The sequence below is a fragment of the Paenarthrobacter sp. NPDC018779 genome (assembly GCF_044391085.1).
In the GTDB taxonomy this organism is placed as follows: Bacteria; Actinomycetota; Actinomycetes; order Actinomycetales; family Micrococcaceae; genus Arthrobacter.
Genome location: NZ_JBIRZS010000025.1, coordinates 1 through 56,191 on the forward strand (window position 1 = coordinate 1; position 56,191 = coordinate 56,191).

The following is a 56,191-nucleotide window of genomic DNA, read 5'->3' on the forward strand; positions in this document are numbered from 1 at the left end:
GCAACCCGCTACGACAAACTCGCCCTCACCTACCGCGGTGGAGCCGTCCTGCGAGCCATCAGCATCTGGCTGACATCTTTAGGAGACACGCCCTAGTGGCAACCGGAGTGGTGGCAGGGGTATTCCGCTAGAGGTTCTCCACCAGCGAGACGTCGCGGACGGCGCCCTTGTCCGCGGACAGGGCCATCGCGGCGTAGGCGCGGAGGGCCGGGGAGACCTGGCGGTCGCGGTTCTTGGGCTTGAAGCCGCCGTCGACCAGGAGCTTCTCGCGGCGCTCGGCGAGGATCTCGTCGGAAACCTTCAACTCGAGGGAACGCTGCGTGATGTCGATGCTGATGATGTCGCCGTTCTCCACCAGGGCGATCTCGCCGCCGGAAGCAGCTTCCGGGGAGATGTGCCCGATCGAGAGGCCGGAGGTGCCACCGGAGAAGCGGCCGTCGGTGATGAGGGCGCACTTCTTGCCAAGGCCGCGGCCCTTGAGGAAGGACGTGGGGTAGAGCATTTCCTGCATGCCCGGACCGCCGCGGGGGCCTTCGTAGCGGATGACCACCACGTCGCCTTCCTTGACGGTCTTGTTCAGGATCATTTCCACGGCTTCGTCCTGCGACTCGCACACGATGGCCGGGCCCTCGAACTTCCAGATGGACTCGTCCACGCCGGCGGTCTTCACCACGGCGCCGTCCACGGCGATGTTGCCGCGCAGCACAGCCAAGCCGCCGTCCTTGGAGTAGGCGTGCTCCACGGAGCGGATGCAGCCACCCTCGGCGTCGGTGTCCAGGGAGGTCCATACGTTCGACTGTGAGAACGCGGTGGAGGAACGGACGCCACCGGGAGCTGCATGCCAGAGAGCCTGGGCTTCCTCGGTGGCCTTGCCGCCGCGGATGTCCCAGTCGTCCAGCCAACCGTCCAGGTCTTCGGAGTGCACAGAGTGGACGTTCTTGTGGAGGAGGCCGCCGCGGTTCAGCTCACCCAGGAGCGCGGGGATGCCACCGGCGCGGTGGACGTCCTCCATGTAGTAGGTCTTGTCCTTGGCGACGTTCGGCGCCACCTTGGCCAGGCAGGGTACCTGGCGGGACTTTGCGTCCATCTCGGCCAGGCCGTAGTCCACGCCGGCCTCCTGGGCTGCAGCCAGCAGGTGCAGGATGGTGTTGGTGGAGCCACCCATGGAGATGTCCAGGGCCATGGCGTTGTCAAACGCCTCGGCGGTGGCGATGGAGCGCGGGAGCACCGAGTCGTCGTCGCCTTCGTAGTAGCGCTTGACGAGTTCGACGATCGTGGCGCCGGCCTTTTCGTACAGTGCCTTGCGCGCGGTGTGGGTGGCGAGCACGGAGCCGTTGCCCGGGAGGGCCAGGCCGATCGCCTCGGCAAGGCAGTTCATGGAGTTGGCGGTGAACATGCCGGAGCAGGAACCACAGGTGGGGCAGGCGTTCTCTTCGATGAGGTTGATGTCCTCATCGGAGATGGATTCGTCCACGGCGTCGGCAATCGCGTTCACCAGGTCCAGCGAGCGTACGGAACCGTCGGTGAGGGTCACGCGGCCGGCTTCCATGGGACCGCCGGAGACGAAGACTACGGGGATGTTCAGGCGCAGCGCGGCCATGAGCATGCCCGGGGTGATCTTGTCGCAGTTGGAGATGCAGACCAGGGCGTCGGCGCAGTGCGCGTTGACCATGTACTCAACGGAGTCCGCGATCAGGTCGCGCGAAGGCAGCGAGTAGAGCATGCCGGAGTGGCCCATGGCGATGCCGTCATCCACGGCGATGGTGTTGAATTCGCGCGGCACAGCACCCGCGGCGAGGATCGCGTCGGAGACGATCCGGCCCACGGGGGCAAGGTGGGTGTGGCCGGGGACGAACTCGGTGAAGGAGTTGGCCACGGCGATGATCGGCTTGCCGATGTCCGAGTTGGCGACGCCGGAAGCGCGCAGCAGTGCGCGGGCGCCGGCCATGTTGCGGCCGTGGGTGACAGTTTTTGAACGTAGTGCAGGCATAAATACCATCCTGATGCCTCGGGACCCTGCGCAGAAGACGGCGCTGATACTAGTAGTGGGAGTAACAGAGTAATAGTATTTATGGGTGCACGATTCGGAGCGACGCAAAGAACTCGGCCTCTTCCTCAGGGCCCGGCGGGACCAGGCCCTCCGTTCCGAATACGGGCTCCCCCCGATCTCCCGGAAACGCGAGCGCGGCCTGCGCCGCGAAGAAGTCGCCTTCCTCTCCGGCGTGAGCGTCACCTGGTACACGTGGCTTGAGCAGGGACGGGACATCAGCCCTTCGCGACAGGTATTGGAGGCAATCGCCCGCGCGCTGCACTTGTCCGATACCGGGCTCGCCTACGTCCTGTCCTTGGGTGGGTATGCCTCCTCGGTTTCAACTGCGCCCGTTGCCGGCAGCGCTCCCCCGCACGTGCAACGCCTGCTCGACGCCCTGGACCCGAACCCTTCGTATGCACTCTCCCCCGATTGGGGAGTTGCCGGGTGGAACAAGGCCTACGCCGCCTTGTACCCGAACATCGCCAACGTCCCCGCCGAGGACCGGAATCTGTTGTGGCTCGTCTTCACGGATCCGTACATCCGCGATCTGCTCCCGGACTGGGATGTCACCAGCCGCCGCTTCCTGGCGGAGTTCCGCGCCGAGACCGGCCAGCGCCTGGGCGATCCGGACGTGAAATTCCAGGTGGAACGGCTCAAGGAAGCCAGCCCGGAGTTCCAGGAAAGCTGGGACCAGTACGACATCCTCGGTTTCGAATCCCGTGAACGCCAGTTCCACCACCCGGCCGTGGGCGTCCTGCACTTGGAGCACCACCAGGTTTCGCCGTCGGACCGGCCGGACCTGCACCTGGTGGTGTACACGCCGGCACCGGACAGCGGTGCGGAAGAACAGATCGCACGGCTGATGGAGTTGGGATCCTAGGGTTGCGCCTCCTCGGGCTTAGCGCTGCCCGATCGGGCTGATGGCCAGTTCGTCGATGCGCACATGCGGCGGGCTGTCGAGGATGAAGCGCACGGCCCTGGCTACATCCCCGGCGCCAAGCATCTGCGAGCGCTGTTCGGCATCCGGCACTTCGGGGCGCATGGCCAGGAAATCGGTGTCCACGTCCCCTGGGCACAGATGGCAGGCCTTGATGCCGTTAGCGCCTTCCTGGTCATTGATGGACGCGACCAAGGCTGACAGTCCGGTCTTGCTGCTCATGTAGGCCACGCCGGAACCGGGCGAGAACCGCCAGGCGGCCCGCGAGGACACCACCACAATGTTGCCGGAGCCTTCGGCCCGCATACCGGGGAGCACCAGGTGGATGGCCCGGGCGACGCTGGTGAGGTTGGTGTCCACGATGTCCGCAAAGTCCCCCATCGATTGGTCTGCCCATGTTCGGTTGGGTGCGTTGAGGCCGGCGGCAAGTACGACGGCGGTCACCCGGCCCCAGTGGGCCGCGATCCTTGAGTGCGCCCCGGCCAGCGATTCAGCGTCCCTGGCGTCCGCCACCACAGCCAACGCTTCGCCGCCGGCGAGCGTGATGAGGCGTGTGGTTTCGGCGACGGCGTCGTGTCGGCGGCCCGTGACGGCCACCCGCCAACCTGCTGCGGCCGCCTCCACTGCGGCCGCTCGTCCCATGCCGCTTCCGCCCCCAATGACCCAGAGGATCTTGCTCGTATCCATATAGTGCTCCCAAAAATAAAAGTCATATCTTTAAGATTCACTGTAAGCTAATCGTATGACTAATGCAGCAACAGTTCAGTGGGGAATCGAAGGCCGCGTTGTAGTGGTCACGGGTGCGGCCCAGGGCATCGGCCGTGTTATCGCAGAGAGCTTCGCGCGCAACGGAGCCAAGGTTGCCGCCTTGGACATCTCGCGCGAAGGCGTTGAAGCCGTTGCCGCCGAACTGACCGAGGCCGGCGCCGCCGTCGTCGGTATCTCCTGCGACGTCACCAACAGCGCCTCGGTGCAGGAAGCCGTGGAACGGGCTGCCGGACACTTCGGCGGGATAGACATCCTGGTCAACAACGCGGGCATCAATGTTGAAGGCACGGTGGAGGAGCTTGAAGACACGGCGTGGCAACGCTGCTTCGATGTCAACGTCACCGGCGTGGCACGCATGTGCAAGGCCGCCATTCCCTACCTCAAGGAGAGCGGCCACGGCCGGGTGATCAACGCCGCGTCCTTTGCCGCGATTGTGCCCAGCATCGGCAGCGCCGCCTACGCGGCGTCCAAGGCCGCCGTCGTGCAATTCACCAAGGTGCTCGCCGGAGAACTGGGCCCCTGGAACGTCACCGTGAACGCCTACGCCCCCGGAATGATCCCCACCGGCATGAACGGCTTCGCCACCATGCCCCAGGACGCGCAGGACCGTTTGCTGAACACGCTGACGCTGCGGAAGTGGGGCGAGCCACAGGAGGTGGCCGATCTGCTGCTGTTCCTCGCCAGCGACGCTTCGCGGTACATCACGGGAACCCTGATCGACGTCAGCGGAGGAAAGTTCGCCACGCAAATCCCATCCAAGGCCTACGACGCCGCGGACGCCCGCGCGTGACGAAGCAGCCGCGCCCGTTGCCGGGATTGCATGACCAGGTCCTGGACATCCTGGGGAAGGAAATCTGCTCCGGCGTGCGGGCACCGGGCAGCACACTGACCTTGGAGGAACTGGAACGAACCCACGGGGTCTCGCGGTCGGTGGCCCGGGAAACGGTGCGGGTCCTGGAATCCATGCAGTTGGTGGTCTCGCGCCGCAGGGTGGGGATCAAGGTGCTGGATCCGGACCAGTGGAACCTGTTCGAGCCACGCATCATTCGCTGGCGCATGCAATCACCGCAACGGCCCGAGCAACTGGCAGCACTCGTTGGACTCCGCCTCGCCGTGGAGCCCGAGTCTGCACGCCTCGCCGCGTTGAACGCCACGCCCGGCCAGGCGGCGGAGCTGGTGGCGTTGGCTGGACGCATGTGGGCCGCCGGCGAAGAAGGCAACCTGGACGCGTTCCTGGAACTCGACGTCCAGTACCACGCGCTCATGCTCGAATGCTCGGGCAATCCGATGTTCGTCCAGCTGCAGGGACTCATCAGCGAATTCCTTGAGGGTTGGCATGCCGGCGGGCTTGGTCCGGGCCATCCACACCCCGTGGCCCTGCAACTCCACACGGATGTGGCCACCGCCGTCCAGCGCCGCGAACCGGAAGCCGCCTTCGCCACCATGCGGAACCTGCTCACCCGCAGCGCCGACGAAGCCAACTGACGGCGCATCCCGCCGTCGTCCCACCCGCTCCCCCTTTGACGTTGCGCAGGTCACGTTCTATGCTTTATGAATCGATTCAAGATGTAACCCTCCTCACGCTGCTAAGCGGGGAAGAGCTCTTGTTCCTTGCCAATGACGGACAAAGGAGACTCACGAATGAGCGTCATGCACCGACGGGACATCCAGCCCACGATTGAGACCGCCCCTCTCGAAAACGGGCAAGGCCAGAAAGACCCCAAGAAGGCCGCCATGAGCGGTTGGATTGGAAGCGCACTCGAGTACTACGACTTCGCCCTGTACTCGCTGGCCGCAACACTTCTGTTCCCCACGATCTTCTTCCCCAGCGAAAACCCCACCGTGGGCATCATCGCTTCCCTGGCCACCTACGCAGTTGGCTACGTTTCCCGTCCGATCGGCGCAGTGGTCCTGGGTGCCTACGGCGACAAGCACGGACGCAAGAAAGTCCTTGTGTTCGCGATGCTGCTCATGGGCTTCGCCACCTTCGCCGTCGGCCTCCTGCCTACGTATGGACAAGTAGGACTCCTGGCTCCCGTACTGCTGGTGATCCTCCGCCTCATCCAGGGCTTCGCCGTGGCCGGCGAGCTTGGCGGGGCCAGCGCCATGATCGTGGAGCACTCCCCCGACGCGCGCCGCGGCTTCTTTGCCAGCTTCAGCCTGCAGGGCACACAGGTGGGTTCCATCCTGGCCACGGCCGTCCTGATCCCGCTCGCTTCCCTGCTCCCCGACGACCAGTTCCACTCCTGGGGTTGGCGCATCCCGTTCCTGTTGAGCGCCGTAGTAATCCTGGCCGGCTACATCATCCGCCGCCGCGTCACGGAACCGCCCGCCTACCTGGCACAGTCCGAGGCAACCCAGACCGGGAAGACACCGGCCAAGCGCCGCTTCCCGCTGTTCGACCTTCTGCGCACCCACCCATGGGTCCTGGTCCGCTGCATCGCCATGACCTTCACCAACGTCATCGGCATGGCCACCCTCATCTTCGGCGTCTCCTTCGCCACCCAAAAGGGCTATGGCATCGGCTTCACCAGCAGCGAGTTCCTCTGGGTCACCATGGCTGCCAACGTTGCCGCCGTCGTCACCATCCCGGTCTTCGGCGCCCTGTCCGACCGCATGGGCCGGCGGACCCTCATGGTTGCCGGTGGCATTGTGGGAGGCCTGCTCACCATGGGCTACCTGTATGCGATCCAGCTGGGCAGCCTGCCCCTGGTGTTCGTGTGCGTCGTGATCGTACAGGGCATCTTCTTCCAGATGTGGAACGGCACCTTCGCCACGTTCTTCCAGGAGCAGTTCCCCATGCGGATGCGCGTCACCGGTTTCGCCGTATCGCAGAACATCGGCCTCATGATCGCGTCCTTCTTCCCGAGCCTGTTCACCGCGATCGCTCCTCCGGGCTCCGCGAACATCCCACTGGTCATCGGCCTGACCACCCTCGGCATCTGCCTCGTCTCCGCCGTGGCCACCCTGCTCTCCTCGGACACCAAGGGCAAGACGCTGGACGAGCTGGAAACCAACTGACCCAGCGGCCAACCGGCGGCAAGTACGACGGCGGGCGGTCACCTTTCAAGCGGACGGCAAGTGCCGTCGTCGTATCCCACGGCGACGGCACTTGCCGTCCGTGTGCCCGCGGAGGACCATCGAATTTATCCATGTGTTCCTTGGATGGTGGTGTGGCGATGAAACCCAAGACGCTGCTGCTGGCCCTGAGCCTGGCCCTGGTCCTGCCTGCTTGCACAGCCAACGAACCGGCGCCCTCCCCGGAGTCCAGCAGTCCATCCAGCCCCCAGGCCACCGACTCGCTCGACTACGCCATGCGGGCCTTCATGGACCAGGAAGCCCCGGCGATCGTGGCCGAGGTCAGGTGGCCGGGCGGGGAATGGTCAAAGGCCTATGGCGTCCGGCACATAGACACCAAGGAACCGGCCCAGGCCGATGACCGGATACCGATCGCGAGCGTCACCAAGACCATGACAGCCGTTTCGGTGATGAAGCTCGTGGACGAAGGCCTCATCAAGCTGGACGACCCTGTCAACGCCACGCTGGAAAGCTTCGGGGTGGGACTGAAACCTCCCGGGCCCATCACCTTGCGGCAGTTGCTGTCGCACACCTCCGGCATGCCCTCATTTGGAGAGGCGCTATACAAAACAGTTGATGACCTGGTGACGGTCTCGAACCAGCGGCTGAGTATGCAGCGGGCCATGGAGCTCACCAGCACGCTGCCTTGGGAAGCAAAGGCGGTTGGGTCCTTGTACTATTCGGACTCGAACTACATCGCCTTGGGACTGATCCTGGAAAAACTGCGGGGAAAAACGTACCCCGAGATCTTGCGCTCCGACATTATTGAGCCCCTGAGGCTCAGCAAGACCACCGTGGACGATGCCCTCACCAACGCGCCTGACCTCATCCACGGCTACGTGACAGTGAGGGGCCAGCGCATGGACGTCGGAGTGACCCAGGAACAATTGGGCTCGCCGTCACACGGCGTCGTTTCCACCATGTCCGACGTCAACGACTTCCTCGCAGCACTCTTCGGCGGCAAGCTGGTCTCCGCCGCCTCCCTGGCCGAGATGCAGAAAACCGTGGTCCAGCCGTTCGGGCTCGGAATCATCAGCTGGACCGAAGACTGCAGCGGCAAGCCGCGCTACTTTGGCCGTGGCGGATTCCTCGACTTCCGGACCATAGCCATGAGCTCTGCCGACGGGCGCTACCAGGCGACCATGACGCTGGCCTCACCTCCCCTGGCAACACCGCTGGAGGATCCCGACACGGACAGGGAAAGGGATCTCTGGAGCGACCAGATCCGGTCCGCGTTGCTTGAAACCCTTGACCGGCTCTGCCAGCAACCATGACGCCCACCATGGTGTCCGCCCGCGCATGGATTGGCACTGCCTTCTTCCTGTTCCTTGCGCCCGGAGTCGTGGCGGGGGTGGTGCCGTGGACAATCTCCGGCTGGTGGCCCCGCTTCACACCGTGGCGCGGGGAAGAAGGCGCACAGTAGGCTGTCCCGGGTAAACGGAAGCGGGCGGCAAAGGGGAGTTCAATGACCGCGAAAGTACGTTGGGGCATCCTGGGTGGCGCACGCATTGTCCGCAAGACCATTCCGGCGCTGCAGGCGACGGCCAACGGCGAGGTAGTGGGGATTGCTTCCCGCTCTGAAGTGAAAGCCAAGGAATTGGCGGACAAGCACGGCATCCCGCAGGCTTTCGGTTCCTACGAAGAACTGTTGGCTTCCCCCGACATTGACGCGGTCTACCTTCCGTTGCCCAACGCGCTGCACCATGAATGGATTTTGAAGTCCCTCGACGCGGGAAAGCACGTCCTCTGCGAGAAGCCCTTGGCCATGAACGCCGCCGAATGCGAAGACATCGCGCGCAAGGCCGACGAGACGGGGCTCAAAGTCCTTGAGGGCTTCATGTACCGCTTCCATCCGCGGTTCGAGAAGCTGCAGGAGCTCCTGGAGGCCGGGGCCGTGGGGACCTTGACTTTCGTCCACGTTGCCCATTCCTTCGATGCCGGCGGAGACGACAACATCCGCTGGCACGCCGGGCTGGGCGGCGGCGCGCTCTTCGACACCGGCTGCTATTGCGTCAACGCCGCCCGGATGGTCACCGGCCAAGAGCCCACCGCCGTGGAAGCCTTCGCCAACATGCGTGCAGCCAGCGACGACGGACTGATCGACACCAGCATCGCCGGGATCATGCGCTTCCCGGGCAACGCCACTGTGCTGTTCGATACCGGCGTCAACCTGGAACGCCGCAACTTCCTGGAGATCACGGGCACCGAAGGCCGACTGTACCTGGACAACCCGTTCGGGCTCCTGGACGAGGATTCCGTCCTTGAGGAGCACCACTTCGGGCAGGATCCCGTTCGTCACCACGTCAAAGGCCGGAACCATTTTGTCCGGATGGGCGAACACTTCGCGGACAGCGTCCTTAACGGCACCCCGCTCCGCTACGACCTCACGGACGCGGCAAACAACGCCCGCGCCTTGGTGGCCCTTCGCGACGCCGCCGGGAAGCACATTGAGGCGTGACAAACCGTTCGTAGGCCAGGCACAGGGATTCGTGAACTGAGCCCCTAGGCGCAGGTGAGGTTGCCTTTGAGGACTTTGCCGGTCCAGGCGTTGGAGGTGCCGGGAACCTTGTAATAGCCGCGGATCTCGTAGGACCACGTGCCGATGACCTCGTAGCCGGAGGTGTACGTCTTGCCGGCAGCCTTGCTGAGGTCACCGGTGAATTCGAGGTTGCCCGAGCGGTCGAAGATCTTGATCTCGTGGTAATTGGCGTTGGCCACCGTGCTGAAGGAATTCACGGTCACGGTGGCCCGGATGCCGAAGGTGCAGCTCATGGTGACGTTGGCTGCAGCAGGAGCGGCGAGGCTCGCCGTCGAGAATTGGGGAGCGGCCTGTTCCGTATCCCGGAACGCGGCCACTGCCGCCGTCGAACCTGAAAACACTCCAGCCGCCACAACCACGGCCACAGCTGCGCTGCGCAGGAAGTTGAAGCGGCTTTTCACGACTGGTCCTTTCGCGTGGCGTGGCGGGTGGTTACTTGGTGGTTTCGGTGCGTTGGGTGCCGGTGAAGGAGAAGGCGATGGTGGAGGTGGCGCCTTGGAAGGTGTTGTCCGCGGTGGTGGGGAACGCGGTGGTGACCTTGAGGTTGTCGGTCTTGGCCGAGGTCAGGGAGGTCAGGTTGTTCAGGACCTTGTTCGCGCCGATCACCGGGGCGGAGGCCAGCACGGTGGTCTTGGTCCCGCCGCAGGTGTAGGGGGCGGCGGACCCGGTCCACGGAACGGAGCAGTTCTCGATGGTCAGCTGCAAACCGTTGGTGGTGTCGGTGGTCAACAGGGAGGCGGTGGCACCGGCGGAGGTGGTCAGGGTGACGTTGTTCAGGTCCGAATTGCCGGTGTTGGCGAGGGTGACGAGTTTTTCGACCTTGTCGCCGGGCAGCAGGCCCGCGACCGGGACGTTCAGGGTGTTGTTCGCTCCGGTGCCCAGGGCGATGGTCACGGTCCCGGCGGTCACGGCCTGGGAGGCGGAGGTGGAGGAGGTGAACGCGCCGTAGGTGCCCATTCCGGCGACGGCGGCTGCGGTGCCGACCAGGGCGACGGAGGCGAGGATCTTGCCGGAGGTGGTCTTGAGGCTGATGGCCATGTGAATCAGTGTCCTTTTCAAAGTGGCCACCGTTTCCCCGGACGGCCGTTTCCTTGTTTCCAGCCTTACTGGCTGACAAGAAATACTTTGACGGCCCCACCTCAAGACGGGACGCTGCAAACCCACAGCACCGCGTCAGGAAAACCTCAAGACTTCCTCAAGCAGGCAACTCCAGCCTGAAGCCGCAGCCCAAGCACTGCAGCACCTTGGTTCCCAACCGCACATCAAGGAGGACCAGCCCCTCGCCCGGCACTGGTTTCGCGGTCACGCTGCGCCTGACTTCGATGGGGATCCTGGTCATGGGCTCACCGCAATGGAGGTAACTGTCGCCGAAGAGGATGAGCCCCTCGAGGTTTGCCTTGGTGTTCAGCTTCGCGGCAACCTCGCGGAAGGGGGTGAAGTGGGAGAGGACTGAGCCGCAGTCCGCGCAACTGTAGGACACGGCCACCAGCAGCCCTACCGTGTGGGCCCGGACGGACTCAATCGAGTGGAGCACCAAGTGCTCGTCCGAGCCGCACGTTGAGCACCACATCCGCTCCCCCTGCGGCACGGACATTTCGCCCGATGGAGTTGAATCCTTTGCCATGGCTGCACCTCACATAAGTAAGCATCCTTACTAAATTCTACCGCAGTGAGGGCCCAATGATGCCTAATTGCTCCAGCCGCGCCGCCATGCCGGCGCCGTCGGGAGCATAAATCCAGGGAACTCCGGGGGTTGGCTGGGCATCGGACGAGCGGCCGCCGGCCAGCACCGCCTCGCCTGCTGACAGTTGACGGATGGCGATCGCCTTCACATTCTCCGGGTGACGCTGGGCAAACTCGGAGTAGATGGCTACATCGTGCTGACCGTCATCCCCCACCAGCAGCCACTTGATGCCCGGGAACTCCTCGGCGAGGCGTTCCAGGCTGCCCTGCTTGTGTTCTTTCCCGCTCCGGAACCAGCGGTCCGTGGTGGGACCCCAGTCAGTGAGGAGCTTGGGCCCTGCCGGGTAGAGGTTTCGGGAGAGGAACCGCGAGATCGCGGGAGCCACGTTCCATGCACCGGTGGACAAGTAGAGTACGGGAGCCTCGGGGGCGTTACGCGTAATCCGTTCATACAGCACGGCCATCCCCGGAGTCGGGGTGCGCGCATGCTCGTTGAGGACGAACGTATTCCACGCCGCCAGGAACGGGCGCGGCAGTGCGGTGACCATCACGGTGTCGTCAATGTCGGAGACAAGGCCGAAATCCGCGTCGTCCGGGACCACCTGGACGGGCGCCTCAACTACTGCGGAGGCCCCGGCCCGCAAGGTCACCGTGTGCCAGCCGGGTGCCAAGCCGGCCGGAATCCTGGCGTCCACAACCCCGCCGCGGTCCGCCACGACGTCGTACTCCACACCGTCAACAGTGATGCGGACGGCAGCGTGCGCCACCGGGGCGCTGGTGAAGTTGCGCCACCCGCGCAGACCTTCCGTGAGCGGCTTCCGCTTGCCGTCCACCGATCCATTGCCGGCATAGCGCGGATCGCTGCGGACCACGCGCGCCAGCACCCGGACCCAGGACGTTGACCCATAGCCGGTGTGCGGAATCACCGTGACCACGTGTCCACGGCGGATGGCGAGCTTGTTCTGGAACCTCAGCCACGCGTCGTCGATCCTTGCAGCCAAGTGCCGCCGGCCCGAGGTGGCGGACGACGGCGGGTGGCCGGCTCCGGCGGGCCGGGACGGTGTGCGCGGTGTCTGGGAACGTGAACGCATGGCTCCAGTCTGGCACGCCTCGGACCCCGACCTTCAGCACGGTCAGGCAGGAACGGCGACCTCGGCGAGGACGGCACGTGCTGCGGTGGAGATCAGCGAGAAGTCCGAGGCGATGGGCATGAAGCTGTAGCCCCAGCTGATAGGCGCCTCGGAAAGCGCGGGCGAGCCGGTGTAGATGCCGGCGGATACACCGGCGTCCGCGCAGCGCTTGGCAATGTCGCGGAGCACACCGTCCGGATCGCCCGCGAGGAACGAATCGAAATCGACGCCCAGGCTGAGCGAGAGGTCATAGGGGCCCACGAAGATCGCGTCCGGACCAGCAGCCAGGATGGCGTCAAGGTTTTCGTAGCCCGCGCGGGTTTCCACCATGAGGATGGCCAAAGGATCGTCAGCCAGGACGCCCGGCGTCGCCTTCGCGTACCGCGGCGCGCGCCGCACGGGCCCATAGCTGCGGCTGCCCCGCGGTGAGAAGCGGCAGGCCCTGACCAGCAGTTCCGCCGTTTCGCCGTCCTCAACGGTTGGGAAGATGAGCCCCTGGGCGCCGGCGTCGATCACCCTCCCGGCGCCACCCAACTCATGGCCCTGCACGCGCACCATGGCGGGGACGCCAAAGACGTTGGCCGCGTCGATGAGGCCCAGCATGTCCTGGAAATCGGGGTGGCCATGCTGGCCGTCGATGCAGACCCAGTCCGGCCCCTCCGCCGCAATGAGTTCCAAGGAGGCCGGATGCGGGACATCGACCCACACTCCGCGCCTGCCGCGTCCGGCGAGGTCGAGGGTTGGCGCCGTCAGTGGGCTGGGCCTGCTGGTTTCACCTGGAATTTTCATGCTGGTTTTCCTTTCGCGGAAGCCGCCTTATTACCGGCGGGGACTTGACGATGTGTCACGGGCCACTTTACCTTGGTGTTCAACAGATAAATAGTCTGTTCACCTAGTGAGCAAACAGCAAGGATTGACCATGGGAAAGCAAATGAAGGTGTTTGCCTTCGATTTCAACGGACCGGCCCACCTTTCGGCCGGGCTGTGGCGGCACCCCAACGACGGCGGCGCCCAATACACGGACATCAACCGGTGGGTTGAGTACGCCCAGCTCCTGGAGAAGGCCGGCTTCGACGGAATGTTCTTCGCGGACAACAACGGCTACCACGACAAGTACCGCGGCAACGTGGACGGTGCCCTGCGCGACGCTGCGCAGATCCCCGCCAACGATCCCGCCTACCTGATCCCGGCAATGGCTGCCGGAACCAAGCACTTGGGCTTCGGCATCACGTCCTCCACCGCTTATGACCACCCGTATGCGCTGGCCCGCAAGTTCTCCACCCTGGACCACGTGACCCGCGGCCGCATCGGCTGGAACGTGGTGACCTCCTACTCGGACAGCGCCGCACGCAACCTCGGCACCGGCACCCAGACCGCCCACGACGACCGCTACGAAATCGCTGAGGAATTCATCGACGTCGCCCTCAAGCTGTGGGAAGGTTCCTGGGACGACGACGCCGTGGTCCGCGACAAGGAAGCCCGCACTTACGTGGACCCGGCCCGTGTCCACGAAATCGGCCATGAGGGCAAGCACTTCACCGTCCCCGGCATCTTCCTCTGCGAGCCTTCCCCGCAGCGCACACCGGTGATCTTCCAGGCCGGCGGTTCACCCCGCGGCGTGGCCTTGGCAGCCCAGACCGCCGAGGCCGTGTTCATGAACTCCGCCACGAAGGCAGGCCTGAAGAAGCAGATCGACGCGCTGCGCGCCAAGGCTGTGGAATTCGGTCGCGACCCCTCGCACATCGCCGTCCTGCAGATGGTCACCGTCGTCAGCGCCCCTACCGACGAAGAGGCGCAGGCCAAGTACCAGGACTACCTCCAGTACGTGGATTACGACGGCGCCATGGCCCGCTACAGCGGGTGGACCGGTATGGACATGGCCCAGTTCAACCCGGACCAGCCCTTCAAGGACGTGGAAACCAACGCCGGCCAGACCATGGTGAACTTCTTCACCAAGATCGACCCGCAGAAGCGCTGGACCCCGCGTGACATCGCCGATTACAACGGAATCGGCGGCACCTCCCCCGTGATCGTCGGCGGTCCGGAGACCGTCGCTGCCGAACTGCAGTCCTGGATCGACGAGACAGGCGCGGACGGCTTCAACATAGCCCATGCGGTCAAGTTCCACGACGTCGAGGACTTCGTCCGTTACGTCGTACCGGAACTGCAGTCGCGTGGCCTGATGCGTACCTCGTACGACGGCGACACCCTGCGCGAAACGCTGTTCGGCGCTGGTCAGAGCAAGCTTGCCTCGGACCACCCCGGTGCCGCCTACCACCACTCGCTCACCACCCAGGCGAAATAAGGAAGCCCATAATGTCCATCATCGTTACTGCCGAGAATCCCTCGATCGATCCGGCAACCCAGCGCCAGGTCTTCGGCGCACTGCCCACGGGTGTTACGGCCATCACCGGCCTCACCGAAGACGGCACGCCCCGCGGCTTCGTGGTCGGTACGTTCCAGTCCCTGTCCCTGGAGCCGCCCCTGGTGACGTTCTGCGTTGACAAGGGCTCAAGCACCTGGCCCACCCTTCGGTCCCTGGGCAAGTTCACCGCGAACATCCTCTCCACCGAACAGCTCCCCGTCTGCCGCGCACTCTCGCGCAAGGGTGACGAGAAGTTCAACGGCGTGGACTACGAAACCAGCCCACTCGGTACCCCGCGTATTGCCGGCGCCACGGCCTGGGTGGACTGCGAAGTCCTGTCCGAGGTTGTTGCCGGTGACCACTACATGATCGTGGGTTCCATCGAAGAACTGGTCCCCGGCGAGGGCGAAGCGCTCCTCTTCAAGGGCGGCAAGTTCGGCGACTTCAACCAGTGGCCGGCGCCCGCTCCGACCGCAGCAGCTCCAGCGCCCGCAACAGCCGGAAAGGCCGAGTAGCCATGACCACCATGCTTGAAAAGATCACCGACGCCTGGACCAAGGCCTGGGGCGAAGGTGACACCACCGCCTTCGAACGCCTGGTTGCCCCCGAGTACGAGCGCACCTCCAAGACCGGCGCCGAGGGCCTGGCCCAGGTTGTCCAGCAGATCGAGGAATCCCACCGCGCGTTCGGCGATTTCCACGTCACGGTCCTGCGGGCCATCGAAGACCACAACCTCGTGGCCATCCACTGGGAAACCGAAGGCAAGCACACCGGCGAGTTCATGGGAGTCCCTCCCACCGGCCGGACGGTCACCGTTCAGGGAGCCTCCTTCATCAGCCACCGCGACGGCCTGATCACCAACGAAGCAGTGGTCTGGGATCCCCGCGAAATGCTGTCCTCCATGAGTATCTGGCACCTCGGTGACCAGCGTTCCACCCGCAGAAAGTCTGAAACGAATGCCCATTAACATCGCAGAGACCGCCACCCGCATCCTCGAGGCCAAGGCCAACCGCTCCCCCGTCGATGTCCTGGTCCGTCCCGAGGACGAACCCACGGTGGCAGATGCCTTCCGCGTCCAACAGGAAGTCATCCGCCGCCAGGTGGAAGCCGGGGACAAGGTTGCAGGTTTCAAGCTCGGCAACATCGCCAAGGCCATGCAGACCAAGTTCGGCGTGGACGAACCCGACTACGGCTACCTCCTGTCCAGCCAGTTCTACCCGGAGAACCTTCCCCGCTCGCAGAAGGAATTCATTGAGCCCTACATCGAGCTGGAACCGGCGTTCGTGTTCAAGCACGATGTTGGCGGCGCCCACGTCACCGTGGCGGACATCATCGCCGCTACCGACTTTGTGGTTCCAGCCCTGGAAATCATCGATTCCCGGGTCCGTGACTGGAAGATCGGCATCTTCGACACTTTGGCCGACAGTGGCTCGGCGGCCGGCGTCATCCTCGGCGGCCAGCCCCGCAAGCTGAGCGAAGTGAACCTCTCCGACACCCACGGCGTGATCACCTTCGACGGCGAAGTAGTGGCAGAAGGCAATACCAACGCCATCTACGGCAGCCCGGTCTCCGCACTGGTGTGGCTGTGCAAGCGGATCGCCGAGTACGACATCACGCTCAAGGCCGGCCAGCTTATCCTTCCCGGCAGCTGCCTCGCGGCCGCAAAGATGATCCCCGGCACAAAGATCACCGGACGATTTGAAGGCTGGGGAGAAGTCAGCTTCGACTACACCGCCGGTTAGGGTTGAGTAGACCTCTACTCGAAAGGCTTGACCGACGTGAGCAGCAGCCCGGAAACACCCCAGCAGGGATACGCCTCTAACCGCTCAGTGACCCGGGCCATCCGGATCCTGCGGGCCTTGGCCGCATCGGAGACCCCCATGACGGTCACCGATGTTGCCAAGAAGATCGGCCTGGCGCGGGCCACTACTTTCCGCCTCCTCATGACACTGGAGGATGAAGGCATGGTGGACCGCCAGGACACGCTGTATTCCCTGGGGTGGGACCTGGGTCGCCTGGCCCAAACCGTGGATCCCGCTTCCGGCGTGGTGCCCCGCATCAAGGACATCCTGGACGAATTCGCCGATGAATCGGGCGAGACGGTCACGTTCAGCCTGCGGCGCGGACTGTACGAACTCGACCTGGTACTGCAGTCCTCTCCCCGGCTCCTGGGCGTCACCATGTCCGATATGCACGGCATGCAATGGCCGCACCACGCATCGGCCACGGGCAAGGTGCTCCTCGCCGAACTCACTCCCGATCAGCTGCGGATGGCCTTGGGCGACAAGCTGGTGGCCCTGACCTCGCGCACCATCACGGACCGCGACCTCCTGGCCAAGGAACTGAAGACGGTCCATGAGCGTGGCTGGGCCAGCACGGTTCAGGAACTCGAAGACGGCATCATCGCCTTCGGCGCTCCCGTCCGGGACTCCGTCGGAACGCTGCTGGGTGCGTTGTCCGTCGTCGGGCCCATCCACCGCATGGAAAGCAAGGAAAAGCAGGCAGAGCTCGCAGCCCGCCTGGTTGCTGTTGCCGAAAAGGTGCAGCAGCGCATGAGCCCAACCACCCAGGAATAGCTGTCGCGTTTTCTGAGGGGTGGCTCATGCACACGAAAACCACCCCGAAGGGAACAACAGACATGACCACCACCCACATCGACACGCAGGAAACCTCTGCCGCGGTCGCAGAAGAGACGCTTGCCGCGGCCGCTGCCGCACACGCCGTATGGTCGGCCACCGCACCGGCTGACCGCGCCGCCGTCCTGGACCGGGTAGCCGACGCGCTTGAGGACGCGGTGGAAACCCTGGTTCCTGCCGCCGTCGAAGAAACCAACCTGACCGAACCGCGGCTCCGCGGCGAACTCAAGCGCACGGCCTTCCAGCTGCGCCTCTTTGGCACCGTGCTGCGCGACGGTGGCTTCCTCGACGCCCGGATCGACCACGCGGACCCCGCTTGGCCGATGGGTGCGCCCCGCCCGGACCTGCGCCGCTCCCTCCGCCCGATCGGCCCCGTGGTGGTCTACTCCGCCAGCAACTTCCCGTTCGCATTCTCCGTGGCCGGCGGCGACACCGCCTCCGCGCTCGCGGCGGGCAACGCCGTCGTCGTTAAAGGACATGAAGCACACGCCCGCCTGTCCCGCCTCACCGAGGCCGTTGTCCGCGACGCCCTCGCCACTGCCGGCGCTGATCCGAACCTCCTCACGGTGGTCTTCGGCCGTGCCGCCGGAACCATCGTGCTGAAGGACAGCCGCGTCAAGGCCGCGGGTTTCACCGGTTCCATTCCCGGTGGCCGTGCGCTCATGGACATCGCCAACTCCCGCCCTGACCCCATCCCCTTCTTCGGCGAACTGGGCAGCAACAACCCCGTGTTCGTCACCCAGGCTGCCGCCCGCGAGCGCGGCGCGGACATCGCCGCCGGCTTCGTTGAGTCGTTCACCATGGGTTCCGGCCAGTTCTGCACCAAGCCGGGCATGCTCTTCGTACCCCGGGGTTCGGGCATGGTGGAGCAACTGGCCAAGGCCGCACTGCCTGCGGTCCACGCCATGCTGAGCCCGCGCATCCATGAGAGCTTCAGCGAAGTCCTTGGCACGCTGGTAGGCATTGCAGGCGTGGAAACGCTGAACACGTCCGAGGCTGCCGACGGTTCGCCGGCTTCCGTGCTGCTCGCTACGTCCATTGAGCGCCTGCTCGCCAATCCGTCGGCGCTGGAAGAGGAATGCTTCGGCCCTGCCGCCTTCGTGGTGGAGTACGACGACGAATCGCAGCTTGTGGAGGCAGCGCGGACTTTCGAGGGACAACTGACCGCGACGCTGCAGGCGGAGGAGGACTGCCAGGTCCGTGAACTGGTCGCCGTGCTCGTCGAAAAGGCAGGCCGGGTCCTATGGAACCAGTGGCCCACGGGAGTTTCCGTCACCTACGCACAGCAGCACGGCGGACCGTACCCGGCCACCACTGTTCCCGGGTCAACCTCCGTGGGCACCGCCGCCATCACGCGGTTCCTGCGCCCGGTGGCCTACCAGAACTTCCCCCAGCACCTGCTGCCCCTTGAACTGCAGGAAGCGAACCCCACCTCCGCACCGCGCTTGGTGGACGGCGTCCGCACGGCATAGGCCCCCGGGCTCCCCCTTCACCCAGAAAGAAAGACAAAGATGTCCGAAAAACGGGAAACCCCCCTCCCCTTAAGAAAAACCAACCGCAGGCTGCGGACTGAAGACTGCATCGTCGTGGACAAGCGCGAGCTGCGCAAAGCCCAGCTCGGCGCCGGCGTGGGCAACTTCATCGAGTGGTACGACATTGGGATCTACGGATACCTTGCCATCACCATGACGAGTGTCTTCACCGAAGGCATGGACCAGCGCACCGGTTTGCTGGTGACGCTCCTGGGCTTCGCAGTGTCCTTCATTGTCCGCCCGCTGGGTGGCATGATCCTGGGCCCGCTGGGAGACAGGATCGGCCGCCGCAAGGTGCTGTTCTTCACCATGGCACTCATGGCCTCGGCAACCTTCCTCATCGGCGTCCTGCCCACCGCGGGCAACGTCGGGCTCTGGGTGATCGTTCCGCTGTACCTGTTGAAGATGCTGCAAGGGTTCTCCACCGGTGGCGAGTACTCCGGTGCCGCAACCTACGTGGCCGAGTTCTCCCCGGACAAGCACCGTGGTTTCTGGACGGCGCTGCTCAACACCGGGGCCCAGCTCGGCTTCGCCGCCGGCGCAGCAGTGGTTGCGGCCACCACCATGATCACCACGTCCGTGTGGGGCGAGGAAGCGATGCGCGACGGCGGCTGGCGGATTCCGTTCCTCCTGGCACTGCCGCTCGGCATCGTGGCGATTTCCCTCCGCAACCGGATTCCGGAATCGCCCAGCTTCGAGGCCGTGCATGAGAAGACAGAGACCGCGGAGGTAGACCCGCTCTTCGTCCGGCAAAACCTGGCCAGCATCCTCCGGCTCTACTGGCCCCAGATTCTGATCGGCATCGCCCTGATTGCCGCCGACGGTACCTCCTCCTACACCGTGACGAGCTACATGCCGACGTATTTGGAAACGCAGATCGGCATGGCCGCCGTCCACACGGCCGTGGCCACGGTGATCATCTTGCTCATCCAGGCGCTGATTGTCCCGGTGGTTGCGCGGTGGTCGGACAGGATCGGCAGGAAGCCCATCTACACGATCGCCACGATCGGCAACCTCGTCCTGCTGGTTCCGGCCTTTGCGTTGATGCACATTGGCGAAGTCTGGTCGCTGTACCTGGCGCTGTTCATGGTCTCGCTGCCCAGTGCCTTCTTCCTGGCGCTGACCGGCGCTGCGATGTCCGAGCTCTTCCCCACGGCCTCCCGCTACGGCGGAGTGGGCTTCACGCACAACGTGGCCATCTCCCTGTTCGGCGGAACCACTCCCCTGATCAGCCAGATCCTGGTGGAGTTCACCGGCAACTCGTTCGCTCCGGCGTTCTACGTCATGTTCTTCTCGGCGGTGGCGTTGTTCGCACTGACCAGGATGCGTGAAACCGCGGGACGGCCGCTCCTCGGCTCGGTTCCGGTTGTCGCCAGCGCCGAAGAAGCCGAAGCCTTGGTCAGGGACCAGGACACCAACAAGCACATTGATACGTCCACCATGCTGCTGGTTCCGGTACCCACCGGTTCGGGAAAGCACAGCGCCCTTTAGCTGGTGCAGCCCTCAGCACGGCAAAGAGTCCCGGCATGCTTTGTATGCCGGGACTCTTTGCTGCGGCAAGGCGCCCTATCCGCCCAGGTGGCCTGTTGCTGCGAGGACCTTGTCCAGCCAGGCCACGCGGTTGGCAAAGCGTGCCGTCTTGCTGGGCACGGTCCAGCGGAAGGCGTCGTGTTCCCAATCGAGGGTCAGGCGCCGCTGGCCCGTGACGGCAGTGAAGGTGTGCACGAACCATGGCGCCCCGGCGTCGTCGCTCAGCATCAACACCGGGCCTTCACGGAGTTCCTGGATGTCGGCGGCGTGCAGCCCCGTCTCTTCGGACAGTTCCAGTAGTGCTTGCTCACCGGGCGAGACCCCCTCATCCACGTAGCCGGTGACGCAGTGCCACCGGCCGCGGTCGTGGGATGGGCCTTGGCTGCGTTTCAGCAGCGCGATCTTGCCGCGCCATTCGATGACGACGGCCACAACGGTGTGGCCGGCAAGGTGCATCGGGGCTGAGGCCGCCAGCGACTGCGTGGCTGGCGCGTGCATGGCTGGCGCGTGCGCGACTGGCGATTCGGTGGTGGTGGTCATGGCGTGGTCCCCCTATGGAAGCAGGGCTACCGCGAGCCCGCGGAAAAGGTATGCGCCTGTTCGAGGTACATGCCCTCCCATGGAGAGCACACCACGCGGCCGGTGGGGTTGAATTCGTGGATTCCAGCGTTCTGCTGCGCGGCAGTTGCGCCGAAGTCCCCGCCGACGTTGGCGGAAAGATCAACGTTCAGCATGCGGATTTTCCCTTCTGCTCCAGCTTCGAGTTCGTTCTCGAAGCTTTGGTTATTCAAAACTATTCATTGGTTGGTTATACCGTTCATTGAATGAACGTCATGCAGACAACTATGGCATGAGTCACGCCGTCACGCAAGACAAAAGGGCCCATGAAAACAAGCAGCCGAAACATGACAAAAGCGGACGACGCCGGGTGCTTCCCGGCGTCGTCCGCCCTGTTCTGGTGTGGGGAGCTGCAGCCCTAGGAGGCCTCAGCGGTACGCCGCCTCCGGAGGCGGAAACTCCGCACGTGTTCGCGGAACGTTTTCTGGCTGCGCCGGCTGACCATGATCACGCAGGCCACCCCGGTCACCAGCACCACGGCACCGCCGGCCGCCACCGCCCAGCGCGCGCCAAATTCAGTGCCGATCCACCCCATGAGCGGCGCACCGATCGCGGTTCCGCCCTGCAGGATGGCCAGGTACAACGCGAGGACTCGGCCGCGGAACTGCGGTTCGACAGACAACTGGATGGTGGTGTTGCAGCTGTTGAGGAAGGTGATGGAGGCAAGGCCCACGGGGATGAGGACCGCGGCATAGATCCAGAACGACGGCGCAACGCTCGCCAGGAGCGTGAACGCGCCAAGGAACAGTGCCCCACCCAGGAGGAAGCGCAGCCGAGGTCCGGACCGGCGGGCGGCGAGCAGTGCACCCGCCAGCGTTCCCACCGCCATGATGGAACCCAGGGCACCGAACTCCTCCGGGCCCATGCCGAACTCGGCCGTGGCCATCAGGGAATTGGTCACCGGGAAGTTCATCCCGAAGGCTCCGAGCATGCCCACCATGACCATGATGAGCACCAGGTCCGGACGTTGCCGGACGTAGCTCAGGCCGTCGACGAACTGATGCTTGCCGCGGGCTACGAGTGCGGTGGGTTCCAATTGCGCGGTCTTGACGCGCAGCAGGGAGATGATGACCGCCACGAAGCTTGCAGCATTCAGGATGAAGACCGGTCCGGCGCCGATCCAGGCGATGAGCACACCGGCGATGGCCGGGCCGGTGAGGCGGGCACTGTTAAAGGAGGCTGAGTTGAGGGCCACGGCATTGGACAGCTTGTCCGGACCCACGAGCTCCGAGACAAAAGCCTGCCGGGCGGGCGCGTCCATGGCGGCCGCCAACCCCAGTGCGGCAGCGGCGACGTAGACATGCCACAACTGCGCCACCCCGGTGACCACCAGGAGCCCGACGATCAGGCCGCAGATGCCCATGGCCGCTTGGGTCCAGAGCAGGATCACGCGTTTGCGGTAACGATCGGCCAGCACGCCCGCGTAGGGACCGAAGAGCAGCATGGGAAGGAACTGCAGGGCGGTGGTGATGCCGACGGCTGTTCCGGAATGGTTGGTGAGGATTGTCAGGACCAGCCAGTCCTGGGCCACCCGCTGCATCCATGTTCCGATGTTGGAAACCAGCGCGCCGCCGGCCCACAAGCGGTAGTTGGGACTCTCAAGGGCCCGGAACATGGCGCTCATTTGGCGCTCATTTCCTGCATGATGTGGGCGGCCCGGCTGAGGACCAGCCGATCCTCTTCACTGAGCCCGGCGACACGCTGGGCCAGCCAAGCGGTCCGTTGGCTTCGGGCTTCAGCCAGGACTTCCTGCCCGGCCGGGGTGATGCTGATCTGGACCTGGCGCCCATCCCCTGGGTGCGCCTGCCGCGACACGAAGCCCTGCTCCGTCAACGCATTCACGATCCTGGTCATGGACGGCGCCTGGACGTGCTCGCGCTCGGCCAACTCCCTCAACGTCTGGGATGCGGTGTTGAGGTGGGCGAGCACGGTGTACTGGCCGGGAGTGATGACATCGCCCGTGGCTTCGATGCGGAGCCTGCGGGACGTGCGCATCACCGCGGTACGGAGGTCGATGGCGAGCGCGTCGGGCTGGATGCTTGCTTCAGCGTCGGGTGGACTGGCCGGCGTGGCTGCGTCGGCCGGCGTGGCTGTGGTGGCAAAAGTCAAAGGGAGGCGCCTCCTGAGGTTGGCATAATAGTTAGCAGCGCTAATTAGCTCCGCTAACTATTATGCTCCCCTACTCAGGAACCTGTCCATTGAAGGTGATGAGGGCTACGTTCAGGCCCCCGCGCCCACCGCTTCTTCCTCGGATGCTTCAGCTGCCGAGCCCAGCTCGTCCACCACCTTCAGCGCGCCACGCACCGCGATGGCGACGCTCATCAAGGTGGGATTCATCGCCGTTGCCGTCGGGATCAGCGCGTTGCCGCCCACCACCAGGTTCCGGTAACCCCACACCCGCGACCAGGGATCCGCAACGGAGGTTCCGTCGTCGGCCTGGCCCAGGCGCATAGTCCCCTGGTAGTGCAGGCTGGAGCCGTTGGGCATCAACCGAGGTTCGGCCACGAAGGCACCCAAGGCGTTGCCGGCACGGCGGAGGCGGGCCGTTGCGTCCTCGATCTCAGCATTCTCACGGTCCGTGAGGGCGTAGCTGATGGTCATGTTCGGGAAGCCCCGGTAGTCCAGTTCGTTGTCGTCGAAGGTCACACCGTCCTCGAAGCGTGGGTGTTTCCGCATGCCGTAGCCCATGTTGACGTAGCCCCAGCGGTTGCGTGCGAAGGGAGCGTCGTCCGGCATGGGGAACGGCGTGGTCTCGGAATACATCACCTGCACCGAGAAGGGATGGTCCGGCTCGGAAAACGGGATGCGGTTCACGGCTGCAACCGGGTCCGCAGGGTTCTGGGCCCGGCGGGCGAGCTCCGCGTCCAGGTCCGCTTCGGTGGCAAAGCGCTCCATCTTGTCCGCGTCGAGGGCAACGGTGGAGATCACCACGGGGTGCTCGGTCAGGTAGCGGCCCAACGCTGTGGGCCGGATACCCGAAGCCCAGAGGAGCTGGGGTGAGCGGAAGGCATCTGCGGCAACCACCACCACGTCCGCGGGAACGAAGGAGGTGGTTCCCGTGCGGAGGTCCTCCACGGTGACACCAGTGGTCCGGTTCCCCTCGGTTTCCACCCGGCGGACCAGCGTCAGGTCGCGCAGTTCGAACCTTTGCGATAACGGCGAATCCGGGTCGATGAGCGGGCCAAGCACCACGTCCGCCCCGGCCCAACGCATGGAACCGTCCGGCTGGGGATCACCGGCAACCGGCAGGGTGCCCACGCCATAGCCTTCGGGCAGTTCGTCGCCGAACTCCTCCGACAGCAGGGACCGGATGGCCGCGCCGACTCCGGAATCGGCGAAGGCCGCGTCCTGGACATGGAGCAGGGACTTCGCCGTGGAAATCAGCGACTCCCACTCGGTGTCCCCGATGAAGGAAATCTTCTCGCTGAAGGCCGGCGACGGCGTGGCGCAGGTCCAGTGCGCCCCCTGGCCGCCGACGTTGGTGGCCGCCGCCGCTGCAGGGAAGGTCTCAGCGTGGGCGGAACCCGTGCCGCCGAAGTCGAGCAAATGCGTGCCCTGCCGGGCAGTGAACATTCCCTCGGTGACGGTTCCGGCAGGGATGCCAAGCGACTCGCGGAAGGCGCCCGCCTGGGGACCTTGGGACATTTCCCTGGCACGGGCTTTGTGGTCGGCGTCCGGGATATTGCGGACGCTTTCACCAGGGCGTTCGGTCAGCTGGGGACCTGCCTCGAACATGACCACGTGGGCATCAGGCAGGCCTTCCACCAGCAGGCGGGCGTAGGCGGAGCCGATCGGGCCGCTGCCAACTATGGCAATGGTGTGGCTAACAGACATGGCTTTCTCCTTCATGGGAGGTCAGGCCGGAACCGGCTCGGAGTTGGATGAACGGACAGCGTCCGGTTCGTCGGACAGCCGTCCCTGCGGCAGCAGGACGGCGGCAATGATGCCCAGTGCATAGGTGACAGCGAGCGCACCGAAGATCGGCGAGAACACCGAGGCGTAGATCGCGGCCACTGACTCCTGGATGGCGGGAGCCGCTTGGTGCACGGACTGGGGCGTCAGCGTGGCTGCGTCCAGGCCCGCGGGCAACAGCGCTGCCACACCGAAGCCGATCGTTCCGCCAATAATGGCCGTGGCAACGGTGGAGCCAATCTGCCGCACCAGGTTGATGGTGGCCGTGATGCTGCCGGTCTGGTTGGCCGGCGCGGCGCTTTGGACCACCGCGACGATGAGGCTCATGAACGAGCCCGTACCCATTCCCACCACTGCCATGATTGCCATCGGCACCCAAAGCGGAACCCCCACAGGGAGGCCGGCCATGACAAAGAGCCCCGCCGAGGCCATGCAGGTCCCGATGATCGGAAAGATGCGGTACTGGCCTGTGCGGCTGGCCAACCATCCCGTCAACAGGTTGCTCACCAGCATGCCCAGGACCGTGGCTATGGGAACCAGGCCGGACACAGTGGCGCTGACCTGGTAAGCCATCTGGAAATAGGTGGGCAGGTAGGCAGTGATGGAGAAAAGCCCGACGCCGATAATCGCCGAGAGCGCGGTACCGGCGGCAATGGTGCGGTTTGCGAAGAAACGCAAGGGGACGATTGGCTCGGGCACCCTGCGCTCAATGATGAAGAACGCCAGCAGGGCCACACCCGCAACCACCAGGGCTGCCACGGCCTGGACTCCGCCGCTGCGTTCCGCTGCCCACGTGACACCGAGGACCAGGGACACCAGGCCCAAGGTGAACGTGGCAGCGCCGGCCACATCGTAGTGCCGTGGGATCTGTCCACGCTCAAGTTTCGGAACCGCCACGAGGGCGAGCGCCAGGGCAACAATGCCTACCGGGAGATTGATCCAGAAGACCCAGGACCAGCCCCAATAGTCGGTGATGGCCCCGCCGAGCACCGGTCCCACCAGGATGGCGATCGGGAAGGCGGCACCGATGATCGCCATGTAGCGGGGGCGTTCGCGGGGCGTGGTGACCCTGGCAATGATGGTTTGCGACATGAGCTGCAGCCCGGCCGAGCTCATGCCCTGCACCACCCGGGAGACAACGAGCCAGGTCATGTCCTGGGCGAATCCACAGACCAGGGACGCCAGCAGGAAAACCACCAGCGAGAAGAGGAAGACCCTCCGCGGGCCAAGGACATCACCGAGTTTTCCCAGGACGGGAAGCAGGACGGTGCTGGCCAGGGTGTAGCCCACCACCACCCAGCTCATGAGCTCCAACGCACCGAGCTCACCGGCAATGGTGGCCAGCGAGGTGGAGACGACGGTGTGGTCAAGTGCGCCCAGGAAGGACACGGTCAGCAGCGATGCGACCAGGAAGCGTAGTTTCACAGTGGAAAGTGGCATGGTTTTCTGCCCGAACGATCGGGCCGTCGACGCGACGGTTTGTGCCCCGGCTGCATCATCACGGCCGGGAACGGATCCTTGAGAGGATCCCGACGCCACTTTCATATTAGATCGACTTTAGTCTGAAAGCAACAAAAGATTGCAGTTCTTAGACCCTGGGTGTTCTTAGACGCGGGCACGGTCCCGGTTACGGGCCCGCGGCACGGAGCAACCTTCGACGGCGGCAGCCACCGTGGCGGTCAACTCGCCGATGCCCTCAACCACCATGCGTACCTCGTCCCCCTCGGCAAGGGGTGCCGGCGACAGTTCGCCGCGACGGCCCCACAACTCGCCGAGGCAGCCTCCGTTGCCTACCGTCCCGGAACCCAGGACATCGCCGAAGACCACGCGCGAGTTCCTGGACGCATAGGAAACCAATTCAGGGAAGGTCCACCCCATGTTGGAAACCAGGTCCTCCCCCACCAGCTCGCCGTTGATGAAAACCTCGGCCCTGAGCGCAAGGAAGCCCTCGCTGTCCGCGTAGGCTGCCAGCTCGTCCGCGGTGACTATCCACGGCCCCAGGCTCGTGCCGAAATCCTTGCCCTTTGCTGGGCCCAGACGGACCTTCATCTCCCGCGACTGGATGTCCCTGGCAGACCAATCGTTCATGATTGTGTAGCCAAAGATCGCGTCCGCGGCGTTCTTGCCTGACAGGTTGGAGCCGCCGGCGCCGCCAATCACGGCCGCAATCTCAAGCTCGAAATCCAGGCGCTGGGTTACCGGCGGGATCACCGGTTCGCCCGGCCCCAACACCGTGTGGGGGTTCGTGAAGTAGAACGTGGGAGCCTCGTACCACTCCGGCACCACCTCGCTCTTGCCGTCAACGGAGGCGCTGACACCTTCCACATGCTCCTCGAAAGCAACGAAATCCCTGATCGCCGCGGGGACCAGCGGCGCAAGGAGCCGGACCTCGTCAAGTGGCCGCCCGGCGTCGTGGTTTACCCGCCCAAAGAGTTCCCGGGCACCGTCCAAGCCCCGCGCCAGCACCTCTGCCACGCGGAGTCCGTTGGGAAACGGCACGGCGCTGTTGTCAATGATGAAACCCTCGCCGGTCTCGGCGCCGTCCTGCCAGCGCGCGATTCTCATGCCCGCACCCGCTGTTCCAAGAGTGCAGCGGCGTTGCCGGACAGGATCTGCGCTGTCACGTCGCCCGGCAGTCCCGCGGCGCGGACCTCGCCCACAGGATCCTCCGGCCCCATGTCGAACGGGAAGTCGCTACCCATGAGGACCTGCGAAGGTCCCGCGACATCCACGAGGTGACGCAGGGCCGAAGGATCGTGCACCACGGTGTCGAACCAGATGCGCCGCAAGTAGCTGGACGGTTCTTCAGCGCAACCATGCGCTTCCGGGCGGACCCGCCAGGCGTGGTTGGAGCGGCCGATCGCGGTGGGCAGGTAACCGCCACCGTGTGCGGCGACGATTTTCAGTCCGGGGTGGCGGTCCAGTACGCCGGAGAAGATCAGGTGGGACAGCGCCACAGCGTTTTCGGCCGGCTGGCCCACGGTGTTCGAAAGGTAGTAGCGGTCCAGTCGCTCATCCAGGCTGCAGCCGAACGGATGCAGGAAAACGACGACGCCCAATTCCTCGACGCGGCTCCAGAACGGTTCGAGCCGCTCGTCGGATAGTTCCACGTCACCGGCGAACGAGGAAATCTCGATGCCGGCCAGGCCGCGGCCCAGGATGGCGTCATCCACGCATTCCACAATCCGCTCAGGGTGCTGGAGTGGAACCAGGCCCAACCCGGTGAGGCGTTCCGGGGCCTGGGCCACGTGTTCGGCCACCAGGCGGTTGGCTTCGGTGGCCGTCCACACCGCCAGGCCTTCCTCTGCCCAGGGGTAGAAATGGTTGGGCGAGGCGCTGACCCACTGGTGGTCCACCCCTTGCGCATCCATGGCAGCCAAGCGGGCCCGGACATCCGTGAGTTTGGGGAACCGCTCGCCGATCATCCTGCCCGAAGCGGCCAGGCTTGCCGGTCCGTTGCGACGGGCATCCAGTTCAGCCGCCGCTTTGAAAGCCTCGGGAGCACGACGTTCCACCTCGGCCTGGAGCGACGGCAGGAGTAGGTGGGCGTGGACGTCGATGGTCATGCCGGCACCGCCATCTTCTGCGCGATCCCGAACAGCAGGCCTGGAGCGTCTGCGTCCTTCTTGCCCTCGATCTGCCATTCGCCAAGCTGTACGGATGCGTCCACCACGGCCTGCACGCGGGGAACCCGGCGCTCGTGGAAGGTGTCCCACAGTTCTTCGCTGAGCTCTTTCGAACCAACCAGGAGTTCGGCCAGGACCACGGCGTCCTCGAGGGCCTGCGCGGCACCCTGGGCAATCGTGGGCGGGCAACTGTGGGCCGCATCGCCAATGAGCACCACCGGACCGCGGTTCCAGCGGCCGGGCACCAAATGCTTGGTGAACCAGGTGTAGTTGACCTTCGCGCCCTGGTTGAGGTCCTCGCGGATCGAGTTCCACGGGCCGCCGTAGGCCATGGATTCGCCACGCATGATCTCCACGGCCTGGTGGTCGGAGACGCCGAAACGATCCTGCGCCTTCTCCACAAGGAACGCGTACATAGTGTCCTCGCCGGTGGGCGTGTAACCGGCGATGTACACCGGGCCGCCGTAATACAGCTCGCTGTGTTCCACGTCCTTGGGCCGGGAAACGAAGGCGCGCCAGATGCCCATTCCGGTACTTTCCGGGGCGGTGTCGATCCCCATGAGGCCGCGGACGGAGGAGTTCACTCCGTCCGCGCCGATCAGGAGATCATAGGTTCCGGCGGAGGCCTCGTTGACGAAGACCTCTACTTTGCTGCCTGCTACGTCGAAGCCGGTCACCGTGGAGCCGAACGCCACCTTGGCTCCGGCCTTCTCCGCGTGGTCAAGGAGGATCTTGGCGAGGTCCGGGCGGTACATGCCCATGCAGGCAGGGTAGTCCGGGCCGCCGGTCTTGACCTCGGGCAACTGCGCGATCACGGGAGCATCGGGGCCGGGCGCCCGAAGGGTGAGCCCCTCGAAGGCCAGGCCCTTTTCCCGCACGTCCTCCCAGACACCCAGCGCGTCGAAAACGCGCAGGGCGTTGCCCTGCAGGGTGATGCCGGACCCGAGCGCGCTCAATTCCGGCTTGGCTTCAAAAACGTCGACGGCGATACCCGCCTTGGCGAGCTGGATGGCGGTGGCCATGGCAGCCACGCCGCTGCCGGCAATCGCCACTTTCTGAACTGCTGTCATGATGTACCCCTTGGTTCTTGGGACTGGTTAGAGGATGGCGACGGGGTTGATGGGCGAACCCACCGCACCGGTGATGGGCAACGGGGCTGCCACCAGGAGGAACTCGTACCGGCCGTGTGCCTGGCATTTTTCTGCCAGCACATCCAGGTCCCACAGCTCCCCCACGGTCAGCCCCATGTTCGGGATGACCACTTGGTGCAGCGGTTGGAAGGCCGGGACGTCGAATTCGTTCGGACGGACCTCGAAGCCCCACGTATCCGTTGCGATTGCGGCGATCTCCGTGCTGTGCAGCCACCCCGCAGTGGTCAGGGAAAGCCCGGGCGCGGGCCCGCCGGCGTAATCTCCCCAGCCCTCGCGTCGGGCCCGGCTGAGTTGTCCCGTGCGGACCAGGACGATGTCGCCGCGGCCTACCGCGCTGGTGGCGCCTTGCGCTTCGATGCAGGACTCCAGGTCCTGGGTGGTGATCGCGTAGCCGTCAGGCAACTCGCCCGTTTCCGGGTTGAGGTGGCGGCCAAGATCCAGCAGGACGCCGCGCGACACAGGAGCAGCAGCCGCGTGCTCGATACCCGTGACGAGGTCGCCGTCGCTCGTGACAACGTCCCCGGCGCGGCGGCCGTTCCAAGCGTTGCCATGATCGAAGATGTGGCCCAGCCCGTCCCATTGGGTGGAGCATTGAAGCGGCATGGAGATGACGTCATCCGCGCCGCCCAGGCCATGCGGGAAACCTTGGGTACCGCGCTCCGCATCCGTTCCGGTGTCCAGCATGGTGTGCACCGGGTTGGTCCGGCGGCGCCAGCCTTTTTGCGGGCCGTTCATGTCGAAAGGCTGGGAAAGGGAAACCACCTCGCCCTCGCGGACCAAGGATGCAGCCTGTTTCCGCTTTTCGGCGTCGATGAAGTTCAGGGTGCCCAGGACGTCGTCTTCACCCCAGCGGCCCCAGTTACGGTAAGCCTTTCCACGGCGGGAGATCTCGCCGTCGGGGTCGTTGCGGTCCAGGAGTTCCGGGGTGTCCAGCAGGTGAGCGTTGTCCGCGTTCATGCCGCTCATGCCTCGCCCGAAGTTTGCTCGGCAACGCAGCGGACCACCTGGGTTCCCAGGCCCTGGATGCTGCCGGTCATCACGTCGCCATCGCGGAGCAGCCTCCCCCAGTGCGCACCGTTTCCGGCAGGGCTTCCCGTGAGCAACAGGTCTCCGGGCAGGAGCGGCATGTTCTGCGAAGCAGCCGACACCAGTGCAGGGATGTCGAAAAGAAGGTCATCCGTGGTGGCGTCCTGCATCACTTCGCCATTGAGTTCCAGCCGCACCTTGAGCTTGGATGGATCCACGAACTGCGCCGGAAGCAAGAACGGCCCCGTCGGCAGGAAGCCGGGAGCGTTCTTGCCGCGGTACCAGTCGGTTCCGATTTCCTTCATGTCACGGCGGAAGACGAGGTCGCGGGTCGTAATGTCGTTGACGATCGTGTAGCCCGCCACATGGTTCATGGCCTCCGCCTTGGAGACACGGAAAGCCTCGGTTCCGATGACGACAGCGAGTTCCAGCTCCCAGTCGTGCTTCTCGCTGTAAGCCGGGAGGATCAACGGTTCATCGTCGCCGACTACGCAGGCAGGCAATCCGATGAAGAAGTACGGCTCGCCGTTTGCCTGGCGGTCATCCATCATCTTCCCTGCCCACTCACGGGCCTCTTCCGGCGAGCGCGGATCGTCCTTGGCGAGGCCGGCTACCACGAGGTCGATCACGTGCGTCCGATAGTTGGCGCCCGTCTGCAGCACTTGCCGGGGTTCCACGGGGGCAGCCAGCACCACGCTGTCCAGGGGAAGCCATGGACCGTCTTCCGCAGCGAGGTTCTCAAGGCGCTCCCAGTCCGGTGCAGCCAGGAACCCATTGAGCCCTCCGGCGCCAAGGTCTTGCTCCGCCAGCGGCCGGATGCGCTCGCCGGCAACCAGGCCCCAGCGAACAGCCTGCCCATCGCGGTAGCGGGCCAGGGCAAATGGTGCTTCCAGGCCGGTTTGGTCTGACGACGTCGTCATGAACGTAACTCCCCTCGCGGGCCGCCCTCGGCCCACCCTCATTTAATGTCAGAATTCGACATAAGTACATCAATTTGTGGTGATACCGGACATCACCGGCGTGGATGCCCACGCCGGTGATGCCGTTTTCCTTCTAGCCCTGGCCCTGCCGTGCGTACGGGTTGAACAGTGCTTCCTTGATCTCGTCCGGCACGCCTTCCTCGGTGGCACTGGGACCGTCGGCCGGCGGGAAGGACTCGGTCATGGACATGGGCATGGCACCATTTCGGTACATGTTGTTCGAGCCCAGGGACGGGGTCCAGGTGTTGGGCTCCCAGTCCGGGACGTAGTTCCGGTACCCGCCGGTGTTGAGTTCGATGCGGAGGCTGGACGGTTCGCGGTAGTAGAGGAAGTTCTGCTCGCCGATGCCGTGGATGGAGGGGCCATACTCAATCGGCACGCCGTTCTCGATCAGGGTGTCCGCGGCGATCAGCAGTTCCTCGCGGGTGTCCACCCAGAAGGCGTAGTGGTTGATTCGGCCTGCGCGGCTGGAACCGTCCAGCACGACGCCCAGGTCGTGTGACTTCTCGTTGGTGGTCAGCACGGAGAACACGGAAATCGGAGCCTCGTCCAGGACGGTGCGGGCCATGATGCGGAATCCGAGGACGTCGTTGTACCACTTGGCAAACCCGTCAACGTCGGAGGTTGCGATGGTCACGTGGTCCAGCTGGCGGGGTGCGCCGGCAACCATGCTGCGGCGGGCTGGGCGGTCCGGGTACGTGGAGAGTTCGCTGCCCTCAGCCTGGTAGCGCGTGACGTCCCAGTGGAGGGTCATGCTGTGGCCCCACGGACCCGTGAAGCGGTAAGCCCGTCCGATGCCGTGGACGTCGATCCATTCACCGGCCACCCCGGCGGCTTCAATGCGGCGGGCCGCTTCTTCGAGGGCTTCCGCGCTTGAAGTACGCCATGCCATGGTTTCCAGGGCCGGCTCGGTGCCGGGAACCACCACCACGCTGTAGCGGTAGTAGTCGCCCCAGCAGCGCAGGTAGACGGCGCCGTCCACGCGGTCCACAACCTTGAGTCCCACCTGCTTGACGTAGAAGTCAACGGAGGCTTCGACGTCGGGGGTGGTGATGGCCACGTAGGAGAGGTGGGAGAGAAGCTTGATCATCTTCGATCCTTTCGGTGTTCTGTGAAGCTGTTCACATCAAGTCTCCGGCCGCACTGGCGCATCAGGGAAGACGATATTGCCTATGCCGAAGATCAGCCTTGCTTATGCTCTTGTCGCAGCTCAGCGACTACCTGCTGGTCTGCCAGCAGCTCGCCAAGGTCCGGCAGCGCGGCACCTGTTGCGGCAGCTTCCACGGCCCGGCGAAGCGCCAGACGGGCGGACCCTTCGTAGTGCTTCGGCGCATGCATTGATCCGTTGTCGGTGGCTGTCGTGATGCTTATGCCAGACCCCAAACCAACTGACTCCACCACCGTGCGAACCTCTCCCAAGGCAGTCACGCGGAACAACGGAGCGCGCGCTTCGGACCCATAGACGGTAGCGAGCACGGTGACCGGTACCGAGTGCACCGCTCCCGGTAGCCCCGCTTCGAGGAGTGCCATGCCGCCGTCGGCCGGGATTCTCCCGCTGACGGGGCGGACGGGTCCGCCGGCCAGCACTTCAGCCCACCGGAGGCCGTCACGCAGGAGCCGGTCGAGGTCGGCGGCGGGTGCTCCGCACTCAATGGTGAGAAGTGCCGGGCGACTATCCGCCCGCCGTCGTACGGCTTCAGCGGTTGCGTCCGCCCGCAGGTGCGGCCGTTCGACGACGACCGGGATGGCCACCAGCCCGGCTTCCGCCGCGGCAGGAACACTGTGCGGATGACTGACGACGGCGGCTGACGCGCCGGCTGCTTGGGCCTCCAACAGCACCTTGCACCAGTCCCCCTCCCCAGGGATCACCACCACGGCACCTTGCACGGCTTCTGCGTGCCGGGCACTGCCTGGAAGTTCGGCCACAGCGGCCCGGTAGGGAGCCGGCGAGGCAACGACGGGAAAGACGGTGCTCATGGATTGACTCCTGCGGACATGGTGGCGAAGACGGCATCTGCGACGTCGACCGGATACAGGGCGTCCGCCAGGATCTGCCCGTAATCGACCGGACACGTTCCAGCCATCATTTGCCCGAACAACTGCCACTCCGCCTCGTACCCGTCCTGTGGCGATTGTGGAAGGCGGGTGGTGGAACCATCCCCGTAATGGACGGTGACCGCCCCACTGCCCGCGTGGACGAACGGTGGCGGATAGTCCAGATCCAGCCTGAGATCGGCGGTAGAGAAAGTCATGCGCCACAGGGAGTCAGGGCCGGCCGGAAGCATGGTGAGGACCAGTTGGACACTGATGCCACTGGCCTTGAAGCCCACAGCGTAGCCGAACGGCGGAACGAAGCGGGCGTACTCGATGCGCTCCAGGACCGGTGCGAAATGCCGGATGGCCGGGAGGTCATGGATGGCCAGCCCAGTCAACAACTGCTGCACAATGCCCGCTGCCACGGCGGGGTCGCCCGTATCTGGCCTTCCCCGGGAGGGAGAAGGGAACGGTCCACCGTCATACACCGCTTGGTGGTAGCGGCCGTTGGGAGGAAGCGCCAGGGTGACGGCAATGGATTGGAGGGGCTGCCCATGCTGCTCAAGCACATCGCGCGCCTGCGTCCAGCCGGGATCATGGGCGTGGTTGGCGCCTACCATCAGGACGACGCCGGCTTCGCGGCAGGCAGAGACGACGGCGGCAGCCGCTTCCCGGGTGACGGCAAGTGGCTTTTCGCAAAAGATGGCGCGTTTTCCTGCGGCAACTGCGGCCAGGATTTGCCGCTCGTGCCCGGACGGCGGAGTGCAGATGGCCACCGCGTCCACGTCGGGATCGGCCAGCAGTTCTTGATTACCCGATGACCACCGGGCACCCACTGGCTCCGCGAGCGCCCGAGCTCTGCCGCTCCCTCCGTCCGCAATATGGGCTACCCGGAAAGCGTCACCCAACCGCTTCACGGTGGGTAGATGCAGCGCAGCCACCCCCGGCCCGGCGCCCAGAAACCCTATGTTCACGCCACGTTCTCCTTTCTTTTGTCAGTATTATCCATAAGTGATTGCATTTCTGGCTATAGTTGCGAATTTCCGCACCTTAGTGCCGTTACTGTGGAACAATCTGGAGGTATGACCACAGATTCGACCCTCCGGTTCGGCGCCCAAACAGACGAAGTCACCAGCCTGCTTCGCATCGTCAACCTTGTAAGAACCGGAGAAGCCACCACCCGACCGGAGATCGGCCGGGTCACAGGTCTTGGTCGCGGCGTCGTGACCCAGCGGGTGGACCAAGCGATCCAGATGGGCTTCCTGGGCGACGGCGAATTCGGCGCTTCCTCCGGTGGCCGCGCACCCCGGACCCTCCGCTTCCAATCGGAGCGCGGCCGCATCATCGTCTGCGCTCTCGGCGCCCTTCACATCCGCGTAGGCTATGCCGAACTTGACGGCGACATCGTGGAACAAAGGCACCGCGAGTGGGACATCGCCCGCGGGCCCGCGGAAACCCTGAAGGCCGCCATGGAACTCCTGGACGATCTGCTCAAGGACGCCGGGGAAAAGCCCGTCTGGTCCGTGGTGGTTGGCGTTCCAGGCCCAGTGGACTTCGACAGCGCACAGCCCGTGGCGCCTCCCATCATGCCCGGCTGGAACGGCTACGACATACGAACTCCTTTCGAGGAACGGTTCGACGCCCCCGCCTGGGTGGACAACGACGTCAACCTGCTGGCCTTGGGCGAACGGGCGCGGCGCCGGGATGCCTACGCGGACCTGATCTATTGCAAGATCGGCTCCGGCATCGGCGCGGGGCTGCTCTCACAGGGCCGCATCCACCGTGGCGCCAACGGTGCTGCCGGGGACATCGGCCATGTCCGGGTGCCCGATTCCGACGCCCTGTGCCGCTGCGGCAAAGTTGGCTGCCTCGAGGCGGTGGCCGGCGGTTGGGCCCTGATCCGCGACGCCGAGCTCGCCATCAAGGAAGGCGCCACCGGCCCCCTCGCCACATCCGTGGAAAAGGGCAACGCACTCTCCCCCGAAGGCATCGCCCTCGCAGCCATCAGCGGCGATGGCCTGGCAGTCCGCCTGCTGCAGAGCTCCGCGCGCGTGGTGGGCGAGTCGATTGCGGCACTGGTCAACATGTTCAATCCCGGAATCATCGTGATCGGCGGTGCCATGGCCTCTGCCGGCGAGGTGTATCTGGCCGAGGTACGGCAGCGGGTCTACGAACTGTCGCTGCCCCTGGCCACGAGGGACCTGCGGATCCTGCTGTCCGTCAATGACGAGCGCGAACCCCTCCGGGGCGGCGTGGAGCTTGCCCGGGAGCAGCTTTTCGAGGTGACCTTCCCGCGCTGGTTCGCCCATGGCAAGCCGGGGCCGGTCAGGACCTTGGGCGTCAGCTAAGCGTCGCCCGCTCGCTAAGCGACGTCGCGGGCAACTCCCGCCAAGGCGGGCCGGGTGGTTCGCAACGCGGCCTCCAGGTGGAAGGGCAGCACCAACGGCCCCTCGGGCCCGCCTTGCAGATACGGAACCATCAGCTGAAAATCGACCGCTACGCGACGCCTTCCGTGGTCACCGGCCGGTCGCCCTGCCGGAAAGACGAGTACCAGCCGGTCCTGGATGAACCACCAGCCGCGCTCGGTGGCCAGGTTTTCCGGCCGCACCTCCCGCGGACCAAGCCGAACGCGGAGCTCTTCCCCTGCTGCCTGCCCATCAACCTCCACGGCAAGGCTCCCGATGCTGGAAAGCGGCATGGAACGAATCCACGGCAGCCCGACCCGAAGCTCGTAACTCCCATCCAACGCACTCAAAGCATCTTCACGCAGCGCGTTCTGCAACATCGCCTACTCCTTGACTCCATGGCCTTTTTGTCTGAAACTGACATAAGTTTGTCACTAAGACGCTTATTTGGAAAGGCCCATCATGGAAGCCTCTTTGCCTGCCGGCTGGACGCTGGCCGCGAGCTCCTTCAACTGGACGCCGGACATCATCAAGGCGGAACGGACCGCGGTGGACATCGTCACCGGCATCGCTGCCACAGGTGTTGCAGATGTTGTGGAAGTGGAACCCGGTTCGCTCTGGCGGACGTTCCCGGCACCGCAGGACCACGAAGTAGACGCTTTCAGGGAAGCGCTGGAAGCAGCGGGTGGCCGTGTCGGCGTGGTCGGCTGCAGCCTGGACGACTTCACGACGACGGAACGCCGCACCACGGGTCAGCGGCTTGAATTCCTCGTCCCCCAACTCGACGCGGCGCGGCGGGTTGGTGCCACCGGCGTACGCTTACCGATCGGGCAGGCCGGACCTGAATTGTTGGGGCTCATCCAACCCCTGCTCCACGATCTGGACCTGGTGCTCTTCGAGGAAATCCAGGGCCAGCAGGACCCGCGGAATCCCCGCGTGCGGCCCGCCCTTGACCACATCGCTGCATTGGACGATGCCCGGATCCGGGTTCTGGTGGACATCAGCATGTTGATGCCCGCGCTCCCGGTGACCTACCTGGAGGAACTGGCGCGCGGCGGAGTCTCGCCCGTACTCTGCAGCAGGCTGGAATCCGAATGGAAGGATCCCGCCACCAACGACGCCGTGATGGCGGCGCTGCGTTCAGGGACCGTTCCCCCACGCATCCACACCCTGTTCATGAACCTGCTGATCCGGTTCGGACGCAGCGACGCCTCCGAGTTAAAGGAAATCCTTCCGCTGGTTGGAGGATTCCACCTCAAATTCTGGGACCTGGAAGATGCGGATCAACGGGTGTCCGGGCCCCTACAGGACCTTGCCCGCTTGTTGGGCAACGAAGGATTCACCGGCACGCTCACCAGCGAATGGGGCGGCCATGAGTGGCTCCGGGACGATCCCTCCGAAATGACCGGCCGCCACCTCGCGCTGGCCAAGTCTTCGCTCGCCGCCGGCGCTGCCCGCGAAACAGCACGGGCCTCCTGACGCCACGTCGCGGGTCCTCGCCCAATTCGCCGTAGCCGACCCAATTCGCCGTAGCCGAACAGCGTCGTGGGCGGCGGACCCGCGACTTCGTCTCCCGCCGCGGGCGTCAGCCTGGCAGCACGGCGGACCAGCCGCCGTCGATCATCAGGTTGGCGCCCGTGACATAGGAGGCCTCATCGGAGGCAAGGAAAAGGGCGCAGCCGACAACCACCGCGCCCTCCTCCGCGAACGCCAAAGCGGCTGCGCGGCCCTGGCCGCTGGCTATGCCGGTGATAACGGCGGTTTTGCCTTCGAGCCTGGGCTTGCGCAGCCGCATGGGGTTCCCCTTATGTAGTTATTTGCTGCTGAAGGCGGCGTCGAAAGCCGCCGCGGAGGGCTGGTAGGAGGAGAGCTTCCGGACGAAACCGAGCGCTTCCGGCGCCCCGACCAGCCGGTCCATGCCCGCGTCTTCCCATTCGACTGACAGCGGTCCGTGGTAGTCGATCGCGTTGAGCATCCGGAAGGCGTCCTCCCATGGCACGTCGCCGTGACCGGTGGAAATGAAGTCCCAGCCGCGCCGCGGGTCGGCCCAGGCCAGGTGCGAGGACAGGCGTCCGTTGCGGCCATTGCCCAGGCGCTTCTTCGTGTCTTTGCAATGCACGTGGTAGATCCGGTCCTTGAAGTCCCACAGGAAGCCAACGGGATCGATGTCCTGCCAGACCATGTGGCTCGGATCCCAGTTCAGGCCGAATGCCTCACGGTGCCCAATGGCCTCGAGGGTGCGCTGGGTGGTCCAGTAGTCATACGCGATCTCGGACGGGTGGACCTCGTGGGCGAAGCGCACGCCCACCTCGTCGAAGACGTCCAGGATGGGGTTCCAGCGGTCCGCGAAGTCCTGGTAGCCGGCGTCGATCATCTTCTCGGAGGCCGGCGGGAACATGGCCACGTACTTCCAGATGGCCGAGCCGGTGAAGCCGGTGACCGTCTTGACGCCGAGTTTTGCAGCGAGACGGGCCGTGTTCTTCATTTCCTCGGCAGCCCGGCGGCGCACGCCTTCCGGGTCTCCATCTCCCCAGACCACATCCGGGAGGATGTCCCGGTGCCGCTGGTCGATGGGATCGTCGCAAACGGCTTGGCCCTTGAGGTGGTTGGAGATGGTCCACACCTTGAGGCCATAGCGTTCCAGGACGTCGAGCTTGCCTTGGATGTAGGCGTCGTCGTCCCAGCGCCAGGGGTCCAGGTGGTCGCCCCAGCAGGCGATTTCAAGCCCGTCGTAGCCCCACTCTCCAGCGAGCCGTGCCACCTCTTCGAACGGCAGGTCCGCCCACTGTCCGGTGAACAGGGTGATGGGTCGTGCCATATCTTGTTCCTCTTCCTATGCCTTGATTGGGACGTCCGCGGCCACGCGGGTCCACACCGAATCGTTGTCGGCGCTGCGTTCCACGGCTTCAAGAACGCGCTGGACCCTGAGCCCATCGGCGAACGTGGGGTGCGGGTCCGTGTTCCTGGCGATGCCTTCCACCAGATCCTTCACCTGATGGGAGAAGCCATGCTCGTAACCCAGCATGTGTCCGGCGGGCCACCACGCCGAAACGTAGGGGTGGACTGGCTCGGTCACCAGGATCTTCCGGAAGCCCTGCAGGTCGGCCGGAGCCGTGCGGTCGTAGAACTGGATGCTGTTGAGGTCTTCGAGGTCAAAAGCCAAGGCACCCTTGTCGCCGGAGACCTCAATGGACAGCGCGTTCTTGCGGCCCGTGGCGAACCGCGTGGCTTCAAAGGAGGCCAACGCACCGGATCCCAAACGGCCGGTGAAGATCGCGATGTCGTCCACAGTGACTTGCCCGTAGCCTGCGGCAGCCTTCCCCGAAAGGCCAGTGCCGCTGCCTTGGAGCGGGCGCTGCTTGACGATGGTGTCCAGCACTCCGGAAACCTGCTCTACGTCCATGCCGGTGACATACTCCACCAGGTCGATCGCGTGCGCACCGATGTCCCCCAACGCACCGGAACCGGCATGTTCTTTCTGGAGTCGCCAGGCCAGGGGCATGTCAGGGTCCACGAGCCAGTCTTGCCGGTAGGAAGCGCGGACGTGGGCGATGCGGCCCACGACGCCCTCGGCGATGAGTTGGCGCAGGAAGGTCACTGCCGGCACCCGGCGGTAGGTGAAGCCCACCATGGCCTTGACGCCCTTTTCGGCGGCACGTTCGGCCGCTGCCGCCATCGCCTCGGCTTCGGCCACGGTGTTGGCCAGCGGCTTCTCGCACAGGACGTGCTTCCCGGCATCCAAAGCCGCGATCGCGATCTCCGCGTGCGAGTCACCCGGGGTGACAATGTCCACGATGTCGATGTCGTCCCTGGCAATGACTTGCCGCCAGTCCGTTGCCGATTCCGCCCAGCCCCATTGGGTGGCCGCCTTGGCAACGGCGTGAGCATCGCGGCCCACAATGACTGCCATCTCGGTTTCTGCCGGGAGGTCGAAAACCCGCGGCGCCGTGCGCCAGCCCTGCGAGTGGGCCGCGCCCATGAAGCCGTAGCCGATCATGGCCACCCGGAGCTTTTTCATGCGAGCACTACCTTGCGGTCCACGGCCACGCGGTTGCCTACGTAGCGCATGGGTGCGATCTGCATGTACAGCAGGCGGAGCGTGAGGATAACCTCGACGTCGATCTCCTCACCGGCTTCGGGGACCCGGTCAAGCGGGATGATGATCTCCGGCTTGTCCGCGACGAACCAGAGGGTCTCCCACTGCTCCGGGAGTTCGGCAATGGTGTAGGACTTGCCCTGGAGCTCGAAGCGCAGTGCGGACGTGGGGATTTCCACGCCGTTCACAGTGGCAGCAACATCGTCGACGGCGGACAGCCACAGGCTGCGGTACCAGGGCAACTGAACGGAAACAGAAATGCCCTCGGGGTGCCGGCGGACGTCAGCGTCCTGGAACAGGGAGTTGTGGGTTGCCATGATGATCCTTACTCAAATCTGGATGAAGGTCGGTGAGTTTGGGCCGTTCAGGCCGAAACCGGGTCAGTGGCGCGGGCCTCTTCGATGGCGCGGCGCATGAGGGCGTGCTGCTTCTTTACCAGCTCGATCGGATCGGACTCGCCCAGATCGGCGAACGCGTGGCCTTCCCATTCGCTGGACAGGAAGCCGGTGTAGCCGCCCTTGACGAACTGGCGGACAATCCGCGGGATGTCCATGGCGGGCTCGTTGCCGTCCGCATCGATGTCGTAGAACTTGGCATGCACGTGGAACATCTGCGGCATGATGTCCAGCCATTCCTCCGGTGCCACCAGTCCATGCATGTTGAAGGCCAGGCGGGTGAACGGTCCAAGCTGCGCGGGATCGAAGTTGTTGGAGCGGAGGTAGTCCTCGAACTCCTGGTTGCGCTCCTGCATGGGCAGCGGCTTGCGCCAGATGTCCTGCATGACCGCGAAGTGCTCCTTCGGCAGGCCCATTTGGGTCAGCGTGCGGAACAGGGTGGGCGAAAGGCTGTGCATGGTGGAGCTGAAGTCGGCGGTAAAGCCCAGCCGCTCGCTGTCGAGTTCCTGGTACATCTCGCGGATCTGCAGGATCTTGGGGTCGTTGGGTCCCTGCGGGGCGTGGATCTCGTACCCGAGCTTCTGGTCGTACTTCTCAGCCAGCGGCAGGAGCCTGCGGAGCAGTTCCTTGCCCGCGGAACGGATCACGATCTTGTTGAAGCCGAGCGTGTTGGCGGTCTTGAGCTGGCGTGCGAAGAACTCGAATTCTTCGTCCGGGGTCATGTCCCGGTCCTTGCGCCGGCCCATGTCCAAGTTGGTGCCGACCGCGCTGGGCGTCAGTCCATAGCGGTCCATGCTGTCGCGCCAGAGCTTAACGAAGTCTTCGTCGACGTCCGGGTAAGTGCGCAGCATTTGCGCGATGTTGAATTCGACGCCGGGGCCCAGGCCTTCGTCGGCGACGGCCTTGATGAGCGTTTCAGGTGTGTAGAGGCCTGCGGCGAATTCGGAGGTCAGTGAGTAAAGGGTGATGCCAAGCTCGATGCCCGAGCCTGCGATGCCGTTAGACATAGTGGTATCCATTTCTTGTCAGCCGAGGACCGGCTGGGCGAGGTGGCTGTTGAGGATGCGGCGGGCTTCGGCAGGATCGGTGATCATGGCCGAGCCGGCGTTGGCGGCAGCTGAACGCTGGACGGCCTGTTCGCCGCGGATGATCTCGAAGGGGTCTTCCCAGTTGTTCCAGTGCCAGCCTTCGTATTCGCTTGAGATCGCTCCGGAGTAGCCGTTCTCCACCAATTGGCGGACCAGGTGGCGCACCGGCACGGAGGGTTCCTCACCGTGTTCGTCAATACCAAAGAACTTGCCGTGCACGTGCTTGACGAACGGCATGATTTCCAGCCAGGTCTCGATCGGGGCAGGACCGAAGAGTCCCGTTCCGTTGATCGCGAAGTCGATACCCAGGTCCGGACGTCCGTTGCGCGCGGCCAGGCCGATGAACGCGCCGAAGCGTTCGCCGTGCACTTTCTGGGTGTTGGGCGGACCTTCCGCGTAGAAGCCGTTCCAGAGTTCCACCACTTGCTGGAGCAGTTCTTCGGAGGCGCCGCGACGACGGTAGGCCTCGATGAGGGAGGGCGCGAAGCCGGTGACCGTCGCACCCCAGTCGGCAGTGAAGCCGAGCAGCGGGGAGTTGAGCTTCTCGTAGCGGTCACGCAGCGCAAGCACGCGCTCGTGGGCGCCGTGCTGGTCTGCGTGGACTTCCAGGGCGAGCGTAACCCCGTACTTTTCGGCTACGGGCAGCAGGCTTTCCATGGCGTCCGGCGTGAGGGAGATCTGGACGCGGGCGATCTGGAAGCCCAGGCGCGAAGCAACCTCGATCTGCTTGCGCATGTATTCCACGAGTTCATCGTGGTTCATGAGGCGGTCCCGGCGGATGCCGGTATCAACGTTGACTGCCAGCGAGGTGGGTACCAGGTCCACTTCGGCGACGAGATCGCGGAAGTGCCCCACGAAGGCATCGTCCACGCGGTCCGGGAAGCCGCGGAGGCTGGAGAAGCCGATGACTTCCAGTCCCGAGCCGAAGCCTTCAGCGGCCACCTTGCGGATCAATCCGTCGAGGTCGTACTGCCGGCCGTGGAAAGCGCGGGTAAAGCTGTAGAGCGTTACGCCCTGGATGGGAGTGCCGAGGCCGGTCATCACTGTCCTACCTTCATGGTCTTGGTGTCGTTTTCTTCGATGTGCAGCACACCGTGGTCGGTGATGATGTAGGGGATGTAGAGCTTGAGATCCACGCGGACCTCGTGCTCAGCCGCAGCGTCCACCGGAAGCTCACCGGAAAGGACTGCCGAATCGAGCGGATACCACCACTCCCCCGTTTCCTCCACGAGCTCCTCGAAGCTGAAGGTCCGGTTGTTCATGGTCCAGCGGAGTGACTCTTCAGGAGCAGCTACACCGTCGATGGTGAGGGCTGCCCCGGCAATGCACGATCCCGGCAACGCCCGATACCAGGGGATGCGGACTTCGACGGCGGTTCGGCCGCCTTCCGTGGTGAGTGTTCCTTGCTCGATCATGCGGTCGGCAATCATCGGGACTCCTTGTCTTGCCTCCGGGCACCAGCGCCCACAAAAGGACTTTTTCCTTATTTAGTAATTCTATTGTCTGTTTCTGACATAAGTAAAGAGGCTTCCAACTCTTCAGCGATCTTTCGTGCACCGCGCACGGCCAAAGCCACGGCGGTGAGGGTCGGATTGCACGCGGTCGGAGTGGGGATCACTCCGTTGCCTGCAACGAACAGTCCACGGACTCCCCATACCTCGCTGTCGGGCGAGCACACGCTTTCGCCGTCGTCTTCCAGACCCATACGCGTAGAGCCCTGGTAGTGGAGGGATGCGCCCGGCGGCAGCACGAAGGGTCGCTCATCCAGCGGGCGACCCACCGCGTGACCCAAGCGGACGATTTCCGTCTTTGCCCGCTCGATCACCGCGTGGTCCTGTTCGGTCAGCTTGTAGTGGATCCGCATGGCGGGCATTCCGTAGGCATCCAGGACCCGATCGTCGAAAGCAACGCGGTCATCGCGCTGCAGGTCCTTGGCACAGAACAAACCCAAGCCGACGATGGAGCCCGGCACCACCGGATCGTCCTCTGCCAGCGGCACCGGCGAGGCGTCCAACTGCATGATCTGGCCATGGAACGGAACATCGTCCGTGTAGGGAACCCAGGCGACGCCGCTTTGCTGGGACAGGCCGCCATGTGGCTGGTTTTCCGCCGGCTCGGCAGCCGTCACGCCCTCCAGCCTGCTGGCAAACACCACCTGCGGCTGGTCATTGAGGTACCTGCCCAAGGCGTCCGGCCGGATACCCGAGGCCCACAAAAGCTGTGGCGTGCGCAGGGCGTCTCCCGCCACCACCACGAAGCGGGCGGCCACCCGATGGCTCGCACCAGTACGGCGGTCCAGGACTTCGACGCCCGAGGCCGTACCGCCGTCGTACATCACTTTGGTGACCAAAGACTCGTCGAAGAGCTCGAAGCGCGGGTTCTTCCGGGTCGGCTCGCCCATGACGACGTCGGCTCCCGACCACAGGAGGCGGCCATCCGTTTCGCGGTGGACAGCCAGCGGCATGGGCTGGACTTTGGTGGCCGGGTCCCGGCCCTCGTCCACCGCCGCGGCGAGGCGGTCATGGACGATGTCGGAGAAGGGGGCGCCGTCGAAAGCGTGGGTGGTGACGCCCAGGAGCCGTTCGGCCTGTTCGAACAGTTCATCCGTGTCCGGAACGAAGGCGATCCGCTCCTTGCCGGACGGACGCGGGCATGCCGCGGTCCAGTGCGCACCCATGCCGCCAACATTGCTGGACATCGCGGCGACCGGGAGGCCGTCCTCGCCCGGAAACGCGTAGCCCTCGCTGAGCAGGTAGGTTCCCGGCCGCGCACGCCTTTCGCCGGCCTTGACCGCACCCGGAGAGTTCACCGTCGCGGCGCCTGCACCCGGGCCTTCCGAGGCCCGCTGGGCTTCGGTTCGCCGTTCCTGGTCAGCGATGTTCTTGACATGGGCGCCCGGCGGGTTGCTGACCGTGGGACCCACCTCGAACATGGCAATGGTCGCTCCGGGCGCTTCCTCGCTCAGGATGCGGGCGTAGGCTGAGGCCGTCGGACCGCTGCCCACGATCGCGACATCAACCGATGCCGGGTACACGCGTTGGCTCACCGGGAGGCCACCAGTTCCTGGATGCGGCGCACCGACTTCGCGGAATCGATGGTGGGGTAATACTCGAGTCCGATCGGTCCGGTGTAGCCGCTGGCCTCAAGGTCGTTCAGGCGGGCCGTCCAGTCAATGGAGCCGGAACCGGGTTCCCCACGGCCCGGAGCGTCGGCGATCTGCACGTACTTGATGAGGTCGCCGGCGTTCGCCAGTTCCGCTGCAACGTCCTCCCCCTCAACAGTGGAGTGGTAGAGGTCGTAAAGGACCCCGAAGTTCGGCGATTCTACGCCGCGGGCGATGTAGACAGCTTCCGAGGTCCGGTCCAGGAGGGCACCAGGGTGGTCCACGCGGATGTTCACCGGTTCAAGCACCAAGGTGATGCCGGAGCCTTCAATGTGCTTGGTGCCCTTGGTGAAGATCTCGATGAGCTCGTCCAACTGGTCCTGGCGCTTCCGGCCGCCGAATCCCGTACCGCTCCCCACAACGATGCGCGGGCAACCGAGTTCCTGGGCCACCTTCACCCCGGCATCGAGACCCTCGTAGAACGGTTCGTGGTTCTTCGGCGGGATCATGAACTGCATGCGCGGCTCCGCCAGCTGAGAGGTGAGCTGGACGCCGGTTTCCTGGAGCGCGGCCTTGAGGGCCGGAATGTCCTTGGTACTCGGTCCCCACATTTCGACGGCGTCAAAGCCGGCAGCTGCTGCGGCGCGGACACGGTCAGCGGCACTTTCGCCTGCTTCAGAGAACAAAAGGTCGATATTAGGCGCAAGTTGGAACATGGTTGTCTCCTTGGACTCGAGAGTGAGTTTCTAGAACATGGGGTGGTCGTGGACCGGATCTGCGGGAACGGGCTGCAAAACGTCCCAGTGCTCGACGATCCTGCCGTTGGCGAATCTGTAGATGTCTGCCACCGCAGCGTCAGGGCGGTCGGGGTGTGATGCACGGACGTGGACCATGGCGAGGTCGCCGTCCACGAGGATCCGTTGGACCTCGAAGCGAGCGTCCGGAGAACCGTCGAACTTCGGTGTCAGCGCCGTGATCGCCGCTTCCGGTCCGTCCGGAATATTCGGGTTGTGTTGAAGGTAGTCCTCAGCCACCAGGAACTCGAAGGCTTCGCGGACCCTCTTCTGCGTGTAGAAAACGTCCACGAACTTTTCGAAAGCGGCGCGGTTGTCCGTCATTTCTAGCCCTTCAAGCCGCCGGAGAAGCCCTGGATGAAGCGCTTCTGGGCGAAGAGGAACAGGGCCAGGATGGGAATCATGGACACGATCACGATCGCGAAGATCGAGTTCCATTGGGACACCAGGGAGCCGATGAAGTAGTACATGGCCACCGGAAGTGTCTGGTTGCTGGAGCCGCCCAGGAAAATCAGCGAGGTGAAGAAGTCGTTCCAGACGATCAGGCCAGCGAAGATCGTGACCGTGCCCGTGGCCGGCGCCATCATGGGGAAGACCACCTTGGAGAAGATTTGCGTCTTGCTGGCACCGTCGATGGTTGCTGCTTCCTCGTAGTCCGTTCCCAGGCCGCGGAAGAAGTTTGCGTAAAGGAAGATCGAGAGCGGCAGCAGCATTCCCGTGTAGAGGACAATCAAGCCCCAGGCAGAACCGGTCAAGCCCAGCGACCGGGCGCCCATGTACAAGGGAACCGCGCCGAGCTGCCCCGGCAGGATGATGGCTACAAGGAAGAGATAGTAGGCCAGCTTGCTCCAGCGGCGGGTGTGCCTCGAGATGACGTAGCCGGTAATGGACCCGAGGGCGATGAGGCCCAAAATGCTGCCGGCGGTGATGATCACGCTGTTCACCAGGCCGAGGACCACGTTGGAGTTGCCGGAGGCGGTCAAGACCGCAGTGAAGTTGCTGAAGTCAGGGTTCGACGGCGGTGCCAGCGGCGACGTGGTGTAGATCTCGCTGCTGGGCTTCAAGGCCGTGGTCACCAGGAAGTAGAACGGGGAAAGGAAGAGCAGGGCCAGCGCCCACAACCCGATTTCGCGGAGAAGGGTCAGTTTCGTGTAGCGGAACATGGTCAGTCCTCCGGGTTGGAGCGGGTCAGTCGCTGCTGGATGACGGCAAAGATCAGGATGATGACTGCGAGCACCAGGGCCAGTGCCGCGCCGCCACCGAAGTTTCCAAGGGCGAAGGCCTGCTTGTAGACCTGCGTGGCCAGCGTTTCGGTTGCGCCGGCCGGACCGCCACCGGTGAGGGCCATGATGGGATCGAAGACCCGGAGCCCCTGGACGATGCCGAGCGTGGTGGCGATGGCCACGGCCGGACGGATCGCTGGAAGCGTCACGTTCCAGAAGCGCTGCCACAGGTTGGCGCCGTCAATGGCGGCGGCTTCCTCGATTTCCACCGGGACACTGGCCAGGCCGGCCATGAAGATCACCATCGCGAATCCGGTGGAACCCCAGACCAGCACGATCAAGACCGTCCAGATGGCCCACTGCGGGTCTGCGAGCCACGGCTTGGCGAGGTCCTCCGCACCGATGGACCTGAGGAAAACGTTGATGGGTCCGTCGAAGTCGAAGATGTACTTCCAGATGTAGGCCGTCGCCAGGGGGCTGAGCACTACGGGCATGAAGAACAAGGTACGGAGGATGTAGCGCGTCTTCAGCACGCGGTTCAGGCCCAGTGCGATGACGAGGCCGGCGACGTTGCCGATGAAGACCGAGGAAAACGCCAGGAACAGGGTGTTCATCAAGGCACCCAGCTTGGTGGGGTCCTTGAAGATGGCTTCGAAGTTGGCCAGTCCCACTACCTTGAAGGAACCGATGCCGGTCCAGTTGGTGAAGGCGAAGTAGCCACCGATGCCGGTTGCCACGTAATGGATGGCAATCACCAGGGCAATGCCCGGGAGGGCCCACCACCAGTGTCCGAACTGCAGGGAGCCACCCCGGGAACGGACCTTTCGGACCGTCCCCGGAGCGCGCTTGCCTCGCCGGGAAGCGTCAGCTGCTTCGGTCTTGGATTGCATCGTCGCAGTCATGGTAATCCTTGCTTATCCCTTGGAGTAGAGCGAACGGTGATGGTGGGAATCCGGCTTAGCCCCAGGCCGAATCCATGGCCTGCAGGACCTGGTCAACGGACTTCTGGCCGGTCAGGAGGCCCTGGACACCGGTGGCGAGGGCGTCGTAGACAGCAGAGTTGGGCCACTGGCTGTTGGGAAGCGGACCGTACTTGCCGTCCTTGATGAGGTCGCCCACGTTCTTGTAGGCGCCGGAAGCGTAGTCATAGGTATCCAAGCCACTGACTGGGAGGGCGCCGTCGATCTCGGCGAAGGCCTTGGTCTGCTCCGGCTGGGCTGCCCAATCGAGGAACGCCTTGGCTGCGTCCTTGTTCTTGGACGCGGCGTTGATGGAGAAGGAGTAGTTGGCACTGGCGTAGACAAAGCCCTTGTCGGAGCTCTGCTCGGACGGAAGCGCCCGGACTACGAAGTCGGAATCAGCAGCGGCGGTCTTGAGCTGCTTCCAGGACGGAGCGGGTACGAAGCCGGCAACGGAAGTGCCACTGGCCAGGCCCTTGGTGATGGCGTCGAAGCCTGCGCCGGCCGCACCCTTCTGGAAGCAACCTGCGTCGTTCAGCTTCTTGACTGCTTCGAGGGAGTCCTTCCAGCCCTGGGAGTCGGCGAACTTGGTCTGGTTGGCGGCCCGCTTTTCGTTCCACTTGGGGTCTTCTGCGTACACGCGAGACGCGGCGAGGGACATCGCCATCAAGCCCGTGTTCGGTGCGGCAGAGCCGGCCAGGGCGAAGAACGACTTATTGGCGGAGCCAAGCGTGGAGCACTGCTTTTCCAGCCCTGCGAAGTCGGCAGGGAAGTCGGCAACACCGGAGGCCTTCGCGGCGGTTTCATTCACCACCAAGCCAACGACCGTCATTTCGGCGGCCTGGCCGTAGACTTTGCCGTCCTTGCCGAAAAGCGCTTCACTGCCTACGGGAACCAGGTTCTTTGCTGAATCATCCAGCGGTTCCAGGAAGTTCGCTTCCACGAGGGGGAGGATGCTCCGGCCAGTGCCTGATCCGGGAGAGGTAACAATGACGTCCGAGGCGTTGCCTGCCTGCAACTGGGTGCGGACCGTCTGGTCGTAGGAGTCGTTGGGCTGTGCGTTGAACGTGATCTTCACGTCAGGGTGCGCAGCCATGTACTGCTCGCCCAGCTTCTGGAAGGGGCTTTCGATGGTGTTGGAGGTGGAGAACGTCAAGGAGAATTCCTTGGAACCACCGTTGCCGCCCGTCGAGGCGGAGTTCGAGCAGCCTGTGAGTGCAAGTGCAGCAGCGGTTGGGATAACGAGGACGCCGAGCTTGAGTCCCCGGAAGCGGTGCTGTGTCATGTTCAGCCTTTCTGACTTCTTTGTCTGGCGGGGTCCGTGACCCCGGTCACTCACCAGTATGCATGGCATCTGCCAGAAAGACACATAAGTATTTCGGATACCGCACATAAGTCCGGCTGCTCTGAGTTAAGATGAACGTGCTGCGCCCTCATCAGGCGGAAAGACGCCCCTGCCCCGACTCGAAGGATGCCCGTTGTGACGGACCACTCCCTGCTCTCCAGGCTCGATCTCAACCTGCTCACGTCCTTGGATGCCCTGATCACCGAACGCAGCGTGACCCGCGCAGCAGAGCGCCTGCACTTGAGCCAGCCAGCCTTGAGCGCCTCGCTCGCGCGCCTGCGCAACCATTTCGGGGATCCGATCCTGGCCCGCCGTGGCAACACCTACGAGCTCACGCCCTTTGCGTTGCGCCTCGCCGAGCACACCACCATGGCCTTGGACGCTGCCCGCCGGGTCTTCGAAAGCCAGGCCAGTTGGGAGCCCAACGAGTCAGCCCGGGAGTTCTCCATTTATGGCTCGGACTACGGGTTCACCACGGTTGGCCGTGTGGTCTCGGAGCTTGCGGCCGAGCGTGCTCCGGGCGTCCGCTTCCGCTTCATGCTGCACAACCCGGTGGTGGTGGAAGACGCAGCCAACCGCCTCCGGGCCGCGGACGGCATGGTGATTCCGCACGGTATCCTCACAGGGCTGCCGTTCGTGGACCTGTGGCGCGACGATTGGCTGGCCGTCGTTTCCGAAACCAACCAGGAGGTGGGCGAAGCTGTCTCCATGGACAACATCGCGCAACTGCCTTGGGTGATGACGTACCAATCGCGCTCCGCCTTCACATCCGCTGAGCGCCAGATTCAGCAACTGGGCATCGAGCCCCGGGTGGAGGTAGTGGTGGAGAGCTTCCAGGCACTCCCCCACTTCGTGGCCGGCACCAACAGGATCGGGCTGATCCAGGCAGCGTTGGCTCCGATCGCCCGGCGGCTGGGCGGCGTTCGGGTCCTGCCGCTGCCATTCCCGGCCACCCCTTTGGTCAACGCCTTGTGGTGGCACCCGGTCCACAACGCGGACTCGGAGCACATTTGGATGCGGGGACTGTTCGAAGAGGCAGCAGCAATCGTGGCTTCCGGAACCGACGCCGGCGCCGAAGACTGATCCCGCGGCGGCACGGTTAGGCATTAGGGACCGGCAGTAGGACCCAGCACATCAAGCCTGGCCGGAAATCCGGCCAGGCTTGATGTTTGTGTTGATTGGCCGCCGGGTTACACCGCAGCGGTTACCGCAGCACGCATGCTGCGGCGGATCAGGTCATGCTGCTTCCGGACCAGCAACAACGGATCCACTTCGCCCAACTCGGCGAAGGCATGGCCCTCCCATTCGCTCGACCAATAGCCCCGGTAGCCGCCCTCGACGAACACCCTCACGAGCTCCGGGTAGTCGATGGCCGGCTCGTTGCCGTGCTCGTCGATGTCGTAGAACTTGGCGTGCACATGCATGATCTGCGGCATGATGTCTGCCCATTCGCGCGGGTTGACGTGGCCGTGCATGTTGAAGGCAAGGTGGGCGATAGAGCCCAACCGCGCCGGATCAAAGTCCCGGCTTCGCAAGTAGCCGATGAATTCTTCCTGGCGTTCCCGCATGGAAGCATCCGTGGCCCAGATGGTTTGAAGGCGCTCCAGCGCTTCCCCATCGAGGCCGGCACGGGAAACGGCCCGGAGCAACGTGGGCGACATGCTGTGCATGGTGGAAGAGAAGTCCGCCACGAACCCAAGAAGAGGGGAATTCAATTCCTCGTAGACGTCCCGGACCTTCATGATTTCCGGCGAGTTGGGGCCAAGCGGAGCGTGGATTTCGTAGGCCAGCTTCAATTCCAGTCGTTCTGCCAACGGGAGCAGCCGTCGCAGCAGGGCGGGCTTGGCACTCTGGATCCTCACCAGCGGGAAGCCGAGCTTCTTTGCTCCATGGAAGAGCGTCTCGGTGAAGTCGTATTCCTCGTCCGGGGTCATGTCCCGGTCGCGCCGCCGTCCCATGTCCAGGTTGGCGCCGAAAGAGCTTGCGTCGAAGCCGTGCTTGTCGAACGCAGCCTGCCAGGACCGGACGAAGTCGTCGCTGACCTCCGGGTACGTGGGCAACACCTGGGAGGCAACAATCTCGATACCAGGCCCAATGCCCAGTTCCGCCACACGGTTAAGCAAGCCGTCAAAGTCGTACCAGCCGGCCCGGAATTCCGCGCTGGCCGAGTAGAGCGTCAGTCCCAAGTGGAACGGGTCTTCGTCCGCTTTCGGCGGGGCCGGAGTGACCGCCGTCGTGGTTTCCGGTGCCGGCGAGGCCGCGTCCACCACTGTCAGTTCCATCGCCTGGTTGACGAAGTTCGGCACATACATACCCGGTCCGCCGTCCTGGCCCGGCGCGATCTGCATGTACGGGAGGCGAAGTTCGCCGAAGATCTGCACCGTGTGCTTTTCGCCCGGGGACACCGGGATCGGGCGTCGGGCAACCAGGTGCGGATGTTCCTGCAGGAACCACAGCGTTTCCGACTGGGCCGGCAGTTCGGCCAGCGAGTACGTCTTTCCGCCAAGCTGGAGGGAAAGGTCCTCTTGTGGAATCTCCTCGCCATCCACCGTGAGTTTCAGGGTGGAAACCGAGGACAACCACAGGCTCCGGTACCACGGCAGGGTCAGCGATAGTGCGAGCCCGTCCGGGTGTGGACGGAGGCTGTCTTCTTGAATGAGTCCGTTGGGCATCTTTGGTCCTTGCTGTGTGGTTCAGGCGAGTTCGGCGGCAATGTTGCGGAGGAGTGAATGCTGGCGGCGTACCTGCTCGATGGAGCGCCACGGGGTCCGTTCGCCCTCGTATTCGCTGGACAGGTAGCCGTCGTAACCCGAGTCCTTCAGCGCCTTGAGCACGGGGCGCCACGGAATTTGCTGGTCCTCAAGGTTCTGGTCGATGTCATGGAACTTGGCCTGGACAAACACCACGTACTTCGCGACGTCGGCGAAATCGGCGGGGTCCACGCCAATGCCATCAAGGAACGCCGGACGGGTTTCCCGGGTTTCGCCCGCGCGCAGCGGAATGGGCCGGTCCTGGAAAATGCCGGTATCGATCAGCAAGCCAAAGTTCTTGGTCCCGGTGCGCTCGATCAGGTTGATGTAATCGTCCACCACGGGGTGCTTGATGGGAGTGGGCGAGTGGATCTCGGGGCAGATCACCACACCCAGTTCGTGGGCCAGGTCCAGGGAACGTTCCACGGATTCGGTCCAGATGGGGTCCGGGATCAGGTCGCTGGAGACCACGCCGATCTTGGGCCGCACAAACCCAAAGCCCAGACGGTTCGCCAACCTCAAGTCGCGCTGCAAGGCGGCAGCCCCCTCCTGGGCAGTCATGCCCACGCCAGGACGGAGCCTCGTGTCGATCCAGGAGCCGTAGTTCGTGGGCTCAAGCGAGTACTTCTCCAGCAGGCTGAACCACTGGTCGATCCATTCGGTGGTGGGTTCCGGATAGCCCGGCACGTGGCCCTCGCCCAGGATTTCGACGCCGGTGGCCCCGGTATCTGCCACGGCCGCCAACGCGGTCTCCAGGTCGAGGACGGTGCCGAAATCGTGCATGAAGCTGTAGAGGGACACCCCATAGCGGAACACGCCGTTCCCGCCTTCCGGGCCAAGCGTAATCCACCGGGATTCCCGGTAAATCGAGGGCTGGTGTTCCACGGGAATGTAGGACATGCGCAGCTTCAGCTCAATCTGGAGTTCGTGGACGCCTTGGGGCAGCCCTCCCTCAAGGGGAACCGTCACGGTAGCGGCCTCGTCCAGCTGCCAGCGCACGCCCTCGCTGGCCCAGAGTTCCTGCAGCGTGTACGTCTTGCCCTGCAGGGTCCACGACGGAACGTCAGCAGGTACATCCACGAGGTTGCCCACCCGGACGGCGATGCCATCAATGAGGGAGGCAGCCATGCCCCGGTAAGAGGGCATGCGCACCCGGAATTGGAACCCCGTCACGCGATCGCCGTCCCGGACGTTGCGGAAGCCTGTGGCTTGGATAAGGTCTCGTTCGAGAAGCATCGTTGCTCTTTCTCTCTGGTTGTACGTAGGAAATTCCGCTGCTCATGCTCAGCGGGGCTGGAGCCCCGAAGCCCGGTAGACGTCGTCGACGAGTGCCATGGTGGCTGTGGCGTCGGCGGCACCGAGCGGCGTCGGAGCGCCCGCACGGAGCACCTCCACCAAGTGCTCAAGCTGAGCTACATAGCTCGACTCCCCTTCGGTCGCCTTTTCGTCGATGAGCACCGTGTCGCCGGCTGTGACGCGGAGCGTAGCGCCCCACTGGGGAACGATCACGCTGGTAGCGTGCAGCGATGCCTTGGAGCCGACGATATCCAGTGACATCCGCCCCTTGTCGTCGCCAAGGAAGGACGCCCGGACCCGGGCCTTGATGCCGGACGTGAAAGCGAGCACGAAGTCGGTCTCCATATCCACGCGGGGATCGTCGTCGTAGAGCTTGGACGTGGACGACTCCACCGTCGCCTCACCCCAGGCAGCCCGGAGAAGATCAATCGCGTAGCAGCCGACGTCCATGACAGCGCCGCCTCCCAGGGCACCGTTCAACCGGATATTGCCCGGCTTGACCACAAAATGGGGAATGCTGAAGTCGATCTCGACATCCTGGATAACTCCGAACTGTCCTGATCGGATGACATCCAGGAGCCGCCGGGTGAAGGGGTGGAGCCGGTAGTGGAAGCCGACGAAGGCCGAGCGGCCGTTGGCCGACGCAGCATCCGCGATGGCTTTGGCATCCGTACCATTTGCGGACAGCGGCTTCTCACAGAGCACATGCTTTCCCGCTTCGAGGGCAGCCACCGCCCATTGCGCGTGAACGGTGGGCGGCAGGGCCACATAGACAAGATCGACGTCGGGATCGGCCATGACGCTGGCATAGTCACCGGCCGCCTGGATTCCGAAGCGATCGGCGAACGCCCGTGCCCGCTCCGGGTCGCGGGACCCCACGGCTATCACTTGGACGCTATCGACCAGGGCGGAGGGCTCAACCATGGCCCGCTCGGCGATGCTTCCAGTCCCGAAGATGCCGACCCTCAGCGATGGACGCGTCATTGGGGGTTCTCCTCTTGTCGTTTACTCCAACGAGGCATCGAGCGTGGAAGCCCCGGATGCCACTTAGTCTGGTTTGCAACAGTCTAATGTTGGATTTCGACATAAGCAATGGCACGGGCAGACTCCAGCCGCGAGGAATGCCAGATGCCGGGCAGGAATCCGCCGCCAGTTTTAGTGCGAGAAGCCAGCGGCCGCCTCCGTGAGGCTCTTCCCTTTCGTCTCCGGCGCCAACCATTGCGAGAGGCCAGCACCGACGAACGCCACGCCCGAGGCAATCAGCATGGTGGTGGCCGAGCCGAGGTTAACCATGGACCACGGCAGCAGGAAGGTACCCAGGCCCGCGCCCACCCGGCTTACTGCAGCCGCGAAGCCCGTCCCGATGCCACGGATCTCCGTGGGGAAGACCTCGCCCGGGTAGATGCCGGTCAGTGTGTTGTACATGGCGTTGACGAAGGAAAACACCAGGAACAGGATCAGCACCGCCAGCGGCGGCGCACCGCCCCACAGTCCAATGACGGCAAGCACGACGGCGGCAGCCCACTGGGGCGGGACGGTCATGGCGCGCCGGCCGGCCTTATCGACCAGGAGGACCGTGATGATCACAGCAACGAGGGCGACCGCTGAAAGCCCGACGCCGCCGGCCAACCCTCCACCGAGTCCGTAACCGCTCAGCACGCTGTCGGCGAAAGTGGCGATGGCAAAGTACGGGGCGACGCCGCAGAACCAGAACATGGAGACGAACAGCGTGGACCGCCAGTATTGCCGCGAGAAGAGCATGGAGAACGTCCCGTGCTTGGTGTCTTCCCGCTGCACGTCAGCCATTTCGTCAGGGCTTTCCATGTACTTGTGGGCCACGGCCATGGCCTCATCCCGCCGTCCCTGGTTCCAGAGCCAGCGGGGAGATTCCGGCAGGCCGATCCGGAAGACGAACAACACCACGGCAATGAGCGTGCTGCTGCCCAGAATGACTCTCCAGTCCACCGCGGTGAACTGCTCCAGCAGGTAGCCGAAGAGGAAGGCGAGCATGAACCCGGCGTACCAAGCCACCAACGTCAGCCCCAGGAGCCGCCCCCGCAGCCGTGCCGGAGCGAACTCGGACATCAACGGCCAACCAACGGAGTACTCGACGCCGATGGCCACGCCCATGGCGAAGCGGACAGCGAAGAGCAACTCGGGCGAGTCGACGAAGAACTGAACACCTGACGCCACGACGAAGAGGCTCATATCGATCAGGAACAGGGGCTTCCGTCCAAACTTGTCCCCCGCCCAACCGCCAATGGGTGAGCCCAGGAGAATCCCGAACAGCGGGCCGGCGGCGATCAGGCCTTCCCAGAGCGTGGAAAGATCCAGGTCCTCCGTCATGGAGCCCGTTACGGGACCAAAAATGCCCAGAATGTAGCCGTCCAGGAACATGCCTCCAGCCAGGACGAATACCATCCTGTACATGAAGCGCCGCTTGAAGGCGGCGGTAGCTTGGACTGGATCCCCCACGAGGTTCTTGGTGTCCTTCATGGCCTGTCCTTGGCTTGAACCGCTATTCTCCCGATGATCGTCCATCGGGGCGGCAAGCGCTAGGGGCGGACGGTATCCCGCGTAGATGTCCGCAGCCGGTACAGGGACGTCGTTGCGGTGAGGTACAGGTCCTGGCCGTCCGGCCCACCGAAACACAGGTTGGAAACGCGTTCGGGAACATCGACGGCGGTCAGCAGGCCGCCGTCGGGCGCGTAAACCCGCACCGAAGCGCCGGCGGATGTCCAGACCCTGCCCTCGACGTCCACGCGGAAACCATCCGAAACCTTGTTGTCCTCGAGTTCCACGAACGTCCGCCCGTCTCCGCACGTCCCGTTCCCCACCGGGTAGGCGGCGATCCGGAACGGCGAACCCCGGTCCGGTCCGGCGGTGTCCGCGACGTACAGAACGGACTCGTCCGGAGAGAACGCCAGCCCGTTGGGATGAACCAGGTCAGTAACCACCGGTGTCAGTTCCTGGGTGGCCGGATCGAAGCGGAACACATAGCAACCGCCGTATTCCTGCTCCCCCTCGTGGCCCTCCACGGTCCCGGGCAGGATGCCGTACGGCGGATCCGTGAACCACACCGTCCCGTCCTTGGCCACCACAACATCGTTGGGCGAGTTGAGCCGGTGCCCGCCGAACGAATCGACGATTGCCGACACCA

General features: G+C 64.5%; 56 protein-coding genes (1 of these 56 cut by a window edge). 16 read left to right on the forward strand and 40 right to left on the reverse strand.

Annotation, left to right across the window (positions count from 1 at the left end; genetic code table 11):
• Positions 1-127: 127 nt before the first annotated feature.
• Entirely contained in the window at positions 128-1,990 is a 1,863-nt protein-coding gene (gene ilvD, locus ACH488_RS19085; RefSeq protein ID WP_397326125.1) for a dihydroxy-acid dehydratase, read from the reverse strand.
• An 85-nt stretch (positions 1,991-2,075) separates the two neighbouring features.
• Between ilvD and ACH488_RS19090 the strand changes: the two genes are divergently transcribed.
• A complete protein-coding gene (locus ACH488_RS19090; protein WP_397326126.1) occupies positions 2,076-2,912 on the forward strand; it encodes a helix-turn-helix transcriptional regulator in 837 nt (278 codons plus the stop codon).
• Positions 2,913-2,930: 18 nt separating this feature from the next.
• Here ACH488_RS19090 and ACH488_RS19095 read toward each other — a convergent pair whose 3' ends face one another.
• Complete coding sequence (locus ACH488_RS19095) at positions 2,931-3,656, reverse strand: SDR family oxidoreductase (RefSeq protein WP_397326127.1); 726 nt, start codon at positions 3,654-3,656, stop codon at positions 2,931-2,933.
• Between the two features lie 55 nt (positions 3,657-3,711).
• Between ACH488_RS19095 and ACH488_RS19100 the strand changes: the two genes are divergently transcribed.
• The 5 genes from ACH488_RS19100 (at position 3,712) to ACH488_RS19120 (ending at position 9,273) form a co-directional block, all read left to right on the forward strand.
• Positions 3,712-4,527: an SDR family NAD(P)-dependent oxidoreductase gene (locus ACH488_RS19100; RefSeq protein WP_397326128.1), complete on the forward strand. Its 816-nt coding sequence runs from the start codon at positions 3,712-3,714 to the stop codon at positions 4,525-4,527.
• Positions 4,524-5,222, forward strand: coding sequence for a FadR/GntR family transcriptional regulator (locus ACH488_RS19105; protein WP_397326129.1), 699 nt, complete (start codon positions 4,524-4,526; stop codon positions 5,220-5,222). The genes ACH488_RS19100 and ACH488_RS19105 overlap by 4 nt, the downstream gene beginning before the upstream one ends.
• 156 nt (positions 5,223-5,378) lie before the next feature.
• Positions 5,379-6,758: an MFS transporter gene (locus ACH488_RS19110; protein WP_397326130.1), complete on the forward strand. Its 1,380-nt coding sequence runs from the start codon at positions 5,379-5,381 to the stop codon at positions 6,756-6,758.
• 158 nt (positions 6,759-6,916) lie between these two features.
• Positions 6,917-8,089 carry a serine hydrolase domain-containing protein gene (locus ACH488_RS19115; RefSeq protein WP_397326183.1) on the forward strand — a complete coding sequence of 391 codons (1,173 nt, stop codon included), beginning with the start codon at positions 6,917-6,919 and terminating at the stop codon, positions 8,087-8,089.
• Positions 8,090-8,280: 191 nt separating this feature from the next.
• Positions 8,281-9,273 carry a Gfo/Idh/MocA family protein gene (locus ACH488_RS19120; RefSeq protein WP_397326131.1) on the forward strand — a complete coding sequence of 331 codons (993 nt, stop codon included), beginning with the start codon at positions 8,281-8,283 and terminating at the stop codon, positions 9,271-9,273.
• A gap of 44 nt (positions 9,274-9,317) precedes the next feature.
• Here ACH488_RS19120 and ACH488_RS19125 read toward each other — a convergent pair whose 3' ends face one another.
• The 5 genes from ACH488_RS19125 to ACH488_RS19145 form a co-directional block, all read right to left on the reverse strand.
• Complete coding sequence (locus ACH488_RS19125) at positions 9,318-9,755, reverse strand: hypothetical protein (protein WP_397326132.1); 438 nt, start codon at positions 9,753-9,755, stop codon at positions 9,318-9,320.
• 31 nt (positions 9,756-9,786) lie between these two features.
• Positions 9,787-10,392 (reverse strand): TasA family protein, encoded by a 606-nt coding sequence (locus ACH488_RS19130; protein ID WP_397326133.1) that lies wholly within the window; start codon positions 10,390-10,392, stop codon positions 9,787-9,789.
• Between the two features lie 157 nt (positions 10,393-10,549).
• Positions 10,550-10,978, reverse strand: coding sequence for a hypothetical protein (locus ACH488_RS19135; RefSeq protein WP_397326134.1), 429 nt, complete (start codon positions 10,976-10,978; stop codon positions 10,550-10,552).
• Positions 10,979-11,015: 37 nt separating this feature from the next.
• Positions 11,016-12,128 carry an App1 family protein gene (locus ACH488_RS19140; protein ID WP_397326135.1) on the reverse strand — a complete coding sequence of 371 codons (1,113 nt, stop codon included), beginning with the start codon at positions 12,126-12,128 and terminating at the stop codon, positions 11,016-11,018.
• 42 nt (positions 12,129-12,170) lie between these two features.
• Positions 12,171-12,956, reverse strand: coding sequence for an HpcH/HpaI aldolase/citrate lyase family protein (locus ACH488_RS19145; RefSeq protein ID WP_397326136.1), 786 nt, complete (start codon positions 12,954-12,956; stop codon positions 12,171-12,173).
• A gap of 130 nt (positions 12,957-13,086) precedes the next feature.
• On the opposite strand from ACH488_RS19145, the gene ACH488_RS19150 reads away from it, so the two are divergent.
• The 7 genes from ACH488_RS19150 to ACH488_RS19180 are packed head-to-tail and all read left to right on the forward strand — an operon-like array spanning position 13,087 to position 20,191.
• Positions 13,087-14,472 (forward strand): LLM class flavin-dependent oxidoreductase, encoded by a 1,386-nt coding sequence (locus ACH488_RS19150; RefSeq protein WP_397326137.1) that lies wholly within the window; start codon positions 13,087-13,089, stop codon positions 14,470-14,472.
• Positions 14,473-14,483: 11 nt separating this feature from the next.
• Positions 14,484-15,047, forward strand: a complete 564-nt coding sequence (locus tag ACH488_RS19155; RefSeq protein ID WP_397326138.1) for a flavin reductase family protein — start codon at positions 14,484-14,486, stop codon at positions 15,045-15,047.
• Between the two features lie 2 nt (positions 15,048-15,049).
• Complete coding sequence (locus tag ACH488_RS19160) at positions 15,050-15,499, forward strand: ester cyclase (protein WP_397326139.1); 450 nt, start codon at positions 15,050-15,052, stop codon at positions 15,497-15,499.
• The gene (locus tag ACH488_RS19165) at positions 15,489-16,274 is read left to right on the forward strand and encodes a 2-keto-4-pentenoate hydratase (protein WP_397326140.1); all 786 of its coding nucleotides are present in this window, start codon (positions 15,489-15,491) and stop codon (positions 16,272-16,274) included. Before ACH488_RS19160 ends, ACH488_RS19165 begins: the two co-directional genes overlap by 11 nt.
• Positions 16,275-16,310: 36 nt before the next feature.
• A complete protein-coding gene (locus ACH488_RS19170; protein ID WP_397326141.1) occupies positions 16,311-17,108 on the forward strand; it encodes an IclR family transcriptional regulator in 798 nt (265 codons plus the stop codon).
• Positions 17,109-17,134: 26 nt separating this feature from the next.
• A complete protein-coding gene (locus ACH488_RS19175) occupies positions 17,135-18,640 on the forward strand; it encodes an aldehyde dehydrogenase (NADP(+)) (protein WP_397326142.1) in 1,506 nt (501 codons plus the stop codon).
• Positions 18,641-18,679: 39 nt separating this feature from the next.
• On the forward strand, positions 18,680-20,191 hold the full coding sequence (locus ACH488_RS19180; RefSeq protein ID WP_397326143.1) for an MFS transporter: 1,512 nt from the start codon (positions 18,680-18,682) through the stop codon (positions 20,189-20,191).
• A gap of 75 nt (positions 20,192-20,266) precedes the next feature.
• On the opposite strand, the gene ACH488_RS19185 is transcribed toward ACH488_RS19180, so the two are convergent.
• The 14 genes from ACH488_RS19185 to ACH488_RS19250 form a co-directional block, all read right to left on the reverse strand.
• A complete protein-coding gene (locus ACH488_RS19185; protein ID WP_397326144.1) occupies positions 20,267-20,770 on the reverse strand; it encodes an NUDIX domain-containing protein in 504 nt (167 codons plus the stop codon).
• 26 nt (positions 20,771-20,796) lie between these two features.
• Positions 20,797-20,964 (reverse strand): hypothetical protein, encoded by a 168-nt coding sequence (locus ACH488_RS19190; protein ID WP_397326146.1) that lies wholly within the window; start codon positions 20,962-20,964, stop codon positions 20,797-20,799.
• A gap of 242 nt (positions 20,965-21,206) precedes the next feature.
• Positions 21,207-22,472: an MFS transporter gene (locus ACH488_RS19195; RefSeq protein WP_397326147.1), complete on the reverse strand. Its 1,266-nt coding sequence runs from the start codon at positions 22,470-22,472 to the stop codon at positions 21,207-21,209.
• Positions 22,469-22,843, reverse strand: coding sequence for a MarR family winged helix-turn-helix transcriptional regulator (locus tag ACH488_RS19200; RefSeq protein ID WP_397326184.1), 375 nt, complete (start codon positions 22,841-22,843; stop codon positions 22,469-22,471). The genes ACH488_RS19195 and ACH488_RS19200 overlap by 4 nt, the downstream gene beginning before the upstream one ends.
• Positions 22,844-23,068: 225 nt before the next feature.
• A complete protein-coding gene (locus ACH488_RS19205) occupies positions 23,069-24,682 on the reverse strand; it encodes a GMC oxidoreductase (protein ID WP_397326148.1) in 1,614 nt (537 codons plus the stop codon).
• Positions 24,683-24,703: 21 nt separating this feature from the next.
• The gene (locus ACH488_RS19210; protein ID WP_397326149.1) at positions 24,704-26,200 is read right to left on the reverse strand and encodes an MDR family MFS transporter; all 1,497 of its coding nucleotides are present in this window, start codon (positions 26,198-26,200) and stop codon (positions 24,704-24,706) included.
• A gap of 165 nt (positions 26,201-26,365) precedes the next feature.
• Positions 26,366-27,325, reverse strand: a complete 960-nt coding sequence (locus tag ACH488_RS19215; protein ID WP_397326150.1) for a fumarylacetoacetate hydrolase family protein — start codon at positions 27,323-27,325, stop codon at positions 26,366-26,368.
• Positions 27,322-28,326, reverse strand: a complete 1,005-nt coding sequence (locus ACH488_RS19220; protein WP_397326151.1) for an amidohydrolase family protein — start codon at positions 28,324-28,326, stop codon at positions 27,322-27,324. The genes ACH488_RS19215 and ACH488_RS19220 overlap by 4 nt, the downstream gene beginning before the upstream one ends.
• Positions 28,323-29,456: an FAD-dependent monooxygenase gene (locus ACH488_RS19225; RefSeq protein WP_397326152.1), complete on the reverse strand. Its 1,134-nt coding sequence runs from the start codon at positions 29,454-29,456 to the stop codon at positions 28,323-28,325. Before ACH488_RS19225 ends, ACH488_RS19220 begins: the two co-directional genes overlap by 4 nt.
• 27 nt (positions 29,457-29,483) lie before the next feature.
• Positions 29,484-30,503 carry a cyclase family protein gene (locus tag ACH488_RS19230; RefSeq protein ID WP_397326153.1) on the reverse strand — a complete coding sequence of 340 codons (1,020 nt, stop codon included), beginning with the start codon at positions 30,501-30,503 and terminating at the stop codon, positions 29,484-29,486.
• Entirely contained in the window at positions 30,500-31,483 is a 984-nt protein-coding gene (locus ACH488_RS19235) for a fumarylacetoacetate hydrolase family protein (RefSeq protein WP_397326154.1), read from the reverse strand. Before ACH488_RS19235 ends, ACH488_RS19230 begins: the two co-directional genes overlap by 4 nt.
• 133 nt (positions 31,484-31,616) lie before the next feature.
• The gene (locus ACH488_RS19240) at positions 31,617-32,633 is read right to left on the reverse strand and encodes a VOC family protein (RefSeq protein ID WP_397326155.1); all 1,017 of its coding nucleotides are present in this window, start codon (positions 32,631-32,633) and stop codon (positions 31,617-31,619) included.
• A 92-nt stretch (positions 32,634-32,725) separates the two neighbouring features.
• Entirely contained in the window at positions 32,726-33,520 is a 795-nt protein-coding gene (locus ACH488_RS19245; RefSeq protein WP_397326156.1) for a hypothetical protein, read from the reverse strand.
• Positions 33,517-34,551: a Gfo/Idh/MocA family protein gene (locus tag ACH488_RS19250; RefSeq protein WP_397326157.1), complete on the reverse strand. Its 1,035-nt coding sequence runs from the start codon at positions 34,549-34,551 to the stop codon at positions 33,517-33,519. Before ACH488_RS19250 ends, ACH488_RS19245 begins: the two co-directional genes overlap by 4 nt.
• Positions 34,552-34,659: 108 nt before the next feature.
• Here ACH488_RS19250 and ACH488_RS19255 point away from each other — a divergent pair, with 108 nt between their 5' ends.
• On the forward strand, positions 34,660-35,925 hold the full coding sequence (locus tag ACH488_RS19255; protein ID WP_397326158.1) for an ROK family protein: 1,266 nt from the start codon (positions 34,660-34,662) through the stop codon (positions 35,923-35,925).
• A 14-nt stretch (positions 35,926-35,939) separates the two neighbouring features.
• Here ACH488_RS19255 and ACH488_RS19260 read toward each other — a convergent pair whose 3' ends face one another.
• Complete coding sequence (locus ACH488_RS19260) at positions 35,940-36,362, reverse strand: hypothetical protein (protein WP_397326159.1); 423 nt, start codon at positions 36,360-36,362, stop codon at positions 35,940-35,942.
• A gap of 82 nt (positions 36,363-36,444) precedes the next feature.
• Here ACH488_RS19260 and ACH488_RS19265 point away from each other — a divergent pair, with 82 nt between their 5' ends.
• The gene (locus tag ACH488_RS19265; RefSeq protein ID WP_397326160.1) at positions 36,445-37,461 is read left to right on the forward strand and encodes a restriction endonuclease subunit R; all 1,017 of its coding nucleotides are present in this window, start codon (positions 36,445-36,447) and stop codon (positions 37,459-37,461) included.
• Positions 37,462-37,567: 106 nt separating this feature from the next.
• Here ACH488_RS19265 and ACH488_RS19270 read toward each other — a convergent pair whose 3' ends face one another.
• From ACH488_RS19270 to ACH488_RS19330, 13 genes are read right to left on the reverse strand one after another with little or no spacing between them, the layout of a single operon-like run.
• On the reverse strand, positions 37,568-37,777 hold the full coding sequence (locus tag ACH488_RS19270) for an SDR family oxidoreductase (protein WP_397326161.1): 210 nt from the start codon (positions 37,775-37,777) through the stop codon (positions 37,568-37,570).
• An 18-nt stretch (positions 37,778-37,795) separates the two neighbouring features.
• Positions 37,796-38,800 (reverse strand): sugar phosphate isomerase/epimerase family protein, encoded by a 1,005-nt coding sequence (locus ACH488_RS19275; RefSeq protein WP_397326162.1) that lies wholly within the window; start codon positions 38,798-38,800, stop codon positions 37,796-37,798.
• Between the two features lie 15 nt (positions 38,801-38,815).
• Positions 38,816-40,000 carry a Gfo/Idh/MocA family protein gene (locus ACH488_RS19280; protein WP_397326163.1) on the reverse strand — a complete coding sequence of 395 codons (1,185 nt, stop codon included), beginning with the start codon at positions 39,998-40,000 and terminating at the stop codon, positions 38,816-38,818.
• Complete coding sequence (locus ACH488_RS19285; RefSeq protein WP_397326164.1) at positions 39,997-40,395, reverse strand: DUF6379 domain-containing protein; 399 nt, start codon at positions 40,393-40,395, stop codon at positions 39,997-39,999. The genes ACH488_RS19280 and ACH488_RS19285 overlap by 4 nt, the downstream gene beginning before the upstream one ends.
• Positions 40,396-40,442: 47 nt before the next feature.
• Positions 40,443-41,480 (reverse strand): sugar phosphate isomerase/epimerase family protein, encoded by a 1,038-nt coding sequence (locus tag ACH488_RS19290; protein ID WP_397326166.1) that lies wholly within the window; start codon positions 41,478-41,480, stop codon positions 40,443-40,445.
• Positions 41,481-41,498: 18 nt separating this feature from the next.
• Complete coding sequence (locus tag ACH488_RS19295) at positions 41,499-42,602, reverse strand: sugar phosphate isomerase/epimerase family protein (protein ID WP_397326167.1); 1,104 nt, start codon at positions 42,600-42,602, stop codon at positions 41,499-41,501.
• On the reverse strand, positions 42,602-42,991 hold the full coding sequence (locus ACH488_RS19300; RefSeq protein ID WP_397326168.1) for a DUF6379 domain-containing protein: 390 nt from the start codon (positions 42,989-42,991) through the stop codon (positions 42,602-42,604). The genes ACH488_RS19295 and ACH488_RS19300 overlap by 1 nt, the downstream gene beginning before the upstream one ends.
• A gap of 53 nt (positions 42,992-43,044) precedes the next feature.
• Complete coding sequence (locus ACH488_RS19305; RefSeq protein ID WP_397326169.1) at positions 43,045-44,607, reverse strand: GMC oxidoreductase; 1,563 nt, start codon at positions 44,605-44,607, stop codon at positions 43,045-43,047.
• Positions 44,604-45,380, reverse strand: a complete 777-nt coding sequence (locus ACH488_RS19310; protein WP_397326170.1) for a TIM barrel protein — start codon at positions 45,378-45,380, stop codon at positions 44,604-44,606. The genes ACH488_RS19305 and ACH488_RS19310 overlap by 4 nt, the downstream gene beginning before the upstream one ends.
• A 30-nt stretch (positions 45,381-45,410) precedes the next feature.
• Positions 45,411-45,782 carry a nuclear transport factor 2 family protein gene (locus ACH488_RS19315; RefSeq protein ID WP_397326171.1) on the reverse strand — a complete coding sequence of 124 codons (372 nt, stop codon included), beginning with the start codon at positions 45,780-45,782 and terminating at the stop codon, positions 45,411-45,413.
• 2 nt (positions 45,783-45,784) lie between these two features.
• Positions 45,785-46,621, reverse strand: coding sequence for a carbohydrate ABC transporter permease (locus ACH488_RS19320; protein ID WP_397326172.1), 837 nt, complete (start codon positions 46,619-46,621; stop codon positions 45,785-45,787).
• Positions 46,622-46,623: 2 nt separating this feature from the next.
• Positions 46,624-47,583, reverse strand: coding sequence for a carbohydrate ABC transporter permease (locus tag ACH488_RS19325; protein WP_397326174.1), 960 nt, complete (start codon positions 47,581-47,583; stop codon positions 46,624-46,626).
• Positions 47,584-47,638: 55 nt separating this feature from the next.
• On the reverse strand, positions 47,639-48,925 hold the full coding sequence (locus ACH488_RS19330; protein WP_397326175.1) for an ABC transporter substrate-binding protein: 1,287 nt from the start codon (positions 48,923-48,925) through the stop codon (positions 47,639-47,641).
• A 195-nt stretch (positions 48,926-49,120) separates the two neighbouring features.
• On the opposite strand from ACH488_RS19330, the gene ACH488_RS19335 reads away from it, so the two are divergent.
• Positions 49,121-50,068, forward strand: a complete 948-nt coding sequence (locus ACH488_RS19335) for a LysR family transcriptional regulator (protein WP_397326176.1) — start codon at positions 49,121-49,123, stop codon at positions 50,066-50,068.
• A 107-nt stretch (positions 50,069-50,175) separates the two neighbouring features.
• On the opposite strand, the gene ACH488_RS19340 is transcribed toward ACH488_RS19335, so the two are convergent.
• The 5 genes from ACH488_RS19340 to ACH488_RS19360 all read right to left on the reverse strand — a co-directional run.
• The gene (locus ACH488_RS19340; protein WP_397326177.1) at positions 50,176-51,657 is read right to left on the reverse strand and encodes a DUF6379 domain-containing protein; all 1,482 of its coding nucleotides are present in this window, start codon (positions 51,655-51,657) and stop codon (positions 50,176-50,178) included.
• A 21-nt stretch (positions 51,658-51,678) separates the two neighbouring features.
• Positions 51,679-52,971: a DUF6379 domain-containing protein gene (locus tag ACH488_RS19345; RefSeq protein ID WP_397326178.1), complete on the reverse strand. Its 1,293-nt coding sequence runs from the start codon at positions 52,969-52,971 to the stop codon at positions 51,679-51,681.
• A gap of 48 nt (positions 52,972-53,019) precedes the next feature.
• The gene (locus ACH488_RS19350) at positions 53,020-54,015 is read right to left on the reverse strand and encodes a Gfo/Idh/MocA family protein (RefSeq protein WP_397326179.1); all 996 of its coding nucleotides are present in this window, start codon (positions 54,013-54,015) and stop codon (positions 53,020-53,022) included.
• A gap of 171 nt (positions 54,016-54,186) precedes the next feature.
• Positions 54,187-55,527 (reverse strand): MFS transporter, encoded by a 1,341-nt coding sequence (locus ACH488_RS19355; RefSeq protein WP_397326180.1) that lies wholly within the window; start codon positions 55,525-55,527, stop codon positions 54,187-54,189.
• Between the two features lie 59 nt (positions 55,528-55,586).
• A protein-coding gene (locus tag ACH488_RS19360) for an SMP-30/gluconolactonase/LRE family protein (RefSeq protein ID WP_397326181.1) crosses the window boundary here: on the reverse strand, positions 55,587-56,191 show its 3' portion. It continues 262 nt past the right edge of the window; 605 of the gene's 867 nt are visible here — the last part of the coding sequence; the start codon falls outside the window, past its right edge; its stop codon occupies positions 55,587-55,589.

Bases quoted from the DNA above. Each gene is read 5' to 3' on its own strand.
- ilvD (WP_397326125.1), bottom strand. From the start codon at position 1,990: ATGCCTGCACTACGTTCAAAAACTGTCACCCACGGCCGCAACATGGCC.
- ACH488_RS19095 (WP_397326127.1), bottom strand. From the start codon at position 3,656: ATGGATACGAGCAAGATCCTCTGGGTCATTGGGGGCGGAAGCGGCATG.
- ACH488_RS19100 (WP_397326128.1), top strand. From the start codon at position 3,712: ATGACTAATGCAGCAACAGTTCAGTGGGGAATCGAAGGCCGCGTTGTA.
- ACH488_RS19110 (WP_397326130.1), top strand. From the start codon at position 5,379: ATGAGCGTCATGCACCGACGGGACATCCAGCCCACGATTGAGACCGCC.
- ACH488_RS19115 (WP_397326183.1), top strand. From the start codon at position 6,917: ATGAAACCCAAGACGCTGCTGCTGGCCCTGAGCCTGGCCCTGGTCCTG.
- ACH488_RS19120 (WP_397326131.1), top strand. From the start codon at position 8,281: ATGACCGCGAAAGTACGTTGGGGCATCCTGGGTGGCGCACGCATTGTC.
- ACH488_RS19130 (WP_397326133.1), bottom strand. From the start codon at position 10,392: ATGGCCATCAGCCTCAAGACCACCTCCGGCAAGATCCTCGCCTCCGTC.
- ACH488_RS19135 (WP_397326134.1), bottom strand. From the start codon at position 10,978: ATGGCAAAGGATTCAACTCCATCGGGCGAAATGTCCGTGCCGCAGGGG.
- ACH488_RS19140 (WP_397326135.1), bottom strand. From the start codon at position 12,128: ATGCGTTCACGTTCCCAGACACCGCGCACACCGTCCCGGCCCGCCGGA.
- ACH488_RS19145 (WP_397326136.1), bottom strand. From the start codon at position 12,956: ATGAAAATTCCAGGTGAAACCAGCAGGCCCAGCCCACTGACGGCGCCA.
- ACH488_RS19150 (WP_397326137.1), top strand. From the start codon at position 13,087: ATGGGAAAGCAAATGAAGGTGTTTGCCTTCGATTTCAACGGACCGGCC.
- ACH488_RS19155 (WP_397326138.1), top strand. From the start codon at position 14,484: ATGTCCATCATCGTTACTGCCGAGAATCCCTCGATCGATCCGGCAACC.
- ACH488_RS19160 (WP_397326139.1), top strand. From the start codon at position 15,050: ATGACCACCATGCTTGAAAAGATCACCGACGCCTGGACCAAGGCCTGG.
- ACH488_RS19165 (WP_397326140.1), top strand. From the start codon at position 15,489: ATGCCCATTAACATCGCAGAGACCGCCACCCGCATCCTCGAGGCCAAG.
- ACH488_RS19175 (WP_397326142.1), top strand. From the start codon at position 17,135: ATGCACACGAAAACCACCCCGAAGGGAACAACAGACATGACCACCACC.
- ACH488_RS19180 (WP_397326143.1), top strand. From the start codon at position 18,680: ATGTCCGAAAAACGGGAAACCCCCCTCCCCTTAAGAAAAACCAACCGC.
- ACH488_RS19185 (WP_397326144.1), bottom strand. From the start codon at position 20,770: ATGACCACCACCACCGAATCGCCAGTCGCGCACGCGCCAGCCATGCAC.
- ACH488_RS19190 (WP_397326146.1), bottom strand. From the start codon at position 20,964: ATGCTGAACGTTGATCTTTCCGCCAACGTCGGCGGGGACTTCGGCGCA.
- ACH488_RS19195 (WP_397326147.1), bottom strand. From the start codon at position 22,472: ATGAGCGCCATGTTCCGGGCCCTTGAGAGTCCCAACTACCGCTTGTGG.
- ACH488_RS19200 (WP_397326184.1), bottom strand. From the start codon at position 22,843: ATGCGCACGTCCCGCAGGCTCCGCATCGAAGCCACGGGCGATGTCATC.
- ACH488_RS19205 (WP_397326148.1), bottom strand. From the start codon at position 24,682: ATGTCTGTTAGCCACACCATTGCCATAGTTGGCAGCGGCCCGATCGGC.
- ACH488_RS19210 (WP_397326149.1), bottom strand. From the start codon at position 26,200: ATGCCACTTTCCACTGTGAAACTACGCTTCCTGGTCGCATCGCTGCTG.
- ACH488_RS19215 (WP_397326150.1), bottom strand. From the start codon at position 27,325: ATGAGAATCGCGCGCTGGCAGGACGGCGCCGAGACCGGCGAGGGTTTC.
- ACH488_RS19220 (WP_397326151.1), bottom strand. From the start codon at position 28,326: ATGACCATCGACGTCCACGCCCACCTACTCCTGCCGTCGCTCCAGGCC.
- ACH488_RS19225 (WP_397326152.1), bottom strand. From the start codon at position 29,456: ATGACAGCAGTTCAGAAAGTGGCGATTGCCGGCAGCGGCGTGGCTGCC.
- ACH488_RS19230 (WP_397326153.1), bottom strand. From the start codon at position 30,503: ATGAGCGGCATGAACGCGGACAACGCTCACCTGCTGGACACCCCGGAA.
- ACH488_RS19235 (WP_397326154.1), bottom strand. From the start codon at position 31,483: ATGACGACGTCGTCAGACCAAACCGGCCTGGAAGCACCATTTGCCCTG.
- ACH488_RS19240 (WP_397326155.1), bottom strand. From the start codon at position 32,633: ATGATCAAGCTTCTCTCCCACCTCTCCTACGTGGCCATCACCACCCCC.
- ACH488_RS19245 (WP_397326156.1), bottom strand. From the start codon at position 33,520: ATGAGCACCGTCTTTCCCGTCGTTGCCTCGCCGGCTCCCTACCGGGCC.
- ACH488_RS19255 (WP_397326158.1), top strand. From the start codon at position 34,660: ATGACCACAGATTCGACCCTCCGGTTCGGCGCCCAAACAGACGAAGTC.
- ACH488_RS19260 (WP_397326159.1), bottom strand. From the start codon at position 36,362: ATGTTGCAGAACGCGCTGCGTGAAGATGCTTTGAGTGCGTTGGATGGG.
- ACH488_RS19265 (WP_397326160.1), top strand. From the start codon at position 36,445: ATGGAAGCCTCTTTGCCTGCCGGCTGGACGCTGGCCGCGAGCTCCTTC.
- ACH488_RS19270 (WP_397326161.1), bottom strand. From the start codon at position 37,777: ATGCGGCTGCGCAAGCCCAGGCTCGAAGGCAAAACCGCCGTTATCACC.
- ACH488_RS19275 (WP_397326162.1), bottom strand. From the start codon at position 38,800: ATGGCACGACCCATCACCCTGTTCACCGGACAGTGGGCGGACCTGCCG.
- ACH488_RS19280 (WP_397326163.1), bottom strand. From the start codon at position 40,000: ATGAAAAAGCTCCGGGTGGCCATGATCGGCTACGGCTTCATGGGCGCG.
- ACH488_RS19285 (WP_397326164.1), bottom strand. From the start codon at position 40,395: ATGGCAACCCACAACTCCCTGTTCCAGGACGCTGACGTCCGCCGGCAC.
- ACH488_RS19290 (WP_397326166.1), bottom strand. From the start codon at position 41,480: ATGTCTAACGGCATCGCAGGCTCGGGCATCGAGCTTGGCATCACCCTT.
- ACH488_RS19295 (WP_397326167.1), bottom strand. From the start codon at position 42,602: ATGACCGGCCTCGGCACTCCCATCCAGGGCGTAACGCTCTACAGCTTT.
- ACH488_RS19300 (WP_397326168.1), bottom strand. From the start codon at position 42,991: ATGATTGCCGACCGCATGATCGAGCAAGGAACACTCACCACGGAAGGC.
- ACH488_RS19310 (WP_397326170.1), bottom strand. From the start codon at position 45,380: ATGTTCCAACTTGCGCCTAATATCGACCTTTTGTTCTCTGAAGCAGGC.
- ACH488_RS19315 (WP_397326171.1), bottom strand. From the start codon at position 45,782: ATGACGGACAACCGCGCCGCTTTCGAAAAGTTCGTGGACGTTTTCTAC.
- ACH488_RS19320 (WP_397326172.1), bottom strand. From the start codon at position 46,621: ATGTTCCGCTACACGAAACTGACCCTTCTCCGCGAAATCGGGTTGTGG.
- ACH488_RS19325 (WP_397326174.1), bottom strand. From the start codon at position 47,583: ATGACTGCGACGATGCAATCCAAGACCGAAGCAGCTGACGCTTCCCGG.
- ACH488_RS19330 (WP_397326175.1), bottom strand. From the start codon at position 48,925: ATGACACAGCACCGCTTCCGGGGACTCAAGCTCGGCGTCCTCGTTATC.
- ACH488_RS19340 (WP_397326177.1), bottom strand. From the start codon at position 51,657: ATGCCCAACGGACTCATTCAAGAAGACAGCCTCCGTCCACACCCGGAC.
- ACH488_RS19345 (WP_397326178.1), bottom strand. From the start codon at position 52,971: ATGCTTCTCGAACGAGACCTTATCCAAGCCACAGGCTTCCGCAACGTC.
- ACH488_RS19350 (WP_397326179.1), bottom strand. From the start codon at position 54,015: ATGACGCGTCCATCGCTGAGGGTCGGCATCTTCGGGACTGGAAGCATC.
- ACH488_RS19355 (WP_397326180.1), bottom strand. From the start codon at position 55,527: ATGAAGGACACCAAGAACCTCGTGGGGGATCCAGTCCAAGCTACCGCC.